Origin of the sequence: Pseudomonas sp. RIT778, assembly GCF_019718735.1 — a bacterium.
Taxonomy (GTDB): domain Bacteria; phylum Pseudomonadota; class Gammaproteobacteria; order Pseudomonadales; family Pseudomonadaceae; genus Aquipseudomonas; species Aquipseudomonas aphyarum.
Genome location: NZ_JAIHBA010000013.1, coordinates 1 through 52803 on the forward strand (window position 1 = coordinate 1; position 52803 = coordinate 52803).

The following is a 52803-nucleotide window of genomic DNA, read 5'->3' on the forward strand; positions in this document are numbered from 1 at the left end:
GCAGCGCCGTGCGGCGCAGCCGCATACATCGAGAGGAGGTGCAGCGAAGCAAACCGTAGGCGATGCCCCCTGATGGACACCGTAGCGAGGGAACACTGAGCCTAAGCGAAGTGCCGTACGCCGGGGCTCAGCCTTTTTGGTTACTTTTTCGGTGTTTGGAAAAAGTGACCCGCCGTAAGGGCGGAACCCTAAGAAGCCGTTACCGCAGCAACGGATATTCACCCAAAACCAAAAAACACACAGATACAAAAACGCCCGGCAAATGCCGGGCGTCTTGTATTGACTTGATTAGCGAGCGCGGTAAGTAATACGCCCTTTGCTCAAGTCATAGGGCGTCAGCTCGACGCGCACTTTGTCACCGGTAAGAATACGAATGTAGTTCTTGCGCATCTTGCCGGAAATATGCGCGGTTACGACGTGCCCATTTTCCAACTCCACACGAAACATGGTGTTGGGCAGGGTGTCGACGACAGTGCCTTCCATTTCGAAGCTGTCTTCTTTCGACATGCAGTAAAGCCCTCGGTATCCAATGAATGGCCCGGTGCAACTGCGCCAGGCAAAAGCGGCGTGCATTGTGCCCGAAAAATGGGGTTTACGCCAAGGGGTTTAGGGTTTGCGTTTAGTTCAGGATGACCCAGCGCTGATTGATCAGCAGTTCGATAGGCCGATATTGGGTCTTGTAGCTCATCTTTTTGCAGTTTTTGATCCAGTAACCCAGGTACACCGCCTCAAGCCCCAGGCGCTGGGCTTCGGCGATTTGCCAGAGGATCGCGTAGCGCCCAAGGCTGCGGCGTTCTTCCTGCGGTTCGTAAAAGGTGTAGACCGCCGACAGGCCGTTGGGCAGCAGATCGGTCACGGCAACTGCGAGCAACCGTCCGTCGAGCCGGAACTCGTAGAAGCGTGAGAAGGGCAGGTCGCGTACCAGAAAAGTCGAGAATTGATCGCGGCTCGGCGGGTACATGTCGCCGTCGGCATGGCGCTGTTCGATGTAGCGCTGATAGAGGTCGAAGTACTCTTCGCTGAACGCCGGCTTGACCGGGCGCACCTGCAAATCGATGTTGCGCTTGAAAATGCGTTTCTGCTGCCGGTTGGGGTTGAACTGCGCCACAGGAATGCGCGCAGGCACGCAGGCATTGCAGTTCTGGCAATGCGGGCGGTACAGGTGATCGCCGCTGCGACGAAAGCCCATTTCTGACAGGTCTGCGTAGACATGCACATCCATGGGCTGGCTCGGATCGAGAAACAGGGTCGTCGCCTGTTCCTCGGGCAGATAACTGCAAGAGTGAGGCTGAGTGGCATAAAACTTCAACCGCGCCAACTCGGTCATGATCAACCCTCAAGGGTAAGCTGGTGAATTAAGTGTAAGCCACGCGCGCAAAAGTCGCTCAGCAAACCCAGGTCGCGTGATTGGGTTGATCGAGGTGTCGGGCCAGATATTCAGCGAATGCAGAGCGGGAAATCGCCCGGGCGCCAAGGCTGTGAAGGTGGTCGGTCGGCATCTGGCAGTCGATCAGCACGAAACCCGCTTCTTTCAGATGTTGCACCAGCGTCGCAAAGCCGTACTTGGAAGCATTGTCCGCGCGGCTGAACATCGACTCGCCGAAGAACAGTTGCCCCATCGCCAGGCCGTACAGGCCGCCGACCAGTTCGCCCTCATCCCAGACTTCCACCGAGTGGGCAAAACCGCGTCGATGCAGTTCGATATAGGCGTCCTGCATCGCTTCGGTGATCCAGGTGCCGTCGGCGTATTCCCGGGGAGCGGCGCAGGCGTGGATCACGGCGTCGAAATCCTGATCGAAGGTCACTTTATAACGCTGTTTGCGCATCAATTTGCCGAGGCTGCGCGAGACGTGCAGTTCGTCGGGAAAAAGCACGGTGCGCGGATCCGGCGACCACCAGAGAATCGGCTGGCCTTCGGAAAACCATGGAAAGCAGCCATGGCGATAGGCCTGGATCAAGCGATCGGCAGACAGGTCACCGCCGGCCGCCAGCAATCCGTTGGGATCGCGCATGGCCTTTTCCAGTGGCGGGAAAGTCAGTGAGTTGCGTTGTAACCAAGTCAGCATGGCGTCCAGGCTTGCAGAAGGGGAGGGCGGTGGGCGCTGGGCCCGCGGTAAAGTGTGCCGGGAAATGACGCGAATGTCCTCCGTTGCAGTGCGGCTTTTGCGTAGCTGCAACTTGAGCATCCGGATGCGGTCGTAATCGGGCGTTGCACCGGTGCGGGCAAGGTTGTCGATGCCAATGTGTGGCACTCAGGGGAGATGAGGCGCAAATGCTTCGCTACGTTCATCAAATACACCTCATAAGCCTTTGTCACAAAAGGTAATGCATGCTCAAATTGAACGCCGGGTGTTGTGCGTTTGGCTATGCTTGAACCTGGGGCCTGGAAGCATGGCATCGAACGCGCAAACCCGTACAATGCCGGGCTGTTACAGAATATTCGCCGCGTGCCGTGTTTATAAAAGGCGGGGCGCAGTGTTAAAAGTAGTCTCCGTTGCGCCCGTCAATTTTTTTACCTGCCTGGATTGGGCAGTTTTTTATCGTCATTCAATAGATGGACGCGCCTCTGGCGCAGGAAAAGAAGCGTTTTGAAGAAATCCACGGAAGCACCAAAAACAGTCGTTCCGCTCTGGCGTCAACAGTTGCACTACCGGCTCAAGGAAGGTGCATTGATCGCCATCGGCGCCTTGTGCCTGTTCCTGATGATGGCGTTGCTGACCTACGGCAAGGACGATCCGGGCTGGAGCCACAACAGCAAGATCGACGACGTGCAGAACTTCGGCGGCCCGGCCGGTTCCTACAGCGCCGACATCCTGTTCATGGTGCTGGGTTACTTCGCCTACATCTTCCCGTTGTTGCTGGCGATCAAGGCGTATCAGATCTTCCGTCAGCGTCACGAACCGTGGCAGTGGAGCGGCTGGCTGTTTTCCTGGCGCCTGATCGGTCTGGTGTTCCTGGTGTTGTCCGGCGCCGCGCTGGCGCACATCCATTTCCATGCAGCCACTGGTTTGCCTGCTGGCGCCGGTGGTGCGCTGGGCGAAAGCCTCGGTGATCTGGCCCGCAATGCTCTGAACATTCAGGGCAGCACGTTGCTGTTCATCGCACTGTTCCTGTTCGGCCTGACGGTGTTCACCGACCTGTCGTGGTTCAAGGTGATGGACATCACCGGCAAGATCACCCTCGACCTGTTCGAACTGTTCCAGGGCGCGGTCAACCGTTGGTGGTCGGCGCGTACCGAGCGCAAGCAACTGGTCGCGCAACTGCGTGAAGTCGACGATCGCGTGCATGACGTGGTTGCACCGACGGTGACCGACAAGCGTGAGCAGGCCAAGGTCAAGGAACGTCTGATCGAGCGCGAACAGGCTCTGAGCAAGCACATGTCCGAGCGCGAGAAACAGGTTCCGCCGGTCATCGCGCCGGCCCCGGTCAAGGCGCCGGAGCCAAGCAAGCGCGTGCAGAAAGAGAAGCAGGTGCCGTTGTTCGTCGACAGCGCCGTGGAAGGCACCTTGCCGCCGATCTCGATCCTCGATCCTGCAGAAAAGAAACAACTCAATTATTCGCCCGAATCCCTGGCGGCGGTCGGCCACTTGCTGGAGATCAAGCTCAAGGAATTCGGCGTCGAAGTCACCGTGGATTCGATCCATCCCGGCCCGGTCATTACCCGTTACGAAATCCAGCCTGCTGCGGGCGTGAAGGTCAGCCGTATCGCCAACCTGGCGAAAGACCTTGCACGTTCGCTGGCCGTGACCAGTGTGCGGGTGGTGGAAGTGATTCCGGGCAAGACCACGGTCGGTATCGAGATTCCCAACGAAGACCGGCAGATCGTGCGCTTCTCCGAAGTGCTGTCGACGCCTGAGTACGACAACTTCAAATCGCCGGTCACCCTGGCCCTGGGCCACGACATCGGCGGCAAGCCGGTCATCACCGACCTTGCGAAGATGCCGCACCTGCTGGTGGCCGGTACCACCGGTTCCGGTAAGTCGGTGGGCGTGAACGCGATGATCCTGTCGATCCTGTTCAAGTCTGGACCGGACGACGCCAAGCTGATCATGATCGACCCGAAAATGCTCGAACTGTCGATCTACGAAGGCATTCCGCATCTGCTGTGCCCGGTCGTGACCGACATGAAGGACGCCGCCAACGCCCTGCGCTGGAGCGTTGCCGAGATGGAGCGTCGCTACAAGCTGATGGCGAAGATGGGCGTGCGAAACCTGTCCGGCTTCAACGCCAAGGTCAAGGAAGCCCAGGACGCCGGCGAGCCGCTGAGCGATCCGCTGTACAAACGCGAAAGCATCCACGACGAAGCACCGCTGCTGCAGAAACTGCCGACCATCGTCGTGGTCGTGGACGAATTCGCCGACATGATGATGATCGTCGGCAAGAAGGTAGAAGAACTGATCGCCCGTATCGCGCAGAAGGCGCGTGCGGCCGGTATCCACCTGATCCTCGCGACCCAGCGGCCGTCGGTGGACGTGATCACCGGTCTGATCAAGGCCAACATCCCGACGCGGATGGCGTTCCAGGTATCGAGCAAAATCGACTCCCGGACCATCATCGACCAGGGCGGCGCCGAACAACTGCTTGGTCACGGTGACATGCTCTACATGCCGCCGGGCACCAGCCTGCCGATCCGTGTTCACGGCGCCTTCGTGTCCGACGATGAAGTTCACCGGGTGGTGGAAGCCTGGAAACTGCGCGGCGCACCGGAATACAACGACGACATCCTCAATGGTGTCGAAGAGGCGGGCAGTGGTTTCGAAGGCAGCAGCGGCGGTGGTGACGGCGACGATCCGGAAGCCGACGCGCTGTACGACGAAGCCGTGCAGTTCGTGCTGGAAAGCCGTCGCGCCTCCATCTCCGCTGTACAGCGCAAGCTGAAGATCGGCTACAACCGTGCCGCGCGCATGATCGAAGCCATGGAAATGGCCGGGGTCGTGACGTCGATGAACACCAACGGTTCCCGCGAAGTCCTGGCCCCTGGCCCGGTACGCGACTGATTCGATACCCTGATCCAAATGCAATGGACGGTGCATGAAGCGCCGTCCACTTTCCCACGAGTATTCAAGAGGACTCCCATGCGTCTTATCCGCATGTTGCTGCCGGTACTGGCTCTGACCACCCTCACGGCTCACGCCGATGACAAGGATGTGGCTCGCCTGACCCAATTGCTCGAAACATCCAAGACCCTGACCGCCAATTTTTCCCAGCTGACCCTCGACGGCAGCGGCACCCAGTTGCAGGAAACCACCGGCGACATGACCCTGCAGCGTCCAGGCCTGTTCTACTGGCACACCAATGCGCCCGCCGAGCAGACCATGGTGTCCGACGGCAAGAAAGTCACCCTGTGGGACCCGGATCTGGAACAGGCCACTATCAAGAAGCTCGATGAGCGCCTGACCCAGACTCCAGCCCTGTTGCTGTCCGGCGACGTATCGAAGATCAGCCAGAGCTTCGACATCAGCGCGAAAGAGGCGGGCGGCGTGATCGACTTCACTCTGAAGCCGAAAACCAAGGACACCTTGTTCGACAGCCTGCGCCTGTCGTTCCGCAATGGTCTGGTCAATGACATGCAGCTGATCGACAGCGTCGGCCAGCGCACCAATATCCTGTTCACCGGTGTGAAGGCCAACGAAGCGGTCCCTGCATCGAAGTTCAAGTTCGACATCCCGAAGGGTGCCGATGTGATCCAGGAATAAACACAGAGGTTTCAACGGTACGTGATGGATCTGTTTCGCAGTGCACCGATTGCCCAGCCATTGGCCGCCCGTTTGCGGGCGACCAATCTGGATGAGTACGTCGGTCAGGAACACGTGCTCGCTCGCGGCAAGCCTTTGCGCGAAGCGCTGGAACAGGGTGCCCTGCATTCGATGATCTTCTGGGGCCCGCCGGGCGTGGGCAAGACCACGCTGGCGCGGTTGTTGGCGGAAGTCTCGGATGCGCATTTCGAAACGGTCTCGGCGGTGTTGGCCGGGGTCAAGGAGATCCGTCAGGCGGTGGAAATCGCCAAGCAGCAGGCCGGCCAGTACGGCAAGCGCACTATCCTGTTTGTCGATGAAGTGCACCGCTTCAACAAGTCTCAACAGGACGCCTTCCTGCCGTACGTTGAAGACGGCACGCTGATCTTCATTGGCGCCACCACTGAAAACCCTTCTTTCGAACTGAACAACGCATTGCTGTCGCGGGCGCGGGTCTACGTACTCAAGAGCCTCGACGAAGCGGCGTTGCGCAAACTGGTGCACCGCGCGCTCACCGAAGAGCGTGGTCTGGGCAAGCGTCATCTGACTCTCAGCGATGAAGGCTTCCAGATGTTGCTGTCCGCCGCCGACGGTGATGGCCGGCGCCTGCTGAACCTGCTGGAAAACGCCTCGGACCTGGCCGAAGACCACAGCGAGATGGGCACCGAGCTGCTGCAAAGCCTGCTCGGCGACACTCGCCGGCGTTTCGACAAGGGCGGCGAAGCGTTCTACGACCAGATTTCCGCGCTGCACAAATCGGTGCGCGGCTCCAATCCGGACGGCGCGTTGTACTGGTTTGCGCGAATGATCGACGGCGGCTGCGATCCGCTGTACCTGGCTCGGCGCGTGGTGCGCATGGCCAGTGAAGACATCGGCAACGCCGACCCGCGCGCACTGAGCCTGTGCCTGGCCGCGTGGGAAGTGCAGGAGCGTCTCGGCAGTCCGGAAGGTGAGTTGGCAGTGGCTCAGGCCATCACCTATCTGGCCTGTGCGCCGAAAAGCAACGCGGTGTACATGGGCTTCAAGACCGCGCTGCGCGCCGCCGCCGAACACGGTTCGCTGGAGGTGCCGCTGCACCTGCGCAATGCGCCGACCAAATTGATGAAGCAATTGGGCTACGGCGACGAATACCGTTATGCCCACGACGAACCGGACGCCTACGCGGCCGGCGAAGACTATTTCCCGGAAGAACTCGACCCGATTCCGTTCTACCAACCGGTGCCCCGTGGCCTGGAGTTGAAGATCGGCGAAAAGCTCAACCACCTTGCCCAACTTGATCGTTTAAGCCCCCGGCAGCGGAGAAAATAGTGGTTCCATTGATCGTTGCAGTCTCCGTCGGCGGGATTGCCGGCACCTTGTTGCGCTTCGCCACCGGCAATTGGGTCAACGCCAATTGGCCGCGGCACTTCTATACCGCGACGCTGGCCGTTAATATCGTGGGCTGTCTGCTGATTGGCGTGCTGTACGGCCTGTTTTTGATACGCCCGGAAGTACCGATCGAGGTACGTGCCGGGTTGATGGTCGGCTTCCTCGGGGGGCTGACGACTTTTTCATCCTTTTCACTGGATACGGTGCGCCTGCTGGAAAGCGGGCAAGTGCCGCTGGCCCTGGGCTATGCGGCCATCAGCGTATTCGGCGGGCTGCTCGCGACCTGGGCCGGCCTGTCCCTGACCAAACTTTGATAACGAGAAACCGACATGCTCGATTCCAAACTGTTACGTAGCAACCTTCAGGACGTAGCGGACCGCCTGGCTTCCCGTGGTTTTGCCCTGGATGTCGCGCGCATCGAAGCGCTGGAAGAACAGCGCAAGACCGTCCAGACCCGCACCGAAGCACTGCAGGCTGAGCGTAACGCGCGTTCCAAATCCATCGGTCAGGCCAAGCAGCGCGGCGAAGACATCGCGCCGCTGATGGCCGACGTCGAGCGCATGGCGGGCGAACTGAGCGCCGGTAAAGTCGAGCTGGACGCGATCCAGACCGAACTGGACTCGATCCTGCTGGGCATTCCGAACCTGCCGCACGAATCGGTACCGGTCGGCGAAGACGAAGACGGCAACGTCGAAGTCCGTCGCTGGGGCACCCCGACTGCCTTCGATTTCCCGGTTCAGGACCACGTGGCCCTGGGCGAGAAGTTCGGCTGGCTCGACTTCGAAACCGCCGCCAAGCTGTCCGGCGCGCGTTTCGCGCTGCTGCGTGGCCCGATTGCCCGTCTGCACCGCGCACTGGCGCAGTTCATGATCAACCTGCACGTCACCGAGCACGGCTACGAAGAGGCTTACACGCCTTATCTGGTTCAGGCCCCGGCGCTGCAAGGCACCGGTCAACTGCCGAAGTTCGAAGAAGACCTGTTCAAGATCGCTCGCGAAGGCGAGGCCGATCTGTACCTGATCCCGACCGCCGAAGTGTCGCTGACCAATATCGTGGCCGGTGAAATCGTCGATTCGAAACAGCTGCCGATCAAGTTCGTCGCTCACACTCCGTGCTTCCGCAGCGAAGCCGGCGCGTCGGGTCGTGACACTCGCGGCATGATCCGTCAGCACCAGTTCGACAAAGTTGAAATGGTCCAGATCGTCGAGCCGTCGAAGTCGATGGAAGCGCTGGAAGGCCTGACCGCCAACGCCGAGAAAGTCCTGCAACTGCTGGAGCTGCCTTACCGCACCCTGGCGCTGTGCACCGGCGACATGGGCTTCAGCGCGGTCAAGACGTACGACCTCGAAGTGTGGATTCCGAGCCAGGACAAGTACCGTGAAATCTCGTCTTGCTCCAACTGCGGCGACTTCCAGGCCCGCCGCATGCAGGCGCGTTTCCGCAACCCGGAAACCGGCAAGCCTGAGCTGGTGCACACCCTGAACGGTTCCGGTCTGGCGGTCGGTCGTACCCTGGTGGCCGTGCTGGAAAACTACCAGCAGGCCGACGGTTCGATCCGCGTGCCGGACGTGCTGAAACCGTACATGGGTGGCCTTGAGGTCATCGGCTAAATGAAATATCTGCCGCTGTTTCACAACCTGCGCGGCAGTCGTGTGTTGGTCGTCGGTGGGGGGGAGATTGCCTTGCGCAAGTCCCGCCTGCTGGCCGATGCCGGTGCGCTGCTGCGGGTGGTCGCACCTGAAATCGAAGCGCAACTGCGCGAACTGGTTGCCGCCAGCGATGGCGAATGCCTGCTGCGTGGCTACGCCGAAACGGATCTGGACGGTTGCGGGCTGATCATTGCCGCCACCGACGACGAAGCGTTGAACGCGCAAGTCTCCGCCGATGCCCATCGGCGCTGCGTGCCGGTCAATGTGGTCGATGCGCCGGCGCTGTGCAGCGTGATCTTCCCGGCAATTGTCGATCGTTCACCGCTGATCATCGCGGTTTCCAGTGGCGGCGATGCGCCGGTGCTGGCCCGGCTGATCCGCGCCAAGATCGAAACCTGGATTCCCTCGACCTACGGCCATCTGGCCGGGCTGGCCGCGCGGTTTCGCGATCAGGTCAAAGGCCTGTTTCCCGATGTACAGCAGCGTCGCGGTTTTTGGGAAGACGTGTTCCAGGGGCCGATTGCCGATCGCCAACTGGCTGGGCAGGGCGCCGAGGCCGAACGTTTGCTGCAAGCCAAGATTGACGGCGAAGCCATGGTCACGACCGGCGAGGTGTATCTGGTGGGCGCAGGGCCGGGCGATCCGGATCTGCTGACTTTCCGCGCCTTGCGCCTGATGCAGCAAGCCGATGTGGTGCTGTACGACCGCTTGGTGGCGCCCGCGATTCTTGAGCTGTGCCGCCGCGATGCCGAGCGTGTCTACGTCGGCAAGCGTCGCGCCGATCACGCTGTGCCGCAGGATCAGATTAACCAGCAACTGGTGGATCTGGCCAAGGCCGGCAAGCGTGTGGTGCGGTTGAAGGGCGGGGATCCGTTCATCTTCGGCCGTGGCGGCGAAGAGATCGAGGAGCTGGCGGCCCATGGCATTCCGTTCCAGGTGGTGCCGGGCATCACGGCAGCCAGCGGTTGCGCGGCGTATGCCGGGATTCCGCTGACCCATCGCGATTACGCGCAGTCGGTGCGTTTCGTCACCGGGCACCTGAAGGACGGTTCCACCGATCTGCCGTGGGCCGACCTCGTCGCGCCGGCGCAGACGTTGGTGTTCTACATGGGCCTGGTGGGGTTGCCGATCATCTGCGAGCAGTTGATCAAACATGGTCGTGCGGCCGAAACCCCGGCCGCGCTGATCCAGCAGGGCACCACGGTCAATCAGCGGGTCTTCACTGGCACGCTGGCCGACCTGCCGCGTCTGGTGGCGGAGCATGAAGTGCATGCGCCGACGCTGGTGATCGTCGGCGAAGTGGTGCAACTGCGCGAGAAACTGGCGTGGTTCGAGGGCGCTCAGGGTCAGATCTGACGACTCTGAGGGGATCGTTCCCACGCGGTGGGAACGATCCGGCTTTCAACCTCTGCGCCATACCCCTTTCCCGCCCAACCGGTTCCGGTCATGGGCCACAGTGAAATCCTGTTTCGGCCCCTTCGGCACAACGCCGGTCGGGTTGATGGTCTTGTGGCTGCCGTAGTAGTGATTCTTGATGTGCTGGAAATCCACGGTCTCGGCAACGCCCGGCCACTGGTACATCTCACGCAGCCAGTTCGACAGATTCGGATAATCGCTGATCCGCCGCAGATTGCATTTGAAGTGCCCGTGATACACCGCGTCGAAACGAATCAGCGTGGTGAACAAGCGCACGTCGGCCTCGGTCAGGTATTCACCCGTCAGATAACGGTTGGCGCCCAGCACTTGCTCCAGATGATCCAGTTCGGCAAACACGTCGTCGAACGCTTCTTCATAGGCCTTCTGCGAGGTCGCGAAACCGGCGCGGTACACACCGTTGTTCACGGCAGGGTAGATCCGCTTGTTCAGCGCATCGATCTCGCTGCGTAATGGCGCTGGATAGAAGTCCAGATCGTTGCCGGTCAAGTCATCGAAGGCGCTGTTGAACATGCGGATGATCTCCGCCGATTCGTTGCTGACGATGCGCTTGAGCTTCTTGTCCCACAGCACCGGCACGGTGACGCGGCCGGTGTAGTCGGCGGTGTCGGCGGTGTAGCGCTGGTGCATGAAATCGAAGTGGTCGAGTTTGTCGCCGGTCGAACCGAGGTTCTGGTCGAAGGTCCAGCCGTTTTCCAGCATCAGCCAGCTAACGACGGAAACATCGATCAGGCTTTCCAGGCCTTTGAGCTTGCGCAGGATCAGCGTGCGATGCGCCCATGGACAGGCGAGGGAGACGTAAAGGTGATAACGCCCGGCTTCGGCGGCAAAACCGCCTTCACCACTCGGGCCCGGCTCGCCGTTGCGAGTGACCCAGTTGCGGCGCTGCGCCTGTTCGCGCTGGAACGCACCGTCCTTGCTGCTTTCGTACCACTTGTCCTGCCAGCGGCCGTCGACGAGTAAACCCATGATCAAGACTCCAGAAACCAATATTCGTTGGAGCCGAGTCTATTCCGATGAGTTCGAACAAAAAGCGCAAAGATCGGGCGTTAATGATCGGTTAAATCGATTTGTCCCGCGCAGCCCAGTATTGCTCGGCGGTTTCGAAAGCCTGTTCACGGCTCTGACCTAGGCCGCGCAGTGCCAGCGCCATGGTCGAAATCAGCGCCATTTGCGGATAGCTGTCGACCACATCGCCACGCCAGACGGCCTTCAAATGCTCGATATCCAGCGAAGAAGGTTTGACGTGACGCTGCGCCGACAGCTGCGGCCACTCCTCGTCCCAGCTCTCGCCGCCGGTGGTGCCGTACAGGTGGCTGTCGGCATCCGGGTTGATCTCGATTTCGCCGCCGTCGCCCTTGATCACGATGGCCGTGTCGCCAAGCAGGCCGCTGGCATCGCGGTGCACCGCTTGATAGCCAGGGTGAAAAATACTCTGCAAACCGCAACGCGCGCCCAGCGGATTGAGGATCCGCGCTAGCGAGTGGATCGGCGAGCGCAGACCGAGGGTGTTGCGCAGGTCGATCATCCGTTGCAGCTGCGGCGCCCAGTCCAACAGTGGCATGAACGCCAGACCGCCGTTGTCCAGCGCCGCGCCGACCTGTTGCCAGTTGCGGCACAGTGGGATGTTCAGTTCACCGAGCAGTTGTTCGGAGTACAAGCGCCCGGCGGTGTGCGCGCCGCCGCCGTGCATGAAGATGCGCACGCCGTTCTGCGCCAGGCACTTGGCCGCCAGCAGATACCACGGCAGGTGACGCTTCTTGCCGGCATAGGTCGGCCAATCCAGATCGACCTTCAACTCTGGCGCCTGCAAGCGTTCGCGCAGGGCTTCGGTGAAGCCGGCCATTTCCTCGGCGCTTTCTTCCTTGTGCCGCAGCAGCATCAGGAAAGCGCCAAGCTGGGTTTCTTCGACCGCTTCGTCGAGCACCATGCCCATGGCTTGCCGGGCTTCCTCGCGGGTCAGGTCGCGGGCGCCGCGCTTGCCCTTGCCGAGGATGCGCACGAACTGGGCGAACGGGTGCTCGGCGGGCGTTTCGAGGGTCAGCGCTGGATAGTCGGTCATAGGCAATTCGTCGGTTTGGGCAGGCCCGCCAGTTTCGCGGCGAGTTTGGCAGGGGTGCCTTTGAACAGTCGGTTCAGGTGCAGGCTGTTGCCTTTCTCCGCGCCGAGTTTGAGCGCGGTGTACTTGATCAGCGGCCGGGTGGCCGGGGACAACTGGAATTCGGCATAGAAGCTGCGCAGCAGTTCGAGGACTTCCCAATGTTCCGGGCTCAGCTCGATGTCTTCGGCAGCGGCGAGGGCGCTGGCGACTTCGGCCGACCAGTCGTTGAGGTCGACCAGGAAGCCGTCCTTGTCCAGTTCGATGGCGCGGGCGCCGACGGTCAACGCATTCATAGCCAGCTGTTGACCTTGTCGTGGTGAATCGACAGCTCGACGAAGGCCGGGTAATCGATGGCTTCGGCCCAGTCCGGAATCTGCACGGCACGGGCTTGCGCGTCTTCGGCCAGCACGAACAATTTCACCTTACGCGATTCCAGCGCACTGAACGGCGCAGTGCCGGGTTGCAGCGCATAAGCGGCATCGCCAGACAGCAACAGCGCATCGGCAGCGCCCAGCAGGCGCAGGCAACTGGTCAGGCGTTCGTCGCCGAACGGGGAGTGGGACAAAACATGCAAAGTCGACATCAGAGGGTGATCACCTGGTCGTAACGGTCAATAAGGGCGGTGATTTGTTCGGCGGCCAAAGGCTGCGCCTCGTCCAGCGAACGATCGCCGAGGCCGCGAGCACTGGCGCTTTCGGCGCAGTAGAACAGCTCTTCGACACCGAACATCGGCAACGCTTGCAGGTTGGCGCTCAGGTCTTTCTGTTGCAGGGCCTTGGCGTTTTGCCCGGCGGCCAATTGCAGCACTCCGTCGTCGAGAAACAGCAGACTGATCGGCAGATCGAACGCGCCACCGGCCAGCACGATGTCCAGCGCTTCGCGGGCGCCGGGGCCGGACCACGGCGATTGGCGGCTGATAATCAGAAGGGACTTGGCCATGTCATGCGCCTCCGAAACAGATGAGGCGGTCGGCATCCTGCACCGCATCATGCAACTGGCCGAGGCCGGACAATTCCCACGGTGCGCTGACGGCCACGGCGTCACGTTGATAACGCCCGGCTTCCTCGGTATTCAACACGCCACGGCGCAGGGCTGCGGCGATGCACACCACGCCGTCGAGGTTTTGTTCGGTGATAAAGGTTCGCCACTGTTTGGGCAGGTCCAGTTCGTCCTGCGGCGTGACCACGGCGTCGGACGCGTTGTGGACTCCGTCCTGATAGAAAAACAGCCGGACAATCTCATGCCCGCCGGCCAGCGCGGCCTGAGCGAACAGCAGGGCGCGGCGCGAGGAGGGCGCATGGGCGGCGGAAAACAGCGCAATGGCGAACTTCATGACGGACTCGATCAGCAAAACTGCGGCCATGATAAAGCTTTCTCGGTGGGGCGGCGAAGCGGATGTTTCCCGCGCCCGTTTCGATGCAAGCAGGTGTCCGTCAACGCGGCATGTAGCCCAACTGCCAACGCCGCGGAATCTTCAGGGTCAGCAGCCCCAGTACGGCGGCAAACAGTCCGCTGACCAACATCGCCTTGAGCCCCAGATGATGTTCCAGCACTGCCCCCAGAATGGCGCCGACCAGCATCCCGCTCCACGGCACCAGTTGCACCCGCCAGCCGCTTCGCCGTTCGCCGAGCACCCACCGGCCCAATCCACGGCCGAATCGGGACAGGGCGCCGGTGACGTACGTCAGCCCGACCGGCAGACCGTTCACTTCTTCCACCGCCGCGTTGAGCATGCCCATCGCAATGATCGCCGCCAGCAGGGCCGGCAGTTGCGTGTCAAAGGGCCAGGCCGCCAAACAGAGCAGGGCGGCGATGGATAGCAGCAACGGCAGCGCCCGCCGACCACCCAGTCGGCTGACCACAACCCCGAGGGCATTACCGACAATGAACGTGGCGACCAGCAGGATCAGCCTTAACGTCAGTGCGCTGTCGCCATCACTGATCGCCACCGCCAGCCGCGTGGTGTTGCCGCTCATGAAGGAAACGAAATCGCCGCTGGCCATGAAGCCGATGGCGTCGGTCATGCCGGCCAGTACCGACAGGCTGGCAACCAGCGCCAGGCCTACACGGCCGCGCCATTTCTGTATGTGAAGATGTCCGGGGCTGGCGCGGTGGGTCGAGGTGGAAGGCAGCATCGAGGCAGCGTCCTTGAGCGGGGTTTACGGTTCTATGCCATACAGATCGCAGTACTCCAGCCAGTCCATCCCGGCCATTTCCGCCACTTCACGATGCACTTCCAGGCGTTGCGCCTGATACTCCTCGGGCGTCGCAGCGGTGAGCTGCAACGTCAGCTCCCAGGCAAACAAACCCTGGCTTTCGGCCTCGGCTTCGAAGGCTTCGTGCAGGCGTTCTTCGCGGTACTGCGCCTGGGTTTCGCCCTTGGCCTGGGCCAGCAGCGGGTTGAGGTGGTCAAGGGCTTCGCGCAGTTCCGGACGCGCATCGAGAAACAGTTTCAGGGCCTGTTCGTGTCGCTGGTCAGTAGGCGCCATGGGCTTTCCTTGTAAGGCTGATGACCGTTAATGTGCCGCAGCGGCCGGTATGTGTCGCGTTCTAAATGCAGTAAAGCAGAACGATTTTTGGCGTTGCGGTGATACAGTCCGCTTTTTTCCGAATGAGCGAATGCAATGCGAATGCTGATGGTGGCACTGGCGGCAACCCTGCTGGCCGGTTGCGCGGGTTCGGCGATGGAAGACGCCCGCACGCAAACCCCTTACAAGACCCTGAATTCGGATAAACCCGAAAAAGTCGTGGCCCAGTGCGTGCAATTCGCCTGGCAGGACGAAGCGGTGTTCGGCGTGGACGCAGCGGCTTATCTGCAACCGGGCAAGAAGGGCGGTTCGACGGTCTACACGCGTTCGGCGGAGTCGTTCGTCGACTTGACCACGGATGCGTCCGGCACCGTGCTGAATTACTACGCGCAGAAGGATGATTTTGTGGCCAAGCGCCGCTTGGCGGCGCTGGCGACCTGTCTGTAACGGGCAGCTGAATGCGTTGAAATTTGCGACCCTCGCCAGCCTGCGGGCGGGGGGCGCTGAACTCAATCAATCAAACGCTTCTGGAAAAAATGCCGCTTGTGCCCCAGCGGATAATCCACAATCTCGCCACACTCGGTATACCCCAGTTTTTTGTAGAACCCGGGCGCCTGAAAATCAAAGGTATCGAGCCAGATCCCCACGCAGTCTTTTTCCCGGGCGAATTCCTCGACCATGTTCATCAGCTTCGAGCCGATTCCCTGTCCCCGGCCTTCTTCCGGCACCGCCAGCAACTCGATAAACAGCCACCGATAGAACGTGTGCCCATAGAGGCCACCGAGGATCGCGTCGTTATCGTCGCGCACCAGCAACGCGACCGGTTCGTACAGCGAAGGCCCGGCTTTGGCGATGTTATGGGCACGCAGGGGCGCCAGGATGGCTGCGCGCTGTTCTTCGGTGGGGTCCTGTGACAGCTCGATCCGCAACGTCATGTTGTCTTCCTTGTAGTAATGAATCGGCAGCCTATCGCGCCGCAGCCGATTGAAGCAATCGCTTGGAACCGTCGCTGCTGCGCCGGGGTCTAGCCCTTTAGGGCGTCCATCCGGAACGCGTTTGCCTGGGAGATTCCATGAACATTTTCGAAGCCCTGCGTGAAAGCCACGATCGTCAGCGGACCTACGCGAAATCGTTGATCAAGACCAGCGGTGACACCCCGGAAAGGGTGGAGGCCTACAAGCAACTGAAGGCTGAGCTTCAGGCTCACGAAACGGCCGAAGAGCGCCATTTCTATATCCCGCTGATGGAGTTCGACAACGGTGTCGACCTCAGCCGCCATGCCATCGCCGAGCACCATGAAATGGACGAAATGATGGAAGAGCTCGACGAGACCGAGATGTCCAGCCCGGCCTGGCTGGCCACGGCGAAAAAGCTCTCGGAGAAGGTCCATCACCACCTGCAGGAAGAAGAGCAGAAGTTCTTCCAGATGGCCGGCAAGCTGCTCGACGACAAACAAAAGGAACAGCTCGCCGGGCAGTATCAAAAGGAGTTCGAGGCGCAGCTTCCCTGAACCGGTGAATGCAGGTTTTTGTAATGACGCGGTGTAGTCTTTTTGCCATGCGTCAGGTGAGCGTCGTCGCAAAGCACTGTGTTTATATACAGTATTTTCGGCGTTTTCGAGTTTCGCCGAGGCCGACTGCGACAAAACCACCGATGGACAAAAAATCCCCCTCCGTTAGCTTGAAGGCCTCTCCTCGGACAGGAGAGTTCTTAAATCAACGGAGTGAAAAACATGAACCAACCACAAGCTCAAACCCAACTGCGACACGGTCGCGTCATTTCCCCTGCAAGCCGCGGCGCGGTGGCCATCGAGCAAGGATTGCTCGGCGGCTGGCAGGTCAATGAAATGGAAGGCGGCAAGAACTTCCCGGCACTCGCGGCCGGCCCGTTCCCGGCGCCATTCGAAAGCGACAACCCGAGCGTCGTACCGCCGGCTGACGGCTATATTCTCAGTGGCGGCAAGAACGACGCACGTGATTGTGTGAACTTCACCGCAGAAGAAATGAGCAAGAAACTCGGGCGTCCGTTCTCCTGGCCGCTGCTCAATGTCACCCCCGGTCAGACCCTTGAGGTCAAATGGGAGTACACCGCGCCGCACACCACCCGCGGTTATCGCTGGCTGATCACCAAGGATGGCTGGGACCCGAAACAACGCATCACCCGAGCGCAACTGGAAGCGCAACCGTTCGCCGAGGATTTCTATCCGCAAGTGCCGTACTACAGTCATTCGGCGGAATTGAAAGCCAAGGTCAATCACGCCGTGAAACTTCCGGGCAACAAGCAGGGTCATCACGTCATCGTCCTGATGTGGATCGTCGCCAACACCGGCAACGCCTTCTATCAGGCCTTCGATGTGGACTTCAAATAAGCCCGCAACGTCAATCCCACACGTTCTGAAGGATTAGAACATGTCAAACATCGACTTCACCCTATTGAAAAACCAGGCCAGCGACGCGGCGTCGCTGATGCCGACTCTTGCCGGCAAGAAGATCCTCATGGGCTTCTGGCACAACTGGCCGGCCGGCCCGAGCGATGGTTACCAGCGCGGCCAGTTCGCCAACATCGCGCTGGAAAACGTGCCGAAGGAATACAACGTGGTCGCGGTGGCCTTCATGAAGGGCAGCGGGATTCCGACCTTCAAGCCGTTCAACGTTTCCGATGCCGAGTTCCGTCGTCAGGTCGGCGTGCTCAACAGTCAGGGGCGGGCGGTGCTGATTTCCCTGGGCGGTGCCGATGCGCACATCGACTTGCGCGCCGGTCAGGAGCAACCGCTGGCCAATGAAATCATCCGTCTGGTGGAAACCTACGGCTTCGACGGCCTGGACATCGATCTTGAACAGAGCGCGATTGATTTCGCTGCCAACAAGACCGTCCTGCCGGCCGCGCTGAAACTGGTCAAGGATCACTACGCCGGCCAGGGCAAGCATTTCATCATCAGCATGGCGCCGGAGTTTCCGTACCTGACCACCTCCGGCAAATACGTTGGTTACCTGCAAGCGCTGGAAGGCTATTACGACTTCATCGCTCCGCAGTTCTACAACCAGGGCGGCGACGGGGTCTGGGTGCCGGAAGCCAATAACGGCAACGGAGCGTGGATTGCCCAGAACAACGACGCGATGAAAGAGGACTTCCTCTATTACCTGACCGAGAGCCTGGTGACCGGTACTCGCGGTTTCACCAAGATCCCGGCGGACAAGTTCGTCATCGGCCTGCCGGCCAACGTCGATGCCGCCGCCACCGGTTACGTGATCGACAAGACCGTGGTCGGCAACGCGATGAAACGCCTGGCGGTAAAAGGACATCCGATCAAGGGCCTGATGACCTGGTCGGTGAACTGGGACAACGGCACCAGCAAGGATCGCGTGCCGTACAACTGGGAATTCAGTCGACGTTATGGACCGCTGATTCACGGGGCGCCGTCTGCGGCGCAGGGCGCTGATGCAGCAACGGTGAACGTGGCACATCAGTAGTCAATGAACGAAAAGCCCGGTAGCGCTGCCGGGCTTTTTTTTCGTCGGCGGTTCGCATCAATTCACCTACCATGGCCATCTTCCGATGACAAAAAAGGATCAGGCGTCATGTCCAACACAGCCGAGCGGGTCAACATCGTCGATACCCAGGTGTTGTCCCACGACTGGTATCTGCTGAAGAAAATCACCTTCGACTATCACCGCAACAACGGTGACTGGCAGCGTCAGACGCGCGAGGTCTACGACCGTGGCAATGGCGCGGCGATTCTGCTGTTCAACCGCGAGCAACGGACCGTGGTGCTGACCCGGCAGTTCCGCCTGCCGGTGTTCGTCAACGGTCATGACGGTTTGCTGATTGAAGTGGCGGCCGGACTGCTTGAAGGCGCGGCGCCAGAGCAGCGCATCCGCGACGAGGCCGAGGAAGAAACCGGTTACCGCGTGCATGACGTGAAGAAGGTCTTCGAGGCCTACATGAGCCCCGGCTCGGTGACCGAGAAACTGCACTTTTTCATCGCCGAGTACGATGCCTCGTCAAAGGTCAGTGAAGGGGGCGGTCTGGAAGAGGAAACCGAAGAGCTGGAAGTGCTGGAGTGGCGTTTCGACGACGCGCTGGCGGCGTTCCAGCGCGGCGAGATTTGCGATGCCAAGACCATCATGCTGCTGCAATACGCGGCGATGAATAACCTGTTCGGCGGTTAAAACAGATCGCCGGTTTTACCGATGTCCGACCACTGGCCACCCTCCAGGCTCAGCAAGCGCTCTTTGGCTTCAAGGCCTCCGGCAAACCCGGTCAGTTTTCCTGAGGCGCCGATGACTCGATGGCACGGCGCAATGATCGAAATCGGATTGCGCCCGTTCGCCGCGCCGACGGCACGCACCGCACTCGGGTGGCCGATCTGTTCGGCGATCTGGCTGTAGGTGCGGGTTTCGCCAAACGGAATGGTCAGCAGCGCGGCCCAGACCTTTTTCTGGAACTCGGTGCCGGCAAAGTCCAGCTCCAGATCGAACGCGTTTCGCGTTCCTGCAAAATATTCTTCCAGCTGACGCGCGGTTTTCATCAGCACCGGATTGTCCGGTGATTCGCTCATCGGCCCGAGGCGCACCCGGTTCGGTTTGTCGTTTTCCCAGAGGATGGCGGCCAGACGTGAGCCGTTCGCGACCAGCTTCAACTCGCCGACAGGCGAGGGCAGGGTGATGAACGTGTAGGCCATGGGAAAAACTCCGGTACGGGGGCGAAAACTGCGCCCAGCATACTGCCGGATCAGGGAGGCGCAAACCGTAATCGCGACCATACTGGCTGATGCTCTTGAAGCGCTTTCCTACCTTATAAAAAGAAGAGACCGACTCATGAAGTACGAACCTTTTGCCAAATCGCTGATTGCGACCTCATTGGCGCTCAGCTGCCTCATGGCCCACGCCGCCTCGGTTGCCCCGGTCGCCGCCGAAAACGGCATGGTGGTCACCGCCCAGCACCTGGCCACTCACGTGGGTGTCGACGTGTTGAAAAGTGGCGGCAACGCGGTGGATGCGGCGGTCGCCGTGGGCTATGCACTGGCGGTGGTTTACCCGGCGGCGGGCAACCTCGGTGGTGGTGGTTTCATGACCATTCAACTGGCGGACGGGCGCAAGACCTTCCTCGACTTCCGCGAAAAAGCCCCGCTGGCCGCAACGGCCAACATGTACCTCGACAAGGACGGCAACGTCATTCCGGATCTGAGCACCCGTGGCCACCTCGCGGTCGGCGTTCCGGGCACCGTGTCCGGCATGGAGCTGGCGCTGAGCAAGTACGGCACCAAACCGCGCAAGGAAATGATTGCCCCGGCCATCAAACTGGCCGAAGAAGGTTTTGCGCTGGAACAGGGCGACGTCGAGTTGCTGGAGTACGCCACTGACGTGTTCAAGAAAGACATCAAGGATTCCGGTGCGATCTTCCTGAGCAACGGCGAACCGATGCAGGTCGGGCAGAAACTGGTGCAGAAGGACCTGGGCAAGACCCTGCGCACCATTTCCGAAAAAGGCGCCGACGGTTTCTATAAAGGCTGGGTGGCCGACGCCATCGTCACCTCCAGCCAGGCCAACAAGGGCATCATCACCCAGGCCGACCTCGACAAATACAAGACCCGCGAACTGGCCCCGGTGGAGTGCGACTATCGCGGTTATCACGTTGTATCGGCACCGCCGCCAAGCTCCGGCGGGGTGGTGATCTGCCAGATCATGAACATCCTCGAAGGCTATCCGATGAAAGATCTGGGCTTCCATTCGGCCCAGGGCATGCACTACCAGATCGAAGCGATGCGCCACGCGTACGTGGATCGCAACAGCTATCTGGGCGACCCGGATTTCGTGAAGAACCCGATCGAACACCTGCTGGACAAGAACTACGCAACCAAGCTGCGTAACGCGATCCAGCCGCAGAAGGCCGGTGTGTCGGCGGAACTCAAACCCGGCGTCGCGCCCCACGAAGGCAGCAACACCACGCACTATTCGATCGTCGACAAATGGGGCAACGCGGTCTCGGTCACCTACACCCTCAATGACTGGTTCGGCGCGGGCGTGATGGCGAGCAAGACCGGGGTGATTCTCAACGATGAAATGGACGACTTCACCTCCAAGGTCGGCGTGCCGAACATGTACGGCCTGGTGCAGGGCGAAGCCAACGCCATCGCTCCCGGCAAGGCACCGCTGTCCTCGATGAGCCCGACCATTGTCACCAAGGACGGCAAGGTGGTGATGGTGGTCGGTACGCCGGGCGGCAGTCGCATCATCACCGCGACCCTGCTGACCATGCTCAATGTCATCGACTACGGTATGGGCCTGCAGGAAGCGGTTGATGCGCCGCGCTTCCACCAGCAGTGGATGCCGGAGGAAACCAACCTCGAAGACTTCGCCGCCAGCCCCGACACGAAGAAGATTCTCGAGAGCTGGGGCCACAAGTTCGCGGGCCCGCAGGACGCCAACCACATCGCCGCGATTCTGGTCGGTGCACCGTCGCTGGGGGGTAAACCGGTCGGCAAGAACCGCTTCTACGGCGCCAACGATCCACGGCGCAACACCGGGTTGTCATTGGGTTACTGAGCAGAGTAAAAAGGGGGCGGGCACACGTCCGCCCCTGTCTCAAGGACCGATCAAGGAAGGCTCACCATGACCACCGCATTGCTGATCATCGATGTCCAGCGCGCCCTGTGCACAGGCGAATACGAATGCCACGACATCAAACGGGTGATCGATACCATCAACGGCCTCAGCGCCCGCGCGCGTCAATCGGGTGTGCCGGTGGTGCTGATCCAGCACAACGAAAAGGACAGTCCGTTAGCTCACGGTGCCGAAGGCTGGCAACTGGCTGACGGCCTGGCCACTGCGCCCGGCGATCTGCGCGTCGACAAGACCGCCAACGACTCGTTCTACCAGACCAACCTGCAGAAGCTGATCCCCCGGGAAGACTTCGACCGCCTGGTGATTTGCGGTCTGCAAACCGATTACTGCGTCAACGCCACCGTGCGCCAGGCCCATCAACTGGGCTACGACGTGGAACTGGCGGCCGATGCGCACTCCACCGTCGACAACGGCAACATGAGCGCCGAAGACATCATCGCCGAACACAACAAGGACTGGGCGCACCTGACCGGTTCCGTGGCGCGGATCGATGTGAAGCCGGCGGCCGGGATCACATTCTGACTCTTTCTTGCGCAAGAGCCCGGTTGTCCGCCAGCAACCAGTGAAAAATCCAGAGCATCGACAGCCCGGGCCCGGCATACTGCCGCCGCCTCAGGAATGGAATCTGTCGATGCTCGCTTTCAATCTCCGTCACGCCTTGCTGCTGACCTCTCTCGTATTTGCTACCTCCTCGCACGCTGCCAGTTTCGACTGTGCTGGCGCTTCCAGCCCGGTTGAAAAAGCCGTTTGTGCGGATCCGTATACCTCGAGTCTCGATGAAAAACTCGGGGCGCTCTGGCGGACAGCGGTGGTGCAGGTTGCTGATCCGCAAGCGCTCAAGGCTGATCAGCGTTCATGGTTGAAACAACGCAATCAATGTGCCGCCAATAGCTCCTGCCTGCGCCGTGAATATTTGATGCGTCTGAAAGCGCTTGAATACGTGGCCAAGCCTTTCAGCTGGGATGCCACCTGGCAGATGATTCCGTGGGGCGTTTCATCGGCGGCAGAAGTCACAACCAAGCGGGTGGACGCCACGCATATTGCCTTTGATGTTTCTGCGTCAAATGGTGGCAACTCTGGTGACATGGAGGGTGTGGCCACAATTGACGGTGCCGTAGCGCATTTCGCTGAAGGCAACTGCACCCTGAAGTTCAGCGCGCTCAACGGTTTGCTGGATGTGGATTCCGATGGAGGTGAGGGGGCTTGTGGTGGCGGGATGGGCGTTTACTACGATGGAAGGTATGTGGCATCTGACCAACCGATCGCGATTGAATACGACTTGCTGAGCCTTGGCGTTGTACGTACGCAGCAAGAAGATCAGGCATTACGCACGTTGCTAAAAAATGACTATCAGACGCTGCTGCAAAATAGTGGCTCAATGGCAGCCGGCGAGACCTCTGGTGATGTGCCGGGGGGGCAGGTCAATGAGTTCTGGCTGCGAGGCCTGGCTTCCAGCAACGCGGCGATTCTAATGAGCGCGCCGGGCGGCCGAGTTTGGCTGGTGTTATTGGTTTTCGATGAGCAACGCAAAGTCAGGGCGCGGTATTACACCAACGTTCCCAAATGGAAAAAGCGGGTGCCTGATGTCCTGCTGGCATGGCGTGAACGTTTGGCGGGGGATGCGACACTACCTCTGGACCTGATGCCCTGACTCTCCCGTTCAGGTCGCAAACATCAACCTGCGAACATCACTCACCGGCTCGGACACCGCACCGCTCAACACCAACCGCGTAATCGTCTCCGCCGCCACCGCATAATCCTCATCCTGCGGCACCTCCCGTCCGGTGATGCGCCCCATCTGCCAGCCAATGTTTGTGTAGGTGCGCGTCGCCGACCAGATGAACAACATCAAGTGCTCGGGATCCACCGGCGCCAGCAGCCCGCGGTCGATCCAGCTGCGCAGGCACTCGACATTGCGCCGTGCCTCACCGTGCAGCAGGTCGCGGCATTCGTCGGGCAACTGGCGGCCACCGAGCAGCAACTCTCCGCTGAAAACCTTGGCGATCGCCGGGTGCTCGCGGGCGATGCGGATGCGGGCGGCGACGTAGGCGCGCAGGCCGATCAGTGGGTCGTCGCTTTCGCGCAGCACCGCCGAGGCTTCCAGCAACGGTTCGACGAAGCCGAGCAGCACTTTGCCGTAGAGGTTTTCCTTGCTCTGGAAGTAGTAATAAAGATTGGCCTTGGGCACACCGGCGCGGGCGGCGATGTCGCGGGTCTGGGTCGCGTCGAAGCCGTTGGCGGCGAATTCTTCACTGGCGGCGGCCAGGATCAGTTGCTGGTTGCGTTCGCGGATGCTGCTCATGGACGGCATGGAGGGTCTGGCCATTTCGGGCTCGCAATATACAAAACTATATAGCGAATAAGCCAGCGAACTCGCTCCTCAGCGCTATGCTGGTTTCAATTTCGGTAACCTCAGGAAAGTGACAATGACCCTTCAGGCACTGCACGCCACGACGATTCACCTCGACGCGGTGGCGAAGCTGTTCGACGCCTATCGCGGTTTTTATGGCCAGCCGTCAAATCTCGAGCAATCGCGGACCTTCATCGCCGAACGCATGGCCTTTAATGAATCGGCGATTTTTCTGGTTGAGGATGAAAGCGGTGAGGCGCTGGGATTCGTGCAGCTGTATCCGACGTTTTCCTCGATTGATGCCCATCGCACCTGGTTGCTCAGCGACCTGTACACCACGCCGGCCGCCCGGGGCCGTGGAGTGGGGCGACTATTGATGAACACCGCCCGCGACTTCGTCGTCGAAACCGGCGCCAAGGGATTGGTGCTGGAAACCGCCACCGACAATTTCACCGCCCAGGGTTTGTACGAATCGCTCGGTTGGGTACGTGACACCGGCTATTACACCTACCTGCTGGACTTGCGGCAGGGCTGATCCGCTCAGTCGGCCCTCAGCAACCGCTCGATCTGCGCCAGCTCCCAGGTGCTGAGCAGGCTGACCGGGTCGGTGCCGAAACGCTGAGTCGTGTCGAGTCGCCACACCCGATCTTCCGGGCACCGGCATTGCAGGCAGTGGTGCAGGCGCTGACCGTCAAAGTCGAGCAACAGCTGCCAGCCGTCGATCTCGACCGAGATCTGGCCGGGCCCGGATTTCTGCGCAACACGCTGTAGCGCGCAAACCTCCAACGCAGCATCGCGCAAGCGCTGGCAGACTTCGCGAGTGGATAGCGGTGACATGCTCAACCCCGTTGATCGATGGAGCGCGCAAGCATAGAGCGCCAACCCCTTCCTGTCAGTGATCACTGGCCCACGCCGGCGCATTTGCGTAACATCTGCAACCCTCTTTTTCCGCGGCGCTCTTTTGCGCAAATGCATGCGGCCGCGCCCGTCGGCCGCTCTGTCAGGTAAGCCATGAAACCGATTCGTCTGCGCGCCGATGTCCTGGCCGGACTCACCACCTCGTTTGCCCTGTTGCCCGAATGCATTGCGTTTGCGCTGGTGGCTCACCTCAACCCCCTGATGGGCCTGTACGGCGCCTTCATCATTTGCACGCTGACTGCGTTGTTCGGTGGCCGACCGGGCATGGTCTCCGGCGCGGCCGGTTCGATGGCGGTGGTGATCGTCGCGCTGGTGGTGCAACACGGCGTGCAGTACCTGCTGGCGACGGTGTTGCTCGGCGGCTTGATCATGATGGCGTTCGGGCTGTTGCGGCTGGGCAAACTGGTGCGCATGGTGCCGCACCCGGTGATGCTCGGGTTCGTCAACGGTCTGGCGATCATCATCGCGCTGGCGCAACTGGAGCATTTCAAGAGCGGTGAACAGTGGCTCAGCGGCACGCCGCTGTACCTGATGACCGGGCTGGTGCTGCTGACCATGGCCATCGTCTACATCCTGCCGCGCCTGACCCGCGCCGTGCCGCCGGCGCTGGTGGCGATCCTCGGCGTCGGCTTGCTGGTTTACCTGCTCGGCCTGCCGACTCGTACCCTCGGTGACATGGCGCACATCGCCGGCGGTCTGCCGACGTTCGCGCTGCCGGACATCCCGTGGAATCTCGACACCCTGCGCATCATCGCGCCCTACGCGATTCTGATGGCGCTGGTCGGCCTGCTGGAAACCCTGCTGACCCTCAACCTCACCGACGAAATCACCGAAACCCGTGGCTATCCGGATCGCGAATGCGTGGCACTGGGCGCGGCAAACGTGGTTTCCGGTGCGTTCGGCGGCATGGGCGGTTGCGCGATGATCGGCCAGACCGTGATCAACCTAAGCTCTGGTGGGCGCGGGCGTTTGTCCGGCGTCGTGGCGGGTGTGTTGATTCTGTTGTTCATTCTGTTTCTGTCGCCGCTGATCGAGCGGATTCCGCTGGCGGCGCTGGTGGGAGTGATGTTCGTGGTGTCGCAGCAGACCTTTGCCTGGGCTTCGCTGCGGGTGCTGAACAAAGTGCCGCTCAACGATGTGCTGGTGATCATCGCGGTAACTACCATCACGGTGTTTACCGACCTGGCCACGGCAGTGCTGTGCGGGATCATCATCGCCACGCTGAATTTTGCTTGGCAGCAAGCGCGCGAACTTTACGCCGATGAGCATATGGAAGCGGACGGCAGCAAACTCTATCGCCTGCACGGCACGCTGTTCTTTGCCTCGACCACACCGTTCCTCAATCAATTCGACCCGGCCAGTGACCCGCAACGGGTGACGCTGGATTGCCGGCACCTGAGCTTTGTCGATTACTCGGCCATCGCCGCGCTGAAAACCTTGCGCGAACGCTACGCCAAGGCCGGCAAGCAATTGCAGGTGTTTCACCTGTCCGAGCGCTGCAAGAAGTTGCTGAAACGCGCCGGGGTCGATCACGACTGACGCGTCCGACGCAGTACAAAATTCAATGTGGGAGCGAGCTTGCTCGCGATAGCGGAGTATCAATCGACAAAGATGCTGACTGATCCACCGCCATCGCGAGCAAGCTCGCTCCCACTGTTTTTTGCATTACGCTGGATTTTCGATTGCGGGGAAATCGATGTCGGTCAGCGCCACGTTGTTCAGGTAGTTGGTGAGGGTTTGCGCGGCGACGATGGCGATCACTTCGATGATCTTCTTGTCGTCGATACCGGCAGCGCGGGCGGCAGCAATCTGTTCATCGCTCAGATGGCCACGGGTTTCGGTCAGTTGATGGGCGAGGGTGGCAAAAGCATTCAGCCGACCGTGACGCGCTTCGATGATTTCTTCTGCTGCCAGCCCGGCCTTGCTGGCGAACAGGGTGTGCGCCGCCAGGCAGTAATCGCAACCGTTGACTTGTGAGGTGGCCAGATACACCGCCTCTTTTTCCTTGGCGCTCAGTGAGGTCTTGCCCAGAGTGGCCGAGATTTGCACGTAGGCATCCAGCGCGACAGGCGCAGTGGCCAGGGTCTTGAACAGGTTCGGCAGGAAGCCGATTTTTTTCTGCACGCCTTCAAGTGTCGGGCGAGTGGCGTCGGTAGCGGTTTCGAGGCTAAGAGGGGCGATGCGGCTCATGGTGATTCTCCGAAAGTCCGGTGCGAAGTGCGCCGGGGATGGAGTGAATGCTACGGAGCGCGACTGGTGCCTTGGGTGCAAATCGTCGAGGATATGCGACAGATCGTCCAAACCTGTCCTTGCGAGAATCAGTCATGGATCGCCTTTCTACGTTGCTCAGCCATTTCGGCGTCAATGCCGGCACCTTTCACAGCGGCACGTTTTGCGGGGTGAGCGCCTACGGCGGTGACCAGGTGTGCGGGCATGTGCACCTGTTGCAGGCGGGCGAGTTGTTGCTCAAACCGGGTAATGATCCTGAAATCTCGCTCAACGAACCGACCCTGATCTTTTTCCCCCGCCCCATGGCCCATCGCTTGTTCGCCAACGAAGCCATGGGCACGCAACTGGTGTGCGCTTCCCTGACCTTCGACGGCGGCGCGGGCAATGCTTTGGCGGCGGCGCTGCCGGATTATCTGGTGCTGAAACTCGCCGACCTTCCGGAAATGACCAACACCCTGGAGTGGCTGTTCAAGGAAGCCTTCGATGGGCACTGCGGGCGCGAAGCGGTGATGGATCGGCTGTTCGAATTGCTGGTGATTCTGCTGCTGCGCCACCTCATCAGCAGTCGCAACCAACAGCCGGGGATGATGTCGGGACTGGCCGATCCGAAGATTTCCCGAGCCTTGAACCTGATGCACGACCAACCGGCCAAGGCCTGGAGCGTCGCTGAACTGGCGAGCGCCGCCAACCTGTCCCGCGCCGGTTTCGCCGAACACTTCCGGCGGGTGGTGGGGCAGACGCCGGTGGATTATCTGGTGAGCTGGCGGATCAGCCTCGCGCAAAAACGCCTGCGCGAGGGACGGCCGATTGCCCTGATCGCCGAAGAGGTCGGTTATGAAAGCCCTTCGGCGCTGGCCCGGGCGTTTCGGCGTAAGACCGGGCTCAGCCCGCGAGAATGGAAATCCGGTGCGAGCTGAAAACTATTTGGCGAATTTCTTCGCCCCGGCCACGCACAGGATCACCCCCAGGGTGACCACGAGCATGCCGACGCTGACATGTTCATGCAGCAAGGTCGCGGCCAGTGCCAGGCCAAAAAACGGTTGCAGCAATTGCAGCTGTCCGACCGCCGCAATTCCGCCCTGAGCCAGCCCGCGATACCAGAACACAAAACCAATCAGCATGCTGAACAGCGAAACGTACGCCAGACACACCCACGCCGACACACTGATACCGCTGAACGAGGCGGGCGCCAGCCACACGCTCAGCACGGCCATCACCGGCAGCGACAGCACCAGCGCCCAACAGATCACCTGCCAGCCGCCGAGGGTGCGCGACAGTTTTGCGCCTTCGGCGTAACCGAGGCCGCAGGCGAGAATCGCCGCCAGCATTAGCAGATCGCCAGTGGGCGAGGCGGTCAGGCCTTGCGAGATAGCGAAGCCGACCACCAGCGAACTGCCCAGCACCGAAAAAATCCAGAACACCGGACGCGGCCGTTCACCGCCGCGCAACACGCCGAAAATCGCCGTCGCCAGCGGCAGCAATCCTACAAACACAATGGAATGCGCTGACGTCACGTATTGCAGCGCCAAAGCCGTCAACAACGGAAAACCCACAACCACGCCCAGCGCGACGATCAGCAACGACAACCACTGATCCCGCGCCGGACGCCGTTCGCGAAACAACCACAGCAAGCACAACGCCAGGGCGCCGGCGATGGTCGCGCGGATGACGGTGAGAAATACCGGGTCGAATTCCAGCACCGCCAGCCGCGTGGCCGGCAGCGAGCCGCTGAAGATCACAACGCCGATGAAGCCATTGATCCAGCCGCTGGTTTTTTCCAGGGCCGGGGTGCCGAGTTGGGTGGTTCGTTCCATACGCGTTGCGCTCAGAGGTGGGTTGCGTTGAAGCAATCCTAGGGACGAGAATCAGGACAATCAAAGAATTGTCATGGATACAGCCCGACATGCCGCGCTCCCGTTACAAGACCCTCGTCGACGCCTATGCCGCCGACATTCGCGAAGGCCGACTGCTGCCCGGCACGCGTTTGCCGACCCACCGGCAACTGGCGGCCAGCGAAGGGCTGGCGCTGGTCACGGCTTCGCGGGTGTACGCCGAGCTTGAGGCCATGGGGCTGGTCAGCGGCGAAGCCGGGCGCGGCACGTTTGTGCGGGAAACGTCGTTGTTGCCGGGGCTGGGCATCGACCAGAAAGACGTCGCGGTCGGCATGATCGACCTCAACTTCAACTACCCGTCATTGCCGGGGCAGGCCGAGCTGCTGCGCACCGCGTTGCGGCAACTGGCGTTGTCCGGCGACCTTGAAGCGCTGTTGCGTTATCAGCCCCACGCCGGTCGCCAGCATGAACGTGCCTCGGTGGCGCGGCATCTGCAAATGCGGGGTTTGAGTGTCGAGGCCGAGCAGGTGCTGATCGTCAACGGCGCCCAGCAAGGGCTGGCGGTGACGCTGATGGCGCTGCTCAAGCCTGGCGATGTGATCGCTGCCGACGCGTTGACCTATTCGGGATTCAAAGTGCTGGCCGAAGCGCTGCACCTGGAAGTGGTGGCGATTCCCGTCAATGAGCAGGGCCCCGACCTGGCGGCCCTCGATAAACTCTGCCGCCAACGCCCGGTGCGTGCGGTTTACAGCATGCCGACCCTGCACAATCCACTGGGCTGGGTGATGCCTCTGGAACAACGTGAGGATTTGATCGAGATTGCCCGCCGGCATGATCTGACGATCATCGAGGATGCGGCCTACGCCTTTCTGGTCGATAACCCGCCGCCCCCGTTGGCAGATCTGGCACCGGAGCGCACGGTCTACGTTTCGGGCCTGTCGAAAAACATCGCCACCGGCCTGCGTGTCGGCTTCATCGCCGCGCCGGTCGAGCAGGTGGCGGCGCTGGAACGGATCATCCGCGCGACGACCTGGAACACCCCCGGCGTGATGACGGCCATCGCCTGCGGCTGGCTCGACGACGGCACCGTCACCTTGCTCGAAGCACAAAAGCGCAGCGACGCCGAGGCCCGGCAAGCTTTAGCTGCGCAGATCCTCGAAGGCCTGCCGACCGTGGGCCATCCTTCTTCGTATTTCCTTTGGTTGCCGCTGCCGGAAGACGTCCGGGCCGACCACATCGTGGTCGAATTGATGCAGGAACAGGTTTCCGTTACCACCGCCGAACCTTTCACCGTGTCTACCCATGTGCCCCACGCGATTCGTCTGGCGCTGGGCTCGGTGGACATGCTTGTCCTGCGTCAAGCCTTGCTCAAAGTCCGCAAGGTCGTGGGCGCCTACCTGTAGCGCAACTTGCCGCGCACGATTACCCTTGGCGCCGCCGACGATCTGGAAAACCCTGATGAAAAACGCTGCATTAACGTTCGCCCTGATCCTCAACGCAGGCCTGCTCAGCACGCCAGCACTGGCTGCCGGTGACGCCGAGGCCGGCGCCAAAATCTTCCCGCGCCTGTGCGGCGGCTGCCACCAGGTCGGCGAATCCGCACGCCCGGGCTTCGGCCCAGAACTCAACGGTATCATCGGTCGCCCGGCCGGGACGTCGGCGAATTACGTGTATTCCGACGCGATGAAAAACTCCGGCCTGACCTGGAACCGTGAAACGCTGACGGCGTATCTGAAGGATCCGAAGGGCGTGGTGCCGGGGACGCGGATGATCTTCTGGGGACTGAGTGACGAGGAGAAGATCGATAATCTGTTGGCGTATCTGCAGACGTTTTCTCAGTAATGAAGATCCGGTGCGGGAGCTGCTCAAGGCAGCTCCCGCGTGACGACGGCACTCATGTCGCGCGCTCGGCCTGCCCGGCAAACCACCCCATCACCACCGCACAAGCCGGATGCGCAGCCGCCGACGGCTGCAAGCACAACGAGTAAATCCCCCCGGTTTTCAGCGGTTGCCCGAACGGCACCACCAGCACGCCGCGCTCGATGGATTCCGCCGCCAGCGTCATGTCCGTCACTGCGACGCCCAATCCCCGCGCCGCCGCATCCAGTGCCAGTTCATCGAGGTTGAACGGGATATGCCGGTAATCCTCCAGCGGTTTGCCGTCGTTCGCCGCCAGCCATTCGATCCACGCCTGACGATCCGCCGAGCGATGCAGCAGCGGGAAGCGCAGCAGTTCTTCCACTGAGCGCGGCGCATCGGCAAGGCTCGGGGCGCAGACCGGCACCAGGGTTTCCTGAAACAGGGTCAGGCAATCCGGATCGCTCGATTCGGTCGGCAAGTAAAGGATGTAGGCGTCACTGTCGCTGGTCGGTTCGACGATTTCGGTGGCGACGGTTTCGATGGCCAGCGAAACCTCGGGATGACGCAGGTAAAAGTCGCTGAGTTTGGGCAACAGCCAGCGCACCGCCAACGACACATGCATGCGAATGCGGAACGGGCGTTTCTGCGGTGTCAGGCGTTCTTCGAGGGTTTTCAGCTGCTCGAAAATGCTCCGCGCGCTGGCCAGAACCTGCTCGCCTTCCGGGGTCAGGCGCAGGCTGCGGCTGGTGCGCAAGAACAACGGGACGTTGAAGTGGCTTTCCAGCTGCTGGATCTGCCGGCTGACGGCGCTTTGAGTCAGGCACAGCTTCTGCGCGGCCAGGGTGAAGCTGCCGGAGTTGGCGACCTCTACCAGCGCCTGCATGGCTTGCAGCGACGGGACGTGGCGAATTTTATCCATGCGTTTTCCGAATGGCTCGATGATTTCTTAGCGTTGGTGAGGCGTTCGAAGACCTTATAGATTCTAGATCTGGTGGTGATCTTCACAACGTGGGCATGCGATTCACGCATGGCCATGGTTGGAAGGCAAGCCGCCGAATGACCGTCGAATGAGGTGATGCATGGAAAATGTCAGTGGCTGGATCGCGCAAACCGCAAGCGCTGCGCAGCGGGATCGCCTGAGCGGCGCGCAAAAGGCCGATTGGCTGGTGATCGGCGCCGGAATCACCGGTCTCAGCGCCGCCCATCATCTGGCCGAGATGCACCCGCAGGCACGGATTGTCTTGGTTGATCGTCAGCGAGCGGCGCAGGGCGCTTCGGCGCGCAATTCGGGTTTTGTCGTCGCCCATGAACATCCGACGGACAACGAATTGATCGGCGGGCAGGGCTTTGCCGGATTTGAAGTCGACACGATGATTTCCCGCGCGGCCAGTGAAGAAGTCCGACAGCGCATTGCCCGGCACGCCATCGATTGCGACTTTCGGGACAGCGGCTATTTCTTTGCGGTCAACGATCCGGCCAAGCTCAATCAGGTCGATGCCAAACTCGCCACACTGCGGGTGCTCGGTGCCCGCGCGGAGTTTTTGCAAGGCGAAGAACTGAGCCGAAAACTTGGCACCCGTCACTATCAGGCTGCGATCTGGTGCGGCAACGGCAACGCGTTGCTGCAACCGGCCAAATACGTGAAGGGCTTGCTCGATGCGCTTCCGGGCAATGTCACCGTGTACGAAAACACCGATATCACGGGGCTCGAACGTTTGGGTCAGGGTCGGATTCGGGCCAATTCACTTGATGGCAGCATCGAGGCAGGAAAAGTACTGGTCTGCCTGAACGCATTCATTCCACGGGTCGGCATCGATGACAGCGCCACGTTTCCGATGGAGCTGAGCGCCAGCCTCACGCGCCCGCTCACGGACCAGGAGTTCGCCGCCATCGGCGCCGTCGAACCGTGGGGCGTGCTGTCGACCCGTCCGCTGGGCGCCACGGTTCGGCTGACGCCGGATCGCCGGGTGATGATCCGCAACACCGCCGAATACCGCACGCGGGACCTCTCCAGCAGCGAACTTGCGCTGCGTCGTCAACACCATGTCCGGGGTTTGCAACGGCGCTTTCCGTTCCTCGGCGAGCACGACATCCAATACACCTGGACCGGCCATTTGAGCGCGACCCGCAGCGGTCAGGCGTATTTCGACCAGGTGGAAGAGGGCGTGTTTGCCGTCGCCGGTTGCAACGGCTCGGGCGTGGCGCGCGGAACCTTGTGGGGGCGACTGCTGGCGGAACTGGCATGCGGCGTCGATTCGCCACTGCTGCAATCGGTAAGGCAACGGGCCCAGCCCGGCTGGCTGCCGCCGCGACCTTTCTTCGATATCGGCGCCATGGTGCGCATGCGCGTGGAGGCGGTCAGGGCCAGAACAGAAATCTGAAAATTCGCACATCCCACAAGAACAAAAGCCACTCAATTCAGGTGACAGAACATGCGCGTCCACACACTTTCCCTGGCGGTCTTGCTCGCCACCGGTTCCTCGTTCGCCCTGGCCGATGAAACCGTCAACATCTCCAACTGGAGCAGTTACATCGCCGACGACACCCTGGCGAACTTCACCAAAGACACCGGCATAAAGACCACTTACGACATCCACGACAGCAATGAAGTGCTGGAATCGAAGTTGATGACCGGCAATACCGGTTACGACGTGGTCAGCCCGTCGAACCACTTTCTGTCGCGGCTGATCAAGGCGGGCGCCATCCAGAAACTCGACAAGTCGCAGCTGCCGAACTGGAAGAATCTCGATCCGCAGTTGATGCAGAAACTTGAAGTCAACGATCCGGGCAATCAATACGGTTATCCGTACATGTGGGGTACCGCCGGTATCGGCTACAACGTCGAGAAGATCAAGGCGATCTTCGGCAACACCGATGTCACGCGTTCGTGGAAGCTGTTTTTCGAAGAGGACAACATCAAGAAGTTGAGCCAGTGCGGTGTAGCGATCATCGACAACCCGACGCAAGTGTTGCCGATCACGCTCAACTATCTGGGCTTGCCGCCGCACAGCCACGAACCGGCGGATTACAAAAAGGCCGAAGCCGCCTTGTTCAAGATTCGCCCATACGTGCAGTACTTCCATACGTCCAAGTACATCAGCGATCTGGCCAACGGGAATGTTTGCGCGGTGATTGGATTCAATGGTGATGTTGTGCAGGCGGCGGCCAGTGCCCGGGAAGCGAAGAACGGTATCGACATCGCTTATTCGATTCCCGAAGAAGGCACGACCCTGTGGTTCGACATGGTGGTCATGCCGAAAAACGCGCCCCACGAAAAGAATGGCTACGCCTACATGAACTATCTGCTTGAGCCGAAGGTGATCGCCAATATCAGCAACAGCATTCACTACGCCAACCCCAACGTGGCGGTCGATGAGTTACTGACGCCGGCGGTGAAACAGGATCTCGCGATCTATCCGCCGAAAGCGGTGATGGACAAGTTGTTCACCGTGGAAGAACTGCCGGCGGCGATTGCCCGACTGACGACACGCTTGTGGACCCGGCTTAAAACCAACACTTGAATATGAAACATGGCCTGGTTTGATACTAATGCGCCATCACTTGCGGTAAAGTGCGCGCCGCCCGAGAGACGGATCCCGGGCGTTTTCCCATGGAGTCTTGAAGTGAAATACCTCAGCAAAGTCGTCGCCGCCGCCCTGATCGGTGCGGTTCTGGCAGGTTGCACCGGCACCCCGATGAACACTAAACAATACGACAGCAGCCAATACACCGTGATTGGCCACAGCGAAGCCACCGCCACCGGTCTGCTGCTGTTCGGCGTCATCCCGATCCAGCAGAACAACCGCTTCGTGCGCGCCCAGACTGCCGCGATCAAAGCCAAGGGCGGCGACGCCATGATCAACACCCAGGTTCAGGAAAACTGGTTCTGGGCATGGGTTCTGACCGGTTACACCACCAAGATCTCCGGTGACGTGGTCAAACTGAAAACCGTTCAATAAGTACCGGTTGGACGTGAAAAAGCCCGGCTGATCAGGCCGGGCTTTTTGTTTGTGCAGCGGTAGAGCGTTTGACTCATGCGACGCGGCGTTCGATCAGACGGTCGGAACCACCTTCAGCGACGCGGCGTTCGATCAGACGATCCGAACCACCTTCAGCAACGCGGCGTTCGATCAGACGATCGGAGCCACCTTCAGCGACGCGGCGTTCGATCAGACGGTCGGAACCACCTTCAGCGACGCGGCGTTCGATCAGACGATCGGAGCCACCTTCAGCAACGCGACGTTCGATCAAACGATCCGAACCACCCTCGGCCAAACGACTTTCAATCAACCGGTCCGAACCGCCTTCGGCGATCATGGTGTGGGCGGGTTTGGCTGCAAAAGCGTTGACTGCAAGAACCGAGAAAGCGATGCCGAGAAGGATTTGGCGTTTCATGATCGTGTGCTCCGGGGTGTTGTTTGTTGGGTATGGAGCTGATGTTACGCCGGGAATTTTTTAAGAGAACTTCATTGCGCTGATGGTGACTATCGACGCAGGCGATGCAGCGAAATCGATAGTAAACAGTTGAACGATGTCGCGGTTAAAACACGCTTGAAGTTATGGGAAGTGTCTGTCAGTTAACGACTTTCACTTTCGGAAGCACCCTACATAAAGTGTTGGTTACATCCACTAATCTGTTGCTCTTGCACAAGGAGTGACAGGTATGGCCAATCACAGTTACATGACCATCGAAGGGAAAACTCAAGGACTTATTTCGGCAGGGTGCTCGACACCGGACACTCTGGACAACAAAGGTCAGGCCGGACATGACGATGAAATCCGAGTGCTGGCTTTCGCCCACAATCGGATGAACACCGACAAACTGATCCACAGTCCTGTCGCAATCACCAAGTGGATTGACCCGTCTTCGCCTTTGTTGGCGCGGGCACTCTCCAACAGAGAGGAAATCGACTGCTCTGTCAGCTTCTATAGAACTTCGCCGTATGGCATCGAGGAAAAGTACTTCACGATAAAGATCGGCGGGGGAGTGATTGCCGACATCACCCTGGACGTTCCCCATGCCATCCAGCAAAACGACGTTGCTCCACAGGAGCGCATCGCCATCCGCTATCGCGATATCACCTGGACCCATCATCTGGCGGGCACCAGTAGTTACAGTTTCTGGGACGCCGAGGAGTGAATAAGGCAGGCAAAGAAAAGCCCGGCTGATCAGGCCGGGTTTTTCTATATGCGCTGCTTACTTATGCAACGCGGCGTTCGATCAGACGGTCGGAACCACCTTCAGCCACACGACGTTCGATCAGACGATCAGCGCCACCTTCAGCCACACGACGTTCGATCAGACGATCAGCGCCACCTTCAGCCACACGACGTTCGATCAGACGATCAGCGCCACCTTCAGCTACACGGCGTTCGATCAAACGATCCGATCCACCCTCGGCCAAGCGACTTTCAATCAACCGATCCGAACCGCCTTCGGCGATCATGGTGTGGGCGGGTTTGGCTGCAAAAGCGTTGACTGCAAGAACCGAGAAAGCGATGCCGAGAAGGATTTGGCGTTTCATGATCGTGTGCTCCAAGGGTGTTGTTTGTTTGGTATGGAGCCGATGTTACGCCGCGGATTTTTTATGAGAACTTCATTGAACTGATGGTGACTATCGACGCCAGCAATGAATGCCAAGACCCTTGTTCTAGGGCACCAGCGACCGAATGCACAGTTCTCCGGTGGCGCGGGTCAGGGCCAGTTCATGCAGCGCATCACGGGTCAGACCGGTGCGCGCCTTGGCCAGCCACGCCGGGCAGTTCCGGTCGTGGCGATAGGGCGTGAAGTCGGCGTATTGCTGCAGCAGACGGGTTTGCAACTCATCCAGACGCGGTCGAATCTGCTTGCCCAGATCCGGGCGCGGCGTGTCCGGCGCGGCACCGGCTGCCTGCCACTGTGCGAGCAAACCGTATTGCACCAGTTTGTTGGCCTCCATCTGTGCGGCGATCAACTGCGCGACGTCTTCCGGGTCGAGCTTGCGTTCGGCGGCCAGCTTGCGGGCGTTGTCGATCACCTGCGCCTCACGGGGACTGTCCTGGATCGGCTTGCCGCTGTCCCATTTGGTCAGGGCGACGAGGTCGCCGATGTTCAGGCGTTCGTTCAGGGTGTTCACCAATCCTTGCACGACTTCGGGCGAGGGCGCGGGGCCGGCGTGGACGGTCGTCGCCAGAGCGGTCAATAGGGTGCAACTCAGCAGAAACGGGGAACGGCGCATGGGAGGGATTCACTTCCTGTCGTGATGGAGAGGCAATGCAGATTGGTCGGGGTGCAGATTACGAAGTTTTAATGCAAACCGGTACGACCTGAACGGCATCGCATACCTTAGACTCTGTCATCAGCTCCCACCCGAGACGGACCTCAATGCAAACCCCCGCTCAATCCCCCCTCTGGAAAACCTACCTGCTGTTCCTGGCCCCAATGGTGCTGTCGAACTTCCTGCAATCGATGTCGGGCACGGTCAACAGCATCTACATCGGCCAGATGCTCGGCACGCAGGCGCTGGCGGCGGTGTCCGGGATGTTTCCGATCATCTTTTTCTTCATCGCGCTGGTCATCGGTCTGGGCGCCGGGGCAGGGGTGTTGATCGGTCAGGCGTGGGGGGCGCGTGAGTCGCATATGGTCAAGGCGATTGCCGGGGCGACGTTGTTGTTGGGGGTGTTGATCGGACTGGTGGCGGCGGTGCTGGGCAGTGTGTTTGCGCGTGAGGCCTTGCAGGGTTTGGGCACGCCGGCGGATGTGCTGGATGATGCGGTGGCCTATGCCCGGGTGATGATGTGGACCTTGCCGGTTGTGTTGGTGTACGTGCTGTTCACCCAGTTGTTGCGCGGGGTGAGTGACACGCTGTCGCCGATGCTGGCGCTGTTGCTGTCGACCGTGGTCGGGCTGGCGCTGACCCCGGCGTTCATTCGCGGCTGGTTCGGCTTGCCGCAACTGGGGATTCAGAGCGCGGCGTTCGCCGGTCTGGCCGGTACGTTGGCGGCGATGGCGTGGCTGTCATGGAGCCTGATCCGCAAGGGCCATCCGCTGGCGCCGGATCGCGAGTTCTTTGCGGCGTTGCGTCTGGACGGCGCGATTCTCGGCAAGGTGTTGCGCATCGGTCTGCCGACCGGGGTGCAGATGATCGTGCTGTCGCTGTCGGAGCTGGTGATTCTGGCGCTGGTCAACCAGCACGGCTCGCAGGCGACAGCGGCGTATGGCGCGGTGACGCAGATCGTCAACTACGTGCAGTTTCCGGCGCTGTCGATTGCAATCACCGCGTCGATCCTCGGCGCCCAGGCGATCGGCGCCGGACGGCTGGAGCGGATGGGCCCGATCCTGCGCACAGGATTGTGGATCAACGTGTGCCTGACCGGTGGTTTGATCCTGGCGGGTTACCTGTTATCGCACTGGTTGCTGGGGCTGTTCCTGACCGAAGACTCGACCCGGGCAATGGCCGAGCATCTGTTGCACATCATGTTGTGGAGCCTGCTGATCTTCGGTTTCCAGGCAATCATCGGCGGGATCATGCGCGCCAGCGGCACGGTGCTGGTGCCGGTGGGCGTGGCGATCATCTGCGTGCTCGGCGTGCAGTTGCCGGCGGCCTACTGGCTGGACGGGCAGTTCGGTTTGCAGGGCGTGTGGATGGCGTTCCCGATTGCGTATCTGGGGATGCTGGTGCTGCAGACGCTGTATTACACGCGGGTCTGGAAGCATCAGAAGATCGAGCGGTTGGTGTGACGGACTGATCCGGGTGGGCGTTGGCGGAACTGGCGCAAGTGATGGATGTTTGCTTAAGTCATTCGAGACCCATCGGGCGCCGGAGCCTTCCATGTCGATTCGATTGTTGTTGGCTGCCGCGTTTTGCCTGATTGTCGTCCCTGCTGCAAATGCGGTGGAGTACACCCGGGTCAACACCACCGCCAGCCAGATCAGTTTCACCTACAACCAGATGGGCTCGCGGATGTATGGCACGTTCGGCAAGTTCGACGCGACGCTGGATTTCGACACCGACAACCTCGCCGGTGCCCGCACCACGCTGCACATCGACCTGACCAGCATCGACGCCGGCAGCGAAGACGCCAACACAGAACTGGTGAAACCGGCATGGTTCGACACCGATAAATTCCCGGTGGCGGTGTTTGAATCGACCCGCTTCAGCCCGGCCGGCGACAACCGTTATCTGGTCGACGGCCACCTCACCCTCAAAGGCATCACCCGTGAAGTGCAGGTGCCGGTGCAACTCAAACCCGACAGCAGCATCGGCATTTTTGACGGCGAACTGGTGCTCAAGCGCGACCAGTTCGGCCTCGGTGCAGGGGAGTGGGCGGACACCGTGGTGTCGAAGGACATCGACATCAAGTTCAAGGTCGTTGCCCCCGCGCAGTGACCGGCTTCAATACGCCCGCCAATGTCCCGGCATCCAGCGCCATTGGTTACCGGCCCAGCGGTAATGTCCGGCAACCCAGTGATAACCCGGCGCAGGCATGACCGGAACCACCTCAACGATCGGTGGTGGCCGATGCGGGCGAACCGGTTCGACGACACAACCCGAGAGGGTGATCGCTACCAGCGCGGCAGCGAGCAAGGATTTGATGGTTTTCGCGGAACGCAGAACGTTCATGGCAACTCCTCAAGGCGTGCGTCGGGAATGAACGCAGCTGAAAAATTGGACGCCAAATCGGCGAAAGATCCGTTCTCGGGCAGATGAAATTTTTGTCAGGCGTGCACAAGGTATGATGTCGCGGTTCGCCGGTCGCTCAACTCGCCCGGCAACCTGTGTTTTACCGTTGGAGTCCGCCCGCCATGCCCCGCATCACCCACTACAAATCCCCATGCCCCGAAGGCGTCAACAGCCAGATCCTGCAGATGGTCGTCGACAACCTGACTGACATCAGTGCCATCGGCCTCGGCCCGAGCAACCTGCTGTACAACGTCTATCAGTACGCGGTCGGCTACGAGGTGCATCTGTATCTGGAGGCGTTGAACGGCGAGAAGGGCACCGAGGTGGAACTGCTGGTGGCCACCGACGACGATGATCCGGAGCAGGTGCTCGGCTTCCTGTTGTACCTACCGGTGCAGGGTGATTGGGAGGCGTGCAACGTGGCCTATCTGGCGGTGCGCGAGGGGCATCGGCGTCAGGGCGTGGCCCGTTCGTTGATCGCGGACATGGTGGCGCGTTACCCCCATGCCGAACTGACCTGCAGCATCGGCAAGGTGCCGTATTTCGAGGCGCTGGGCTTTGAAGTGCTGGGCCAATTGGAGACGCAGGTGCTGATGAGCACCCGGCATTACCGCAGCAACGGGCTGCGCGGTTTTATCGACACTACGCCGATCTACCGTTCGCTGGAAGTGCAGCAGATCCACACCTACCTGCTGCAAAAACACGGCAAGCGGGCGATGCTCGATGCCGAGAAACAGCGCGACCGGCATCTGGATCAGGTCACTCGCCGCACTGAAGAATTTGTCCGCCAGCGCCTGACCGTTCACTGATCCCTTCTCTTTGAAACGACGAAAGCCCTTGTTGCGATCAGCGCAGCAAGGGCTTTTTTGTGCCGGTGATTTCAGGACAGTTTCACGTTCATGGTGATCCGCGCCGTGAACACTTTCTTGCCTTCGGCGTCGTGGACATCCACCGGCACGATCTTGTCGCCTTCGGTCTGCCAGTCCAGCGCTTCGCCATTGGCCACCGCGGTCACGTCGGTTTTGGCCTTGGCCAGGTATTCGACGGTCATGCCTTTTGGAATCCAGCGCGCGCCGGCGGGAATCGACACGTCGGTCATCATCCCGGCCGCCAATTCGGCAGCGTTGCACAGGGCGATTGCGTGCACGGTGCCGAGGTGGTTGGTGATCTCGCGGCGAAACGGCACCTGCACCTGCGCCGAACCTGCCCGCAACTCGGTCACCAGCGGATTGATGGTGCTGAAGTACGGTGCGACCTGGCAGGCCATCTGGCTGAACGCCTGGGAACCGACACTGTTGAACATGCTGAGAAACTGACTCATGGGTGAAGCCTCGCGGTTAGGGGATTTACAGAATCATGTTCCGTTACAGAATATTGTTCTGTAACGGAACGGTATTCTGTCCGCGGGAAATCTGTCAACCTGTGCGCGTTTCGATCACCGGCACGGACGTGCCCTTTACCCGGATTTTCAAGGCTCATGGACACCGCAGATCTACTCGAACGCAGCTACCCCGGCCGCCGCGCCGAACTCAAGCGCGACATCTTTCGCAAGGCCCTGCGCCTGTTCAACGAGCAGGGCATCGAGGCCACCACCATCGAAATGATCCGTGCCGAGTGCGACACCAGTGTCGGGGCGATCTACCACCATTTCGGCAACAAGGAGGGGCTGGTGGCCGCGCTGTTTTTCACCGCGCTGGAGGATCAGGCGCGCCTGCGCGACGCCTATCTGGCTGACGCGACGACCACCGAAGAAGGCGTGCAGGCGCTGGTCTACAGCTACGTGGATTGGGTCGAGAACCAGCCGGAATGGGCGCGGTTCCAGTATCACGCGCGTTATGCCGTGACCCGGGGCCCGCACAAGGATGAACTGGCCGAGCGCAACAAAACCCGAAACCTGGGCCTGCGTACCTGGCTGGCCGAGTCCGGACGCGCAAATGAACTCAACGAATGCCCGGCGGAACTGCTGCCGTCGCTGATCGTCGGGCAGGCCGACAGCTATTGCCGCGCGTGGTTGTCCGGGCGAGTGCAGGGCAGTCCGAAGGCTTATCGCGAATTGCTGGCCCAGGCCACGTGGCGTTCGATCCGCCGCGAACCCGAACGCTGATTTTCAGAGACAAAAAAAGAGCCTCAAGACTCTTTGATGGGGAGGAAGTAGAGCCCGCGAGGCTCAAGATGCGCATGAAGCCAGGTGCGGGCTTGATTGGGGTTCAGAGCACCCGCACCTACGCAACGGCTTGGCGGACCAAGCGACTGCGTAGTTCCATCGTAGGAAGGTGGGGTGATGCGCTCAAGTACCGTCAGTCACCTGCCTGGGTGGCGCGGGCGGCGGCTCTTTCGACCATCGCAATGATGGTTGAAAACAGCTCGTCACGGGCCTGTTCGGCGCTGATTTCGTCGGTGGCTGCCGCTTGCGACAGGGCTTCGGCGGCGCCGAGCATGGCGCGCAATCCTGCTTGTCCAATCTCTGCGCCGTCAGCGAATGGCGAAAGCACACTGCGGCATTTCTCCAGAAAGATCGCCTCGTATTCGCGCTTGATCTTCTCCAGTTCCGGCGTACTCGCCAGGGCGGCAATCACCCCCGGAATCTCGTTGCCCTGGGTCAGCACGCAATCAACATACGCCGTGGCAATCACCGTCGCGGTGCCGCTCAAGGTTGCTTCGGCATTGGCCAGCGCCGCGTCCATCAGCGCCGTCTGACGCCGGTCGAAATCCTGATACAGCGCCGCGAGCAGACCGGCGCGGGTGGTGAAATGGTCGTAGACCACCGGTTTGGTCACGCCGGCCTTTTCCGCCAGATAGCCGAGGGTGAGGGCATCGGTGCCTTCTTCGCGAATCAGTTGCCAGGCCATGTCGAGCAACTGGCGCTGGCGGTCTTCCCGGGACAGGCGGCGACGGGGTTGTGCGGGTTCTGGGATTTCAGTGGTTGACATCGCTTATATACCAAACGTAACTTACTGAAGGTAACTTATTAGTAGTAGCTTACCAATCGTAGCTTTTCGCAAGGGTAAGCCCTTGGTCAGCAATCACCAACCGGAGATTTCCCCATGCACGCATTGATTGTTGTAGATCACGATGATCCACGTTCACTGACTCACGCGTTGGCGCAGCAGATTGCCAAAGGCCTGTCGGAAAGCGATCCGTCCAACACCTTCGAAATCGCTGACCTGCACGCCGAGGAATTCGACCCGCGCTTTGGCGTGGCCGACTGGGCGGTGCATCATCGCGAATCCCCGCCACCGGCGGACGTGCTGGCCGAGCAGGCGCGCATCGACCGCGCCGATGCGCTGGTACTGGTCTATCCGGTGTTCTGGTGGTCGATGCCGGCGCTCCTCAAGGGCTGGATCGACCGGGTGTTCAGCAATGGCTGGGCGTACGATTTCGACGGTGACAAGACGCTGAAGAAGCTCGGACGATTGCGCGTGCACTTGGTCGCGCTGGGCGGGGCGGATGTGCGCACTTACGAGCGCCACGGCTACGGCGCGGCGATGAAGACGCAGATCGATCACGGGATTTTCGATTACTGCGGGGCGACGGTGTCGGGTTCGGCTTTGTTGCTGGAGTCCGAGTCGAGCGATCCTGCGATGCAACTGCAGGCGGCGCGCGAACTCGGACAGGGGCTGTTTCGCTGAAGCGCTTTGGGAGCGGTGTCAGCGAGCGCCCGGCCACCCGGCTTTATCCAGGGCCGCGAGCAGGGTGGCGGCATCCAGCCCCGGCACCGAATGCCCGTTGCCTTCGGTGCTCTCGCTGGCCAGCAACGCGTTGATGATCGCTTCTTCCACCGCCTCGGTCGCCGCCAGGAACAACTCGCTGATGTGATCGTTGTTGACCATCCGCAAGCCGTCGCAGGTCGATGCGCCTTTACCTTCGTAGGCGGCGGGCGGGATATGACCGTTGCCGGTGGCGAAGGCGATGAAGATGTCACCGCTGTGATCCTCATTGCCGCCGCCGGTGCGCGCCAGACCGAGACTCGCCCGTTGCGCCAGTCGCGTGCATTGATGTGGCAACAGCGGTGCATCGGTGGCGAGGGCCACTACGATCGAGCCCATGCCCGGATGCGGCAACGAAGCCCGCAGGAACGGCGAGTCCACCTGTTCCATGTAGCGCCCGACCGGGTAGCCGTCGACCCGCAACTCGCTGCGAATCCCGTGGTTGGCCTGCACGATTGCGCCTACTGTCCAGCCGCCCTGAGCCTTGCTCAAGCGGCGCGACGCGGTGCCGATCCCACCCTTGAATTCATGGCAGATCATGCCGCTGCCACCGCCCACCGCGCCTTCCTGCACCGGGCCGTCAACGGCATTGCTCATCGCTTCGGCCACATGCTTGGGCTTCACATGAAAGCCGTTGATGTCGTTGAGCAAGCCATCGAAGGTTTCCAGCACCACCGGCATGTTCCAGTAGAGCCGACCGTCGTCCGGTTGCTGCGCGCGATCCAGTTCGATCAAGGCATCGCGCACCACGCCGAGGCTGTGAGTGTTGGTGAAGGCGATCGGGCTGGTCAGCAGGCCGGCTTCGCGAATCCACTCCAGTCCTGTGGCGTCACCGTTGCCGTTGAGTACGTGGACGCCGGCGAAACACGGTTGTGCGTTGGTCGAACCGGCGCGTGGTTCGATCAGGGTGACGCCACTGCAAATGTCGCGACCGCTGGCGCTGCGGCCGCGCACGTTGCTGTGGCCGACCCTTACGCCGGGTACGTCGGTGATGGCGTTGAGCGGGCCAGGCTGCAATTGACCGATGCGGATATGGAGATCGCGGGCACGTGGTTTCATTGATGTTCTCTCTGTTGAAGGCAGTGATTCAAAGGGCTGTTACTGACCGTTTTTGACCTTGCTCCACACCCGCGTACGCACCCGTTCGGTGGCTTTGGGCAAGGGTTCGAGGGTGTACAACGTGGCCATCGCCGTGGCTGACGGGTACACCGCCGGGTTGTCGCGGGTGGCCTGGGCGACCAGCGCCGTGGCGGCGCGATTGCCGTTGGGGTAGGACAGGTGATCGCTGACCGGCGCAATCACATCGGGCCGCAGCAAATAGTCGATGAACGCCAGGCCTTGGGCCGGATGCGGCGCGTCCTTGAGCAAGACCAGCGTGTCGAACCACACCGGCGCGCCTTCCTTCGGCAGGCTGTACTGAATCTTCACGCCGTTGCCGGCCTGCTCGGCGGTGGTCTTGGCTTCGAGCATCGCGCCGGACCAACCGACCGCCACGCAGATGTTGCCGTTGGACAGATCGCTGATGAATTTCGAGGAGTTGAAGTAGGCAATGTGCGGGCGCAGTTTCAGCAGCAGCGCTTCGGCTTTCTGATAGTCCTCGGCCTTGGTGCTGTTCGGCGGCAGGCCGAGATAATGCAGCGCGACCGGGAGCATTTCCGACGGCGAATCGAGCATCGCCACGCCGCATTCGCCGAGTTTGGCCAGGTTCTCTTCCTTGAATACCAGATCCCAGGAGTCTACCGGGGCCTTGTCACCCATCACCGCGCGCACCTTGTCGACGTTGTAGCCGATGCCGTTGGTGCCCCACAGATACGGCACGGCGTACTGGTTGCCGGGGTCGTTGTTGGCCAGTTTGCTCAGCAGATCGTTGTCGAGGTTCTTCCAGCCCGGCAGTTGATCGCGGGGCAGCGGGGCGAGGGCGCCGGCCTTGATCAGGGTCGGCAGGCTGAAGTTGCTCGCCACCACCACGTCGTAGCCGCTGCGACTGGTCATCAGTTTGCCTTCCAACACTTCGGCGCTGTCGAAGGTGTCGTAGACCGGTTCGATACCGCTGTCACGCTTGAAATCATGCAGGGTGTTCGGGCCGATGTAGTCGTACCAGTTATAGACATGCACGCTCGGCGCATCGGCCGCCTGCGCACTCAGCGCCGCGGACAAAACGCCCATCAGACCCAGGTTGATATACCCACGATGACCACGCATGATGCGGCACTCCTGGCCTGTTGGCAGGCCGGTGATGAACAGGAGTGGTCAGCCTATCGGGCGGGCCGCACCGCACCCATTCCCATCATGGGTTACTCAAAAGGGGTAGAGCGTGGACGCGTTGCTGCAGGAATTGCCGGTGCATCAGAGCCTGTCGCGAGTGTTCGCTACGGTCGGTAAGGACGGTTTCTGGCGGGCGCTGGTCGATACGCTGCGGTTGCTGGTGCCGCTGGACAATGCGCTGGTGGCGGTGATGCAGACGGGGCGGCCGCCGCAATTGCTGATCGACTTCGACAGCCAGGGCCGCGCCGACGAGCAGGAAGAACTGGCCGGTTACTGCGCCGGTATGTACCTGCTTGATCCGTTCTATCAGGCCGCCTGCGCCGGGATCTCCGACGGTTTGCACAGCCTTGCATCCGTGGCGCCGGACCAGTTTCTGCACAGCGAGTACTACCAGAGTTACTTCCGCTCGGTGGTCGGCGCGGATGAGCTGCAATTTCTGGTCAACCTCGACGACGGCGTGCTCGGCTTGTCGATGGGCCGCTCGACGGCGTTCAGTTTGCAGGAGCAGGGGCGCCTGCTCTGCGTGCGGGATTGGGTGCTGTCAGCGATGCGTCGGCATGTGCAGTTGATGCCGCCGCAAGGCGCAGCGGTCGAGGCGCCGGTCGGCGATATTGCGGCGCTGCTCGACCGCTTCGACGCCCGTCTGACCGCGCGCGAGATCGATACGGCGCGTCTGATTCTTCAGGGCTTTTCCAGCAAGGCCATCGCCCAGCACATGAACATTTCGCCGGAGACCGTGAAGGTGCATCGGCGCAATCTCTATCACAAGCTCAACGTCACCGGGCATGGCGAGTTGTTTGCGCTGGTGTTGCGGCCGCGCTGAGCGGGTCAGCCGATCTGCTTGAACAGCAACGCCTTCAGACCGCTTTCCGGGTCGATATCCGGAAACTCCGGCGGGTTCTCCAGCCGTTGTTCGAAACGCAGGCTCGGTGCTTCCTGGGTCACGCCGTCGATCAGGAAGTCTGAGCCGAACGAAGGATCGTTCATGCACGCCAGTACTGTGCCCTGCGCCGTCAGCAATTCCGGCAGACGGCGCAGCACGCGCTGGTAATCCTTGGTCAGCAGAAAACTGCCTTTCTGGAACGACGGCGGGTCGATGATCACCAGATCGTACGGGCCGCTGTTGATCACCTTGCCCCAGGATTTGAACAGGTCGTGGCCGAGGAAGCTCACCTTGCTCAGGTCATGCCCATTCAGGCGGTGATTGTCGCGGCCCCGGCTCAGCGCGGCGCGGGACATGTCGAGGTTGACCACATGGCTGGCGCCACCCTCGATGGCCGCTACCGAGAAGCCGCAAGTGTAGGCGAACAGGTTCAGCACCCGTTTGCCCGCCGCCTGTTCGCGCACCCAGTTGCGCCCGTAACGCATGTCGAGGAACAGCCCGGCGTTCTGCTTGCGGCCCAGATCCACGCGGTATTTCAGCCCGCCCTCGACGATGGTCATTTCGTCGATTTCTTCACCGAGCAGCCATTCGGCGGTGCTCTGCGGCAGGTAACGGTGCTGAATCAGCAGGGTGTGGGCGCCGGACTGCTGCCATTGCTCTGAATGAGTGATTTCCAGCAACAGACGCTTGAGATTTTCCAGCTGCGCAGCCTCGGGTTCCTTGAACAACGACACCAGCACCACGCCTTGCAGCCAGTCCACGGTCACTTGCTCCAGCCCCGGCCAGCAACGCCCACGCCCATGGAACAGGCGCCGGGTTTCGGCCGGTGCCGAAGTCAGCGCGGTGAGCAGGTGGGCATGGAGAACGGCGAGGGCTTGAGGGTTCATCAATCAGGATCGGCCAGCAAAAGGGCGCGCATTTTAACCGCAATTACGCGCCGGCGACTGCCCGTCGAACGGGTGTTATTGAAAAGACCTGTATCAAAAATGAATTTCTGTAGAAGGCGCTGCTCATACCAGATAAGCAGCGGGATCAAGCCGCTAAATCGTTCATGCAATTCAGGGAGTGCCAGTTCATGTGTCCAATTCCGACGTCGAGCGCGCACCTTCCTGGCGGGTTGATTCTGGTAGTCGAGGACGATCCGTTGATTCTGGAGTTTCTGTGCGAAATTCTTCAGGAGGAAGGTTTCAAGGTCGAGCCGCAGACCAGTGCCGATGCGGCTTCGCAATATCTGGAGAAGCACGCGCCGGAAGTCGCGTTGCTGCTCACCGACATCACCATGCCCGGCACCCTTAATGGCGCGGACCTGGCCAATCTGGTCGGCGAGCGCTGGCCGGACAAACCGGTGATGGTCATGTCCGGTTATGAAACACCGGAAACCTCGGGCGTGAAGCATCCGGTGGCGTTCATCAAGAAGCCGTGGGCCATCGGCCAGTTGCTCGACTGTGTGGACGGTGCGTTCAAATCCAAGGCGCCGCGTCTGCACTGAAGCGTCCCGCAAGTGCTACATTGCCGGGCATCGTTGCCCGGCCCCTTGCGAGGAAGTGATCTTTTGTCTGCTCACGATGCTGTTTTCAACCGCGCGTTCGGCGCGTTCCTGTTCGACATGGACGGCACCGTCCTCAACTCCATCGCCGCCGCCGAGCGGATCTGGTCCGCCTGGGCCGTGCGCCATGGGGTGAACGTCGAGACGTTCCTGCCGACCATCCACGGCGTGCGCGCCATCGACACCATCACGCGTTTGAACCTGCCGGGCGTGGACGCCGAGGCGCAAGCGGCGTTCATCACCGAGGCGGAAATCGAAGACGTCGAAGGCATTGTCGAGATTCCCGGCGCGGCGGCGTTTCTCAAATCGTTGCCGGCGGATCGCTGGGCCATGGTGACCTCGGCGCCACGGGATCTGGCGTTGCGGCGGATGGCGGCGGCGGGGATTCCGGAGCCGGCGGTGATGATCACCGCTGAAGACGTGACCGCCGGTAAACCGGATCCGGCGGGTTATCGACTGGCGGCCAAACGTCTGGGCCTGGAACCGGCGGACTGCCTGATTTTCGAAGACGCCACCGTCGGCATTCAGGCCGCTGAAGCCGCCGGTGCGCCGCTGATGATCATCACCACGACTCACCAGCATCCCCTTGAAACCGCCCACGCGACCATCGCCAGTTACCGCGAAATTGCGCCGAGCATCGACAGCGACGGCCAGTTGCGCCTGCAACCTCAATAAACCCCCGGCACCAAGCGCCAGCTGCGGGCGCAATAGGCGTCGTATTCGGCGCCGAACTGCGTGCGCAGCAGGGCCTCTTCGGAGTGGATGCGGGCGATCAGCGGGATCAGCGTCAGCGCCGCCAGCAACAGGCCCACCACCGAGCGAAACGCCAGGGCCCAACCGATCGCATTGATCACCAGCCCCAGATAACTGGGGTTGCGCAGATGCCGGTAGATGCCTTCGGTCACTAGCCGATGTCCCGGCTGAATCGCCACCAGCCCGCTGAACCGATGGCCCAGCACAAACACCGGCCATAAACGCAATCCGCCGCCGACGATAAACAGCAACGCGCCCAGCCAACGGGTACCTTCGCGGCCGACGGTCCAGAAACCGATGCGGTCGCAGTAAGCCGGCAGAAAGGCACTGACCAATCCAATGACCGCGAACGCCGGAATCACCCAGCGATTGGCCCGGTCCTCGCGCTCGCCGGTGCTCAGGTTCACTTCCGTAAACAACGACGCCACCACCATGGCCAGCGTGGCCAGGGCCACCACGACCAACGCGCCGTGAGAAAAAAACACCGCCACGCCACCAATGCCCCACATCGCCAGGCCCAGATAGGCGAGGGTGGCGAGCACTGCGACCACGGTCATTTGCGCAGACATTTTCATAGGCACCTCACAGCTGTTCCGTTCAGTGTAGATCCCGGCACGATCCCCGGCGTTTAACCGCCGGCAGGGGCGTGGACTAAACTTCAGGCAGAGACGTTCCGATCATCCGATCCGCCGCTTCGGGAGTCCGCCATGCTGCACGTCCGCACGCCGCTGATCCTCCATCCGACCCTGTCGACCGCGTCCCGGCGCATCTGGCTGAAGCTGGAAAACCTGCAACCGTGCGGCTCCTTCAAGCTGCGCGGGATGGGCTTGTTGTGCAGTCAGGCAGCGGCGCAGGGCAAGCGCAAGGTCGTGTGTCCGTCCGGCGGCAATGCCGGACTGGCCACGGCGGTGGCAGCGGTCAGCCTCGGCTTGCAAGCCTGCATCGTGGTGCCGCACACCACACCGGAAGCGACCCGCGCACGTATTCGCCGCACCGGCGCGGAGGTTATCGTCCACGGCAAAGTCTGGGACGAAGCCAATCAGAGGGCGCGGGAACTGGCCAGCGCGGCAGACACCGAATACGTGCCGGCCTTCGACCACCCGGTGTTGTGGGAAGGGCACAGCTCGATGGTCGATGAAATTCTCGACGACTGCCCGCAGGTCGATACCGTGGTCACGTCGGTCGGCGGCGGTGGTTTGCTGGCGGGCATCCTCACCGGGCTGCTGCGCCATGACCGCCGAGACTGCCGCATCGTCACCTGCGAAACCACTGGCGCCGCCTCGTTCGCTGCGGCCGTCCAGGCTGGCCATCCGGTGCGCCTGAGCCGCATCGACACCGTCGCCACCTCCCTCGGTGCCGCGCAGGTGGCGGCTTGGCCGGTAGAGCATATCGGCGAGTTCGATCATGAATGTCTGGTGCTGTCGGATGACGACGCGATCATGGGCGTGGTGCGTTATGCCAGTGATTTGCGGCAATTGGTGGAGCCGGCGTGCGGGGTTTCGCTGGCGGTGGCGTACCTCGATCATCCGGCGTTGGCGGGGGCGCATGATGTGGTGGTCATTGTTTGTGGCGGGGTGAGTATCAGTGCGCAGCTGGTGGCGGGGTGGGCGCGGTTGGGGATTTGAATGCTCAGGGATTGCGCGTCGACCGCTGGCCCTCACCCCAGCCCTCTCCCGGAGGGAGAGGGGGCCGATTGGGGGATATTGTCGGAATACATCGACCTGAAAAATTTGCGGTGAATCCATAATCGAATCGAAGTCTCAAGTCGATGCTTGGAATCCATAATCGACTCGGTGACTCAGGTCGATGCATCCCTCAAGACATCTCGGTCGGTTCCCTCTCCCTTTGGGAGAGGGCTAGGGTGAGGGGGCTTCTGGATCAGAGCCGCAATCGACGCTCCTGCGCAATCCTTACAATCTGCTCCAACACGTCCCCCATCTGCCGAATCACCTCCAGGTTACTAAACCGCACCACCTCAATCCCCAGCCGCTGAAGATAAACCGTACGCCGCCGGTCATGAACCTCTCCCGCCTCCTCAAAATGCTGCCCCCCATCCAACTCCACCGCCAACTTCAATTCCACACAATAGAAATCCAGCACAAACGGCGGAACCGGCACCTGCCGGCGAAATTTCAGCCCCGCCACCTGCCGTGATCGCAGCTTCTGCCAAAGCAGTTGTTCGCAATCGGTCTGGGAGGTGCGCAAGTGGCGGGCGAACTGGCGTTGAGCGAGCGTCGGGCGATTTTGCATGCTTCACGTCCTTGTGAAGGGGATGGAGATTTCACTGTAGACCCGACCAATAGTCAGCACCACCGCCATTCCCGCAAGAGAGGTCTATCCTAGGCGGAGCCCTTTTTCGTGCCTACGGTGACCCGCGATGATCAATCTGGCCACGGCCCATCTGCTCACGGACTACAAGACCTGGGCCAATCAGCGTCTGTTCGATAGCCTGCAAGCGCTGCCGGCTGGGGAGACGACGAGGGAGCGCAAGACGGTTTTCAAGAACATGATCGGTACGCTGAACCACATCTACGTGGTCGACCGGATCTGGCAGGCGCACCTCGAAGGGCGCGAGCACGGTTTCACGACGTCCCATGATCTGGTGCACGCCGACCTCGGCGAGTTGCGTCAGGCCCAGCAGGAAGTCGATGGCTGGTATCGCACCTGGAGCGCGCAGCAGACCGAGGTGTCGCTGAACCGCTCGATTGATTTCAAATTCGTCTCCGGCGATGGCGGCACCATGAATGCCGGGGCGATCCTGATGCACGTGATCAACCACAACAACTACCACCGTGGCTGGGTGGTGCAGATGTATTTCGAGATCCCGCAGATGCCGCCGATGACTGATCTGCCGGTGTACCTGCGCGAGGTCGACCCGGGGTTCAAGCCGATCAGTGCGCCTGAGGTGGAAGAGGCGCCGACATGTGATGGGCAATCAGCGAGCGCAACCAGCGTTCCGCCGGATCGTTGTCGTTGACCCCGTTCCAGACCATCGACAGCTCCGAAGGCACGATGTCGAACGGCGGGTCGTCGGCACGCAACACGCTGCTGCCTTCGACCAGCGCGCAGGCGGCGAAGTCCGGCACGGTGGCGAGCATATCGGTGCCGGCCAGAATCGCCCGCAGCGGAGCGAATTGCGGCACCGCCAATACCACGCGACGCGATCGATTGATCCGCGCCAGATCGTTGTCGATGGCCCCGCCCAGATCCCCGGAAAACGACACCAGCGCATGGGGGCGTTCGCAATACTCGTCTAGGGTCAGTGCGCCGGCACGATCATCGCCGCGCAGGATCTTGCAGCGCAGGTCTCGCAGTTTTTTGCGTTTGGCATTGGCCGGCAATTCGGTGGTGTAACTGACGCCGACGGAAATTTCCCCGGACGCCAGCATCGACGACATCAGCAGGAAATTCACCCGGCGGATCACCACCACCACGTCCGGCGCCTCTTCGCGCAATTGCTTGAGCAACGGCGGCAGCAGGCCGAACTCGGCGTCGTCCGACAGACCGATGCGAAACACGTCGCGGCTGCTCAGCGGGTCGAAATCCTTGGCCCGGCTGACCGCCCCGGAAATGGTGTCCATCGCCGGCTGCAACTCCTTGAGGATCGCCAGCGCCCGCTGGGTCGGCTCCAGCACGCGGCCGTTGCGCACCAGCAACGGGTCGTCGAACAGGTCGCGCAGTTTGGCCAGTGAAGCACTGACGGCGGGCTGGCCGAGGAACAGTTTTTCCCCGGCGCGGGTCAGGTTCTTTTCGAACATCAGGGTTTCGAAAATCACCAACAGGTTCATGTCCACGCGACGCAGGTCATTGCGGTTCATGCCGGAAGACTCGCTGGTTTTTTGAGTCTTCTCAGTAAAGCAGCAAAGTCTTGGACTGTCGGGTCACTGGGCGGGATCGACCCCGGTCAATACCTTGCGAAACGTTTCCACCAGCGGCCGCAGGTTGATCCGGTGCCACGCCGCCCACAACGGCGTGGTGAACGCCAGCCACGGCACTTCCCGCAGCACCACGCCCGGCGGTGCGTTATGGCTCAGGCCTCTCTGGATCATCGCTATACCCAGCCCCGAGGCCACCAGCCCCAACGCGGTAAACGGCTCGGTGGCCTGCATCCGTACATCCGGGGTGAAGCCCGCGCGAATGCAGGCGCTGACGAACTCATCGTCGGCCCCCTGGCGTGGCTGCACGCCGATCCATTCCTGATCGGCCAGATCCGCCGGGGTCAGCAATGGCAGTTGGTTCAGCGGGTGATGTTCGGGCAGCGCCAGCAACATCGGGTCGTCCAGCACCTGAAAGCCCAGCAGGTCCGGGTCGTCGATCGTCGGCGGCTCACTGACCAGCGCGATATCGAGGCTACGCTGA

The 52803-nt window shown here is 61.1% G+C and carries 63 protein-coding genes and 1 pseudogene (1 of these 64 only partly in view); 33 read left to right on the plus strand and 31 right to left on the minus strand.

What is annotated here, in order from left to right; translation table 11 throughout:
• Positions 1–288 precede the first annotated feature (288 nt).
• From infA to aat, 3 genes are all read right to left on the minus strand, one after another.
• A complete protein-coding gene (infA, locus tag K5E37_RS09810) occupies positions 289–507 on the minus strand; it encodes a translation initiation factor IF-1 (RefSeq protein WP_002553999.1) in 219 nt (72 codons plus the stop codon).
• Between the two features lie 112 nt (positions 508–619).
• Positions 620–1327: an arginyltransferase gene (locus tag K5E37_RS09815; RefSeq protein ID WP_221533695.1), complete on the minus strand. Its 708-nt coding sequence runs from the start codon at positions 1325–1327 to the stop codon at positions 620–622.
• A gap of 58 nt (positions 1328–1385) precedes the next feature.
• Positions 1386–2066 (minus strand): leucyl/phenylalanyl-tRNA--protein transferase, encoded by a 681-nt coding sequence (aat, locus tag K5E37_RS09820; RefSeq protein WP_045121861.1) that lies wholly within the window; start codon positions 2064–2066, stop codon positions 1386–1388.
• A gap of 522 nt (positions 2067–2588) precedes the next feature.
• On the opposite strand from aat, the gene K5E37_RS09825 reads away from it, so the two are divergent.
• From K5E37_RS09825 to cysG, 6 genes are all read left to right on the plus strand, one after another.
• Complete coding sequence (locus K5E37_RS09825) at positions 2589–4997, plus strand: DNA translocase FtsK (RefSeq protein WP_045121862.1); 2409 nt, start codon at positions 2589–2591, stop codon at positions 4995–4997.
• A gap of 78 nt (positions 4998–5075) precedes the next feature.
• Positions 5076–5696: an outer membrane lipoprotein chaperone LolA gene (gene lolA / locus K5E37_RS09830; RefSeq protein ID WP_007958184.1), complete on the plus strand. Its 621-nt coding sequence runs from the start codon at positions 5076–5078 to the stop codon at positions 5694–5696.
• Positions 5697–5720: 24 nt separating this feature from the next.
• A complete protein-coding gene (locus K5E37_RS09835) occupies positions 5721–7043 on the plus strand; it encodes a replication-associated recombination protein A (RefSeq protein ID WP_064597723.1) in 1323 nt (440 codons plus the stop codon).
• A complete protein-coding gene (crcB, locus tag K5E37_RS09840) occupies positions 7043–7417 on the plus strand; it encodes a fluoride efflux transporter CrcB (RefSeq protein ID WP_007958188.1) in 375 nt (124 codons plus the stop codon). Before K5E37_RS09835 ends, crcB begins: the two co-directional genes overlap by 1 nt.
• A 15-nt stretch (positions 7418–7432) precedes the next feature.
• A complete protein-coding gene (gene serS / locus K5E37_RS09845; protein ID WP_007958190.1) occupies positions 7433–8713 on the plus strand; it encodes a serine--tRNA ligase in 1281 nt (426 codons plus the stop codon).
• Entirely contained in the window at positions 8714–10108 is a 1395-nt protein-coding gene (cysG, locus tag K5E37_RS09850; RefSeq protein ID WP_221533696.1) for a siroheme synthase CysG, read from the plus strand. It abuts the gene before it with no gap.
• A 45-nt stretch (positions 10109–10153) separates the two neighbouring features.
• Here cysG and K5E37_RS09855 read toward each other — a convergent pair whose 3' ends face one another.
• The 8 genes from K5E37_RS09855 to K5E37_RS09890 all read right to left on the minus strand — a co-directional run bounded on the left by K5E37_RS09855 (position 10154) and on the right by K5E37_RS09890 (position 14776).
• Positions 10154–11155 carry a glutathione S-transferase family protein gene (locus K5E37_RS09855; RefSeq protein ID WP_221533697.1) on the minus strand — a complete coding sequence of 334 codons (1002 nt, stop codon included), beginning with the start codon at positions 11153–11155 and terminating at the stop codon, positions 10154–10156.
• 91 nt (positions 11156–11246) lie between these two features.
• Positions 11247–12248 (minus strand): glycosyl transferase family protein, encoded by a 1002-nt coding sequence (locus K5E37_RS09860; RefSeq protein ID WP_085602538.1) that lies wholly within the window; start codon positions 12246–12248, stop codon positions 11247–11249.
• On the minus strand, positions 12245–12580 hold the full coding sequence (locus K5E37_RS09865) for a TusE/DsrC/DsvC family sulfur relay protein (RefSeq protein ID WP_007958196.1): 336 nt from the start codon (positions 12578–12580) through the stop codon (positions 12245–12247). Before K5E37_RS09865 ends, K5E37_RS09860 begins: the two co-directional genes overlap by 4 nt.
• Positions 12577–12870: a sulfurtransferase complex subunit TusB gene (gene tusB, locus K5E37_RS09870; protein WP_007958198.1), complete on the minus strand. Its 294-nt coding sequence runs from the start codon at positions 12868–12870 to the stop codon at positions 12577–12579. Before tusB ends, K5E37_RS09865 begins: the two co-directional genes overlap by 4 nt.
• Positions 12870–13226: a sulfurtransferase complex subunit TusC gene (tusC, locus tag K5E37_RS09875; protein WP_221533698.1), complete on the minus strand. Its 357-nt coding sequence runs from the start codon at positions 13224–13226 to the stop codon at positions 12870–12872. Before tusC ends, tusB begins: the two co-directional genes overlap by 1 nt.
• Position 13227: 1 nt before the next feature.
• On the minus strand, positions 13228–13620 hold the full coding sequence (tusD, locus tag K5E37_RS09880) for a sulfurtransferase complex subunit TusD (RefSeq protein ID WP_045121864.1): 393 nt from the start codon (positions 13618–13620) through the stop codon (positions 13228–13230).
• 100 nt (positions 13621–13720) lie between these two features.
• On the minus strand, positions 13721–14422 hold the full coding sequence (locus K5E37_RS09885; RefSeq protein WP_007958213.1) for a YoaK family protein: 702 nt from the start codon (positions 14420–14422) through the stop codon (positions 13721–13723).
• A gap of 24 nt (positions 14423–14446) precedes the next feature.
• Entirely contained in the window at positions 14447–14776 is a 330-nt protein-coding gene (locus K5E37_RS09890) for a DUF6388 family protein (protein ID WP_007958215.1), read from the minus strand.
• A 135-nt stretch (positions 14777–14911) separates the two neighbouring features.
• Here K5E37_RS09890 and K5E37_RS09895 point away from each other — a divergent pair, with 135 nt between their 5' ends.
• Positions 14912–15262 carry a hypothetical protein gene (locus K5E37_RS09895; protein ID WP_007958217.1) on the plus strand — a complete coding sequence of 117 codons (351 nt, stop codon included), beginning with the start codon at positions 14912–14914 and terminating at the stop codon, positions 15260–15262.
• Positions 15263–15324: 62 nt separating this feature from the next.
• Here K5E37_RS09895 and K5E37_RS09900 read toward each other — a convergent pair whose 3' ends face one another.
• Positions 15325–15750, minus strand: coding sequence for an N-acetyltransferase (locus tag K5E37_RS09900; protein ID WP_011334932.1), 426 nt, complete (start codon positions 15748–15750; stop codon positions 15325–15327).
• A 137-nt stretch (positions 15751–15887) separates the two neighbouring features.
• On the opposite strand from K5E37_RS09900, the gene K5E37_RS09905 reads away from it, so the two are divergent.
• The 4 genes and pseudogenes from K5E37_RS09905 to K5E37_RS09920 all read left to right on the plus strand — a co-directional run bounded on the left by K5E37_RS09905 (position 15888) and on the right by K5E37_RS09920 (position 18984).
• Positions 15888–16325 carry a hemerythrin domain-containing protein gene (locus K5E37_RS09905; protein WP_007958228.1) on the plus strand — a complete coding sequence of 146 codons (438 nt, stop codon included), beginning with the start codon at positions 15888–15890 and terminating at the stop codon, positions 16323–16325.
• A 222-nt stretch (positions 16326–16547) separates the two neighbouring features.
• Positions 16548–17183, plus strand: coding sequence for a lytic polysaccharide monooxygenase auxiliary activity family 9 protein (locus K5E37_RS09910; protein ID WP_007958235.1), 636 nt, complete (start codon positions 16548–16550; stop codon positions 17181–17183).
• Between the two features lie 40 nt (positions 17184–17223).
• A pseudogene (locus K5E37_RS09915) lies at positions 17224–18249 on the plus strand (chitinase); the annotation flags it as partial.
• 144 nt (positions 18250–18393) lie between these two features.
• Positions 18394–18984 (plus strand): NUDIX domain-containing protein, encoded by a 591-nt coding sequence (locus tag K5E37_RS09920; RefSeq protein WP_064380653.1) that lies wholly within the window; start codon positions 18394–18396, stop codon positions 18982–18984.
• Here the strand turns inward: K5E37_RS09920 and K5E37_RS09925 are convergent.
• Positions 18981–19496, minus strand: a complete 516-nt coding sequence (locus tag K5E37_RS09925) for a methylated-DNA--[protein]-cysteine S-methyltransferase (RefSeq protein WP_221533700.1) — start codon at positions 19494–19496, stop codon at positions 18981–18983. The genes K5E37_RS09920 and K5E37_RS09925 overlap by 4 nt on opposite strands.
• A gap of 136 nt (positions 19497–19632) precedes the next feature.
• On the opposite strand from K5E37_RS09925, the gene ggt reads away from it, so the two are divergent.
• From ggt to K5E37_RS09940, 3 genes are all read left to right on the plus strand, one after another.
• Positions 19633–21360, plus strand: coding sequence for a gamma-glutamyltransferase (ggt, locus tag K5E37_RS09930; RefSeq protein WP_221533701.1), 1728 nt, complete (start codon positions 19633–19635; stop codon positions 21358–21360).
• 66 nt (positions 21361–21426) lie between these two features.
• Entirely contained in the window at positions 21427–21960 is a 534-nt protein-coding gene (locus tag K5E37_RS09935) for a cysteine hydrolase family protein (RefSeq protein WP_221533702.1), read from the plus strand.
• Positions 21961–22069: 109 nt separating this feature from the next.
• Positions 22070–23089, plus strand: coding sequence for a lysozyme inhibitor LprI family protein (locus K5E37_RS09940; RefSeq protein WP_085602559.1), 1020 nt, complete (start codon positions 22070–22072; stop codon positions 23087–23089).
• Between the two features lie 9 nt (positions 23090–23098).
• Here K5E37_RS09940 and K5E37_RS09945 read toward each other — a convergent pair whose 3' ends face one another.
• On the minus strand, positions 23099–23740 hold the full coding sequence (locus tag K5E37_RS09945) for a TetR/AcrR family transcriptional regulator (protein WP_041475350.1): 642 nt from the start codon (positions 23738–23740) through the stop codon (positions 23099–23101).
• A gap of 124 nt (positions 23741–23864) precedes the next feature.
• Between K5E37_RS09945 and K5E37_RS09950 the strand changes: the two genes are divergently transcribed.
• A complete protein-coding gene (locus K5E37_RS09950) occupies positions 23865–24323 on the plus strand; it encodes a GNAT family N-acetyltransferase (protein ID WP_221533703.1) in 459 nt (152 codons plus the stop codon).
• A 5-nt stretch (positions 24324–24328) separates the two neighbouring features.
• Here the strand turns inward: K5E37_RS09950 and K5E37_RS09955 are convergent, their stop codons facing one another.
• Positions 24329–24625 (minus strand): hypothetical protein, encoded by a 297-nt coding sequence (locus K5E37_RS09955; RefSeq protein ID WP_221533704.1) that lies wholly within the window; start codon positions 24623–24625, stop codon positions 24329–24331.
• Positions 24626–24799: 174 nt separating this feature from the next.
• On the opposite strand from K5E37_RS09955, the gene K5E37_RS09960 reads away from it, so the two are divergent.
• Positions 24800–26245, plus strand: coding sequence for a SulP family inorganic anion transporter (locus K5E37_RS09960; protein WP_221533705.1), 1446 nt, complete (start codon positions 24800–24802; stop codon positions 26243–26245).
• Positions 26246–26371: 126 nt separating this feature from the next.
• On the opposite strand, the gene K5E37_RS09965 is transcribed toward K5E37_RS09960, so the two are convergent.
• Entirely contained in the window at positions 26372–26896 is a 525-nt protein-coding gene (locus K5E37_RS09965) for a carboxymuconolactone decarboxylase family protein (RefSeq protein WP_221533706.1), read from the minus strand.
• 134 nt (positions 26897–27030) lie between these two features.
• Between K5E37_RS09965 and K5E37_RS09970 the strand changes: the two genes are divergently transcribed.
• On the plus strand, positions 27031–27852 hold the full coding sequence (locus K5E37_RS09970) for an AraC family transcriptional regulator (protein ID WP_221533707.1): 822 nt from the start codon (positions 27031–27033) through the stop codon (positions 27850–27852).
• A 3-nt stretch (positions 27853–27855) separates the two neighbouring features.
• Here the strand turns inward: K5E37_RS09970 and K5E37_RS09975 are convergent, their stop codons facing one another.
• Positions 27856–28749 carry a DMT family transporter gene (locus tag K5E37_RS09975; RefSeq protein ID WP_085602576.1) on the minus strand — a complete coding sequence of 298 codons (894 nt, stop codon included), beginning with the start codon at positions 28747–28749 and terminating at the stop codon, positions 27856–27858.
• An 89-nt stretch (positions 28750–28838) separates the two neighbouring features.
• On the opposite strand from K5E37_RS09975, the gene K5E37_RS09980 reads away from it, so the two are divergent.
• Together K5E37_RS09980 and K5E37_RS09985 are read left to right on the plus strand one after the other, a co-directional pair.
• Positions 28839–30170, plus strand: a complete 1332-nt coding sequence (locus tag K5E37_RS09980; protein ID WP_221533708.1) for a PLP-dependent aminotransferase family protein — start codon at positions 28839–28841, stop codon at positions 30168–30170.
• A 55-nt stretch (positions 30171–30225) separates the two neighbouring features.
• Entirely contained in the window at positions 30226–30609 is a 384-nt protein-coding gene (locus K5E37_RS09985) for a c-type cytochrome (RefSeq protein ID WP_221533709.1), read from the plus strand.
• A gap of 52 nt (positions 30610–30661) precedes the next feature.
• Here the strand turns inward: K5E37_RS09985 and K5E37_RS09990 are convergent, their stop codons facing one another.
• On the minus strand, positions 30662–31546 hold the full coding sequence (locus K5E37_RS09990; RefSeq protein WP_221533710.1) for a LysR substrate-binding domain-containing protein: 885 nt from the start codon (positions 31544–31546) through the stop codon (positions 30662–30664).
• A 160-nt stretch (positions 31547–31706) separates the two neighbouring features.
• Between K5E37_RS09990 and K5E37_RS09995 the strand changes: the two genes are divergently transcribed.
• From K5E37_RS09995 to K5E37_RS10005, 3 genes are all read left to right on the plus strand, one after another.
• A complete protein-coding gene (locus K5E37_RS09995) occupies positions 31707–33008 on the plus strand; it encodes an FAD-binding oxidoreductase (protein WP_221533711.1) in 1302 nt (433 codons plus the stop codon).
• A gap of 51 nt (positions 33009–33059) precedes the next feature.
• Positions 33060–34148, plus strand: a complete 1089-nt coding sequence (locus K5E37_RS10000; RefSeq protein ID WP_221533712.1) for a polyamine ABC transporter substrate-binding protein — start codon at positions 33060–33062, stop codon at positions 34146–34148.
• Positions 34149–34250: 102 nt separating this feature from the next.
• Positions 34251–34586 (plus strand): hypothetical protein, encoded by a 336-nt coding sequence (locus K5E37_RS10005; RefSeq protein ID WP_127798661.1) that lies wholly within the window; start codon positions 34251–34253, stop codon positions 34584–34586.
• Positions 34587–34659: 73 nt separating this feature from the next.
• Here the strand turns inward: K5E37_RS10005 and K5E37_RS10010 are convergent, their stop codons facing one another.
• Entirely contained in the window at positions 34660–35022 is a 363-nt protein-coding gene (locus K5E37_RS10010; RefSeq protein WP_221533713.1) for a hypothetical protein, read from the minus strand.
• A gap of 268 nt (positions 35023–35290) precedes the next feature.
• On the opposite strand from K5E37_RS10010, the gene K5E37_RS10015 reads away from it, so the two are divergent.
• Positions 35291–35767 carry an Hcp family type VI secretion system effector gene (locus K5E37_RS10015; RefSeq protein WP_127798657.1) on the plus strand — a complete coding sequence of 159 codons (477 nt, stop codon included), beginning with the start codon at positions 35291–35293 and terminating at the stop codon, positions 35765–35767.
• A 61-nt stretch (positions 35768–35828) separates the two neighbouring features.
• On the opposite strand, the gene K5E37_RS10020 is transcribed toward K5E37_RS10015, so the two are convergent.
• Both K5E37_RS10020 and K5E37_RS10025 read right to left on the minus strand, forming a co-directional pair.
• Complete coding sequence (locus tag K5E37_RS10020; RefSeq protein WP_221533714.1) at positions 35829–36152, minus strand: hypothetical protein; 324 nt, start codon at positions 36150–36152, stop codon at positions 35829–35831.
• A gap of 126 nt (positions 36153–36278) precedes the next feature.
• Entirely contained in the window at positions 36279–36845 is a 567-nt protein-coding gene (locus K5E37_RS10025) for a chorismate mutase (RefSeq protein WP_221533715.1), read from the minus strand.
• Between the two features lie 146 nt (positions 36846–36991).
• On the opposite strand from K5E37_RS10025, the gene K5E37_RS10030 reads away from it, so the two are divergent.
• Complete coding sequence (locus K5E37_RS10030; RefSeq protein WP_221533716.1) at positions 36992–38347, plus strand: MATE family efflux transporter; 1356 nt, start codon at positions 36992–36994, stop codon at positions 38345–38347.
• A gap of 91 nt (positions 38348–38438) precedes the next feature.
• Complete coding sequence (locus tag K5E37_RS10035) at positions 38439–38996, plus strand: YceI family protein (protein WP_221533717.1); 558 nt, start codon at positions 38439–38441, stop codon at positions 38994–38996.
• A 6-nt stretch (positions 38997–39002) separates the two neighbouring features.
• Here K5E37_RS10035 and K5E37_RS10040 read toward each other — a convergent pair whose 3' ends face one another.
• Complete coding sequence (locus tag K5E37_RS10040; RefSeq protein ID WP_039767335.1) at positions 39003–39230, minus strand: YXWGXW repeat-containing protein; 228 nt, start codon at positions 39228–39230, stop codon at positions 39003–39005.
• Positions 39231–39412: 182 nt separating this feature from the next.
• Between K5E37_RS10040 and K5E37_RS10045 the strand changes: the two genes are divergently transcribed.
• Entirely contained in the window at positions 39413–40099 is a 687-nt protein-coding gene (locus K5E37_RS10045; RefSeq protein ID WP_221533718.1) for a GNAT family N-acetyltransferase, read from the plus strand.
• A gap of 71 nt (positions 40100–40170) precedes the next feature.
• On the opposite strand, the gene K5E37_RS10050 is transcribed toward K5E37_RS10045, so the two are convergent.
• The gene (locus K5E37_RS10050; protein ID WP_085602607.1) at positions 40171–40611 is read right to left on the minus strand and encodes a hotdog fold domain-containing protein; all 441 of its coding nucleotides are present in this window, start codon (positions 40609–40611) and stop codon (positions 40171–40173) included.
• 156 nt (positions 40612–40767) lie between these two features.
• On the opposite strand from K5E37_RS10050, the gene K5E37_RS10055 reads away from it, so the two are divergent.
• Positions 40768–41394, plus strand: coding sequence for a TetR/AcrR family transcriptional regulator (locus K5E37_RS10055; protein ID WP_221533719.1), 627 nt, complete (start codon positions 40768–40770; stop codon positions 41392–41394).
• Positions 41395–41587: 193 nt separating this feature from the next.
• Here K5E37_RS10055 and K5E37_RS10060 read toward each other — a convergent pair whose 3' ends face one another.
• Entirely contained in the window at positions 41588–42220 is a 633-nt protein-coding gene (locus tag K5E37_RS10060) for a TetR/AcrR family transcriptional regulator (protein ID WP_221533720.1), read from the minus strand.
• 114 nt (positions 42221–42334) lie between these two features.
• Between K5E37_RS10060 and K5E37_RS10065 the strand changes: the two genes are divergently transcribed.
• Positions 42335–42919, plus strand: a complete 585-nt coding sequence (locus K5E37_RS10065; protein ID WP_221533721.1) for an NAD(P)H-dependent oxidoreductase — start codon at positions 42335–42337, stop codon at positions 42917–42919.
• An 18-nt stretch (positions 42920–42937) separates the two neighbouring features.
• Here the strand turns inward: K5E37_RS10065 and K5E37_RS10070 are convergent, their stop codons facing one another.
• Both K5E37_RS10070 and K5E37_RS10075 read right to left on the minus strand, forming a co-directional pair.
• On the minus strand, positions 42938–44056 hold the full coding sequence (locus K5E37_RS10070) for a P1 family peptidase (RefSeq protein WP_221533722.1): 1119 nt from the start codon (positions 44054–44056) through the stop codon (positions 42938–42940).
• A gap of 39 nt (positions 44057–44095) precedes the next feature.
• Entirely contained in the window at positions 44096–45199 is a 1104-nt protein-coding gene (locus tag K5E37_RS10075; RefSeq protein ID WP_221533723.1) for a polyamine ABC transporter substrate-binding protein, read from the minus strand.
• 112 nt (positions 45200–45311) lie between these two features.
• Between K5E37_RS10075 and K5E37_RS10080 the strand changes: the two genes are divergently transcribed.
• Entirely contained in the window at positions 45312–46085 is a 774-nt protein-coding gene (locus tag K5E37_RS10080; RefSeq protein WP_127798630.1) for a helix-turn-helix transcriptional regulator, read from the plus strand.
• A 5-nt stretch (positions 46086–46090) separates the two neighbouring features.
• Here the strand turns inward: K5E37_RS10080 and K5E37_RS10085 are convergent, their stop codons facing one another.
• Positions 46091–47032, minus strand: a complete 942-nt coding sequence (locus K5E37_RS10085; RefSeq protein WP_221533724.1) for a class I SAM-dependent methyltransferase — start codon at positions 47030–47032, stop codon at positions 46091–46093.
• Between the two features lie 188 nt (positions 47033–47220).
• Here K5E37_RS10085 and K5E37_RS10090 point away from each other — a divergent pair, with 188 nt between their 5' ends.
• The gene (locus K5E37_RS10090) at positions 47221–47634 is read left to right on the plus strand and encodes a response regulator (protein ID WP_085602624.1); all 414 of its coding nucleotides are present in this window, start codon (positions 47221–47223) and stop codon (positions 47632–47634) included.
• 63 nt (positions 47635–47697) lie between these two features.
• Positions 47698–48366, plus strand: coding sequence for an HAD family hydrolase (locus tag K5E37_RS10095; protein ID WP_221533725.1), 669 nt, complete (start codon positions 47698–47700; stop codon positions 48364–48366).
• Here K5E37_RS10095 and K5E37_RS10100 read toward each other — a convergent pair.
• On the minus strand, positions 48360–49019 hold the full coding sequence (locus tag K5E37_RS10100) for an isoprenylcysteine carboxylmethyltransferase family protein (protein WP_221533726.1): 660 nt from the start codon (positions 49017–49019) through the stop codon (positions 48360–48362). The two genes, K5E37_RS10095 and K5E37_RS10100, sit on opposite strands and share 7 nt — an antisense overlap.
• 132 nt (positions 49020–49151) lie before the next feature.
• Between K5E37_RS10100 and K5E37_RS10105 the strand changes: the two genes are divergently transcribed.
• Positions 49152–50069 (plus strand): pyridoxal-phosphate dependent enzyme, encoded by a 918-nt coding sequence (locus K5E37_RS10105; RefSeq protein WP_221533727.1) that lies wholly within the window; start codon positions 49152–49154, stop codon positions 50067–50069.
• 253 nt (positions 50070–50322) lie between these two features.
• Here K5E37_RS10105 and K5E37_RS10110 read toward each other — a convergent pair whose 3' ends face one another.
• On the minus strand, positions 50323–50694 hold the full coding sequence (locus K5E37_RS10110) for an endonuclease domain-containing protein (RefSeq protein WP_221533728.1): 372 nt from the start codon (positions 50692–50694) through the stop codon (positions 50323–50325).
• A 127-nt stretch (positions 50695–50821) separates the two neighbouring features.
• Here K5E37_RS10110 and K5E37_RS10115 point away from each other — a divergent pair, with 127 nt between their 5' ends.
• Positions 50822–51421: a DinB family protein gene (locus K5E37_RS10115; RefSeq protein ID WP_221533729.1), complete on the plus strand. Its 600-nt coding sequence runs from the start codon at positions 50822–50824 to the stop codon at positions 51419–51421.
• On the opposite strand, the gene K5E37_RS10120 is transcribed toward K5E37_RS10115, so the two are convergent.
• Positions 51336–52262 carry a LysR substrate-binding domain-containing protein gene (locus K5E37_RS10120; protein WP_221533730.1) on the minus strand — a complete coding sequence of 309 codons (927 nt, stop codon included), beginning with the start codon at positions 52260–52262 and terminating at the stop codon, positions 51336–51338. The genes K5E37_RS10115 and K5E37_RS10120 overlap by 86 nt on opposite strands.
• Before the next feature lie 63 nt (positions 52263–52325).
• Positions 52326–52803, minus strand: partial view of a LysR substrate-binding domain-containing protein gene (locus K5E37_RS10125; RefSeq protein ID WP_221533731.1) — the 3' portion only. The gene runs 416 nt beyond the window's last position; the window shows 478 of its 894 coding nt (coding positions 417–894); the start codon falls outside the window, past its right edge — the gene reads right to left on this strand; it ends in the stop codon at positions 52326–52328.

What these genes read in the sequence shown, in the direction of transcription:
- K5E37_RS10075 (WP_221533723.1), bottom strand. Translation starts at nt 45,199, where the DNA reads ATGCGTGGTCATCGTGGGTATATCAACCTGGGTCTGATGGGCGTTTTG.
- K5E37_RS10000 (WP_221533712.1), top strand. Translation starts at nt 33,060, where the DNA reads ATGCGCGTCCACACACTTTCCCTGGCGGTCTTGCTCGCCACCGGTTCC.
- K5E37_RS09865 (WP_007958196.1), bottom strand. Translation starts at nt 12,580, where the DNA reads ATGAATGCGTTGACCGTCGGCGCCCGCGCCATCGAACTGGACAAGGAC.
- K5E37_RS10010 (WP_221533713.1), bottom strand. Translation starts at nt 35,022, where the DNA reads ATGAAACGCCAAATCCTTCTCGGCATCGCTTTCTCGGTTCTTGCAGTC.
- K5E37_RS10105 (WP_221533727.1), top strand. Translation starts at nt 49,152, where the DNA reads ATGCTGCACGTCCGCACGCCGCTGATCCTCCATCCGACCCTGTCGACC.
- K5E37_RS09965 (WP_221533706.1), bottom strand. Translation starts at nt 26,896, where the DNA reads ATGAGCCGCATCGCCCCTCTTAGCCTCGAAACCGCTACCGACGCCACT.
- K5E37_RS10035 (WP_221533717.1), top strand. Translation starts at nt 38,439, where the DNA reads ATGTCGATTCGATTGTTGTTGGCTGCCGCGTTTTGCCTGATTGTCGTC.
- K5E37_RS09815 (WP_221533695.1), bottom strand. Translation starts at nt 1,327, where the DNA reads ATGACCGAGTTGGCGCGGTTGAAGTTTTATGCCACTCAGCCTCACTCT.
- K5E37_RS09925 (WP_221533700.1), bottom strand. Translation starts at nt 19,496, where the DNA reads ATGGCCTACACGTTCATCACCCTGCCCTCGCCTGTCGGCGAGTTGAAG.
- serS (WP_007958190.1), top strand. Translation starts at nt 7,433, where the DNA reads ATGCTCGATTCCAAACTGTTACGTAGCAACCTTCAGGACGTAGCGGAC.
- K5E37_RS09955 (WP_221533704.1), bottom strand. Translation starts at nt 24,625, where the DNA reads ATGTCACCGCTATCCACTCGCGAAGTCTGCCAGCGCTTGCGCGATGCT.
- K5E37_RS09905 (WP_007958228.1), top strand. Translation starts at nt 15,888, where the DNA reads ATGAACATTTTCGAAGCCCTGCGTGAAAGCCACGATCGTCAGCGGACC.
- K5E37_RS09960 (WP_221533705.1), top strand. Translation starts at nt 24,800, where the DNA reads ATGAAACCGATTCGTCTGCGCGCCGATGTCCTGGCCGGACTCACCACC.
- K5E37_RS09835 (WP_064597723.1), top strand. Translation starts at nt 5,721, where the DNA reads ATGGATCTGTTTCGCAGTGCACCGATTGCCCAGCCATTGGCCGCCCGT.
- K5E37_RS09970 (WP_221533707.1), top strand. Translation starts at nt 27,031, where the DNA reads ATGGATCGCCTTTCTACGTTGCTCAGCCATTTCGGCGTCAATGCCGGC.
- K5E37_RS09885 (WP_007958213.1), bottom strand. Translation starts at nt 14,422, where the DNA reads ATGCTGCCTTCCACCTCGACCCACCGCGCCAGCCCCGGACATCTTCAC.
- K5E37_RS09995 (WP_221533711.1), top strand. Translation starts at nt 31,707, where the DNA reads ATGGAAAATGTCAGTGGCTGGATCGCGCAAACCGCAAGCGCTGCGCAG.
- K5E37_RS09900 (WP_011334932.1), bottom strand. Translation starts at nt 15,750, where the DNA reads ATGACGTTGCGGATCGAGCTGTCACAGGACCCCACCGAAGAACAGCGC.
- infA (WP_002553999.1), bottom strand. Translation starts at nt 507, where the DNA reads ATGTCGAAAGAAGACAGCTTCGAAATGGAAGGCACTGTCGTCGACACC.
- K5E37_RS10085 (WP_221533724.1), bottom strand. Translation starts at nt 47,032, where the DNA reads ATGAACCCTCAAGCCCTCGCCGTTCTCCATGCCCACCTGCTCACCGCG.
- cysG (WP_221533696.1), top strand. Translation starts at nt 8,714, where the DNA reads ATGAAATATCTGCCGCTGTTTCACAACCTGCGCGGCAGTCGTGTGTTG.
- K5E37_RS10020 (WP_221533714.1), bottom strand. Translation starts at nt 36,152, where the DNA reads ATGAAACGCCAAATCCTTCTCGGCATCGCTTTCTCGGTTCTTGCAGTC.
- K5E37_RS09855 (WP_221533697.1), bottom strand. Translation starts at nt 11,155, where the DNA reads ATGGGTTTACTCGTCGACGGCCGCTGGCAGGACAAGTGGTACGAAAGC.
- K5E37_RS09910 (WP_007958235.1), top strand. Translation starts at nt 16,548, where the DNA reads ATGAACCAACCACAAGCTCAAACCCAACTGCGACACGGTCGCGTCATT.
- K5E37_RS09950 (WP_221533703.1), top strand. Translation starts at nt 23,865, where the DNA reads ATGACCCTTCAGGCACTGCACGCCACGACGATTCACCTCGACGCGGTG.
- K5E37_RS10045 (WP_221533718.1), top strand. Translation starts at nt 39,413, where the DNA reads ATGCCCCGCATCACCCACTACAAATCCCCATGCCCCGAAGGCGTCAAC.
- K5E37_RS10065 (WP_221533721.1), top strand. Translation starts at nt 42,335, where the DNA reads ATGCACGCATTGATTGTTGTAGATCACGATGATCCACGTTCACTGACT.
- K5E37_RS10110 (WP_221533728.1), bottom strand. Translation starts at nt 50,694, where the DNA reads ATGCAAAATCGCCCGACGCTCGCTCAACGCCAGTTCGCCCGCCACTTG.
- K5E37_RS09990 (WP_221533710.1), bottom strand. Translation starts at nt 31,546, where the DNA reads ATGGATAAAATTCGCCACGTCCCGTCGCTGCAAGCCATGCAGGCGCTG.
- K5E37_RS10030 (WP_221533716.1), top strand. Translation starts at nt 36,992, where the DNA reads ATGCAAACCCCCGCTCAATCCCCCCTCTGGAAAACCTACCTGCTGTTC.
- K5E37_RS10025 (WP_221533715.1), bottom strand. Translation starts at nt 36,845, where the DNA reads ATGCGCCGTTCCCCGTTTCTGCTGAGTTGCACCCTATTGACCGCTCTG.
- tusB (WP_007958198.1), bottom strand. Translation starts at nt 12,870, where the DNA reads ATGTCGACTTTGCATGTTTTGTCCCACTCCCCGTTCGGCGACGAACGC.
- K5E37_RS10070 (WP_221533722.1), bottom strand. Translation starts at nt 44,056, where the DNA reads ATGAAACCACGTGCCCGCGATCTCCATATCCGCATCGGTCAATTGCAG.
- K5E37_RS10040 (WP_039767335.1), bottom strand. Translation starts at nt 39,230, where the DNA reads ATGAACGTTCTGCGTTCCGCGAAAACCATCAAATCCTTGCTCGCTGCC.
- K5E37_RS09895 (WP_007958217.1), top strand. Translation starts at nt 14,912, where the DNA reads ATGCGAATGCTGATGGTGGCACTGGCGGCAACCCTGCTGGCCGGTTGC.
- K5E37_RS09860 (WP_085602538.1), bottom strand. Translation starts at nt 12,248, where the DNA reads ATGACCGACTATCCAGCGCTGACCCTCGAAACGCCCGCCGAGCACCCG.
- ggt (WP_221533701.1), top strand. Translation starts at nt 19,633, where the DNA reads ATGAAGTACGAACCTTTTGCCAAATCGCTGATTGCGACCTCATTGGCG.
- K5E37_RS09890 (WP_007958215.1), bottom strand. Translation starts at nt 14,776, where the DNA reads ATGGCGCCTACTGACCAGCGACACGAACAGGCCCTGAAACTGTTTCTC.
- tusC (WP_221533698.1), bottom strand. Translation starts at nt 13,226, where the DNA reads ATGGCCAAGTCCCTTCTGATTATCAGCCGCCAATCGCCGTGGTCCGGC.
- K5E37_RS09980 (WP_221533708.1), top strand. Translation starts at nt 28,839, where the DNA reads ATGCCGCGCTCCCGTTACAAGACCCTCGTCGACGCCTATGCCGCCGAC.
- K5E37_RS09985 (WP_221533709.1), top strand. Translation starts at nt 30,226, where the DNA reads ATGAAAAACGCTGCATTAACGTTCGCCCTGATCCTCAACGCAGGCCTG.
- K5E37_RS10015 (WP_127798657.1), top strand. Translation starts at nt 35,291, where the DNA reads ATGGCCAATCACAGTTACATGACCATCGAAGGGAAAACTCAAGGACTT.
- K5E37_RS09975 (WP_085602576.1), bottom strand. Translation starts at nt 28,749, where the DNA reads ATGGAACGAACCACCCAACTCGGCACCCCGGCCCTGGAAAAAACCAGC.
- K5E37_RS09920 (WP_064380653.1), top strand. Translation starts at nt 18,394, where the DNA reads ATGTCCAACACAGCCGAGCGGGTCAACATCGTCGATACCCAGGTGTTG.
- K5E37_RS10115 (WP_221533729.1), top strand. Translation starts at nt 50,822, where the DNA reads ATGATCAATCTGGCCACGGCCCATCTGCTCACGGACTACAAGACCTGG.
- K5E37_RS09935 (WP_221533702.1), top strand. Translation starts at nt 21,427, where the DNA reads ATGACCACCGCATTGCTGATCATCGATGTCCAGCGCGCCCTGTGCACA.
- aat (WP_045121861.1), bottom strand. Translation starts at nt 2,066, where the DNA reads ATGCTGACTTGGTTACAACGCAACTCACTGACTTTCCCGCCACTGGAA.
- K5E37_RS10055 (WP_221533719.1), top strand. Translation starts at nt 40,768, where the DNA reads ATGGACACCGCAGATCTACTCGAACGCAGCTACCCCGGCCGCCGCGCC.
- K5E37_RS10090 (WP_085602624.1), top strand. Translation starts at nt 47,221, where the DNA reads ATGTGTCCAATTCCGACGTCGAGCGCGCACCTTCCTGGCGGGTTGATT.
- K5E37_RS10060 (WP_221533720.1), bottom strand. Translation starts at nt 42,220, where the DNA reads ATGTCAACCACTGAAATCCCAGAACCCGCACAACCCCGTCGCCGCCTG.
- K5E37_RS10100 (WP_221533726.1), bottom strand. Translation starts at nt 49,019, where the DNA reads ATGAAAATGTCTGCGCAAATGACCGTGGTCGCAGTGCTCGCCACCCTC.
- K5E37_RS09940 (WP_085602559.1), top strand. Translation starts at nt 22,070, where the DNA reads ATGCTCGCTTTCAATCTCCGTCACGCCTTGCTGCTGACCTCTCTCGTA.
- tusD (WP_045121864.1), bottom strand. Translation starts at nt 13,620, where the DNA reads ATGAAGTTCGCCATTGCGCTGTTTTCCGCCGCCCATGCGCCCTCCTCG.
- K5E37_RS10050 (WP_085602607.1), bottom strand. Translation starts at nt 40,611, where the DNA reads ATGAGTCAGTTTCTCAGCATGTTCAACAGTGTCGGTTCCCAGGCGTTC.
- K5E37_RS09945 (WP_041475350.1), bottom strand. Translation starts at nt 23,740, where the DNA reads ATGAGCAGCATCCGCGAACGCAACCAGCAACTGATCCTGGCCGCCGCC.
- K5E37_RS10120 (WP_221533730.1), bottom strand. Translation starts at nt 52,262, where the DNA reads ATGAACCGCAATGACCTGCGTCGCGTGGACATGAACCTGTTGGTGATT.
- lolA (WP_007958184.1), top strand. Translation starts at nt 5,076, where the DNA reads ATGCGTCTTATCCGCATGTTGCTGCCGGTACTGGCTCTGACCACCCTC.